The following is a 56083-nucleotide window of genomic DNA, read 5'->3' as shown; positions in this document are numbered from 1 at the left end:
CCGGCCAACTCCGCGTACCGGCGGCCGATCGCCGAGGCCGACGCCACCGCCTCCAGGCAGCCGACCCGTCCGCACCCGCAGCGCGGGCCACCGGGGCGTACCAGGATGTGGCCGATCTCCCCGGCGGCGCCGTGCGCGCCGGCCGCGGCCGACCCGTCGACCACGTGCGCGGCGGCGATGCCGGTGCCGATCGCGACGAACAGCACGTGCCTGGCGTCCCGGCCGGCGCCCAGCCGAGCCTCGGCGAGGCCGCCGGACCGCACGTCGTGGCCGAGCGCGGTGGGCAGCCCGAGCCGGGTGGCCGCCAGGTCCCGCAGCGGTACGTCCCGGAAGCCCACATTCGCCGACCAGACCGCCAGCCCGTGGGCCTCGTCGACCACTCCGGGTACGGCGATGCCGCACGCCACCGGCGTCAGACCGGCGGCGCGGGCGCTGCCGGACAGTCCTTCGGCCACGTCGAGGATCGTGTCGACCACGGCCTGCGGGCCGCGCTGCGCGTCGGTGGGGTGCCGTTCGGTGCGTACGGTCGTGCCGTCGCGCCGGACCAGGGCGCACTTCATGCCGGTGCCGCCGACGTCCAGCGCGACGACGACCTCGTCGCGGTGGCTCACGCCGTCGGCCCGCTTCCGCCGCCGACGCCGTGCGGCGTGTCGCCGCCGGCCCGGCTCATGCCAGGACCACGGACCGGGTGAGGTGCCGGGGCGCGTCCGGGTCGAGGCCGCGGCTGGTGGCCAACGCGACGGCGAACCGCTGCGCCAGGATCAGGTCGGCCATCGGGTCGACCGGGTTGCGGCCGGCCGCCCAACTGGTCAGCACCGTGCGGCAGCCGTGCGTGCGGCTGTGCGCGAACGCGGCGCCGGTGGCCGCCACGTCCTCCGGCAGGCCGGCGGGGATCTCGCCGAGCGCCCACACCAGCCGGCCGGGGCCGGCGATCGAGATCGGGCCGTGCCGGTAGTCCATGGCCGGGTACGCCTCGGCCCAGAACGTGGCCGCCTCGCGGCACTTCAACGCGGCTTCCTGGGCCAACCCGACCGTCCAGCCGCGGCCGAGGAAGGTGACCTGTTCGATGCGGGCCGGGTCGATCGGCAGCGCGGCGCGCACGGCCACCTCGGCGTCGGCGGCCAGTCGGCTCAGGTTCTCGCCGAGGTGGGCGCGTAGCAGCGCCAGCGACGTGGTGGCGAAGCGGGTCTGCACCACCGACCGCTCGTCGGCGAAGGGCAGCGCGACGGTGGCGTCGGCGAGGAACCCGGCGGCCGAGCCCGGGTCGCCGACCAGGACCGTGGTGGGAATCCGTCCGCGCAGCGCGGCGAGCAGATCGAGCACCTCGGTGGTGGTGCCGGAGCGGGTGATCGCGACCAGCCGGTCGTAGTGGCGGCCGGTGGGGAACTCGCTGGCCTGGAACGCGTCCGTCTCGCCCTGGCCGGCGGCTTCGCGCAGCCCGGCGTACGCCATGGCCATGAACCAGGACGTGCCGCACCCGATCACGGCGACCCGTTCGCCGGGGCGGGGCAGGTGTCCGGAGACGGTGGGGGCGAGCCGGGCCGCCTCCCGCCAGCAGTCGGGCTGGCTCGCGATCTCCGCGTGCACGTACGCCATCACCACTCCTCGCCGGACCTTGCGCAATACGGCTCGATAGAGCCGCCTTTCGCGCGTCATTCTGCGCGAAAGGCGGGGGCCGTGGCAACCGTCTCCCCGTTCGCGCAGCGCAGGGTTTTGCGCGGACCATTTTCGCGCACTACTGTGCACGCAACCGATCACATTTGTGCACAGTCAGGGGGTCCCCGCGGTGGACCGCTACGCGCGCTGGAACGCGCTGCTGGAGATGCTGACCGACAGCGGCCGGGTCAGCGTCGAGGAGGCGGCCGGGCGGCTGGAGGTCTCCCAGGCCACCATCCGTCGGGACTTCGACCAGCTCGCGCAACAGCAGATGATCACCCGTACCCGCGGCGGCGCGGTCGCCAACGGGGTTTCCTACGATCTGCCGCTGCGCTACAAGACCGCCAAGCACTCCGCCGAGAAGCAGCGGATCGGCGCGGCCGCCGCCGCGCTCGTCTCCCCGGGCACCGTGGTCGGCCTCAACGGCGGCACCACGAGCACCGAGGTGGCCCGCGCCCTGGCGATCCGGCCGGATCTCAACACCAGCGCCGAGGGCGCTCAGCTCACCGTGGTCACCAACGCGTTGAACATCGCCAACGAACTGCTGGTCCGTTCCCGGATGAAGGTGGTGGTGGCCGGCGGCGTGGTGCGGCCCAAGTCGTTCGAGCTGGTCGGTCCGCTGGGCGGGGCGCTGCTGCGCGAGGTCACCCTGGACGTGGCGCTGCTCGGCGTGGACGCGATCGACCCGCAGCTCGGCGCCGCCGCGCACCACGAGGGCGAAGCGGCCATGAACAGCCTCATGGTGGCCCGCGCCAAGCGGGTCGTGGTGATAGCGGACTCGTCCAAGCTGGGCGGGCACGCGTTCGCCCGGATCTGCCCGGTGGACCGGGTGGAGACGCTGGTCACCGACTCCGGCGCGTCCCCCACCGTGGTGCAGGCGTTCCGCGACGCGGGCGTCCACGTCGTCTGCGCCTGAGGTGTGAGGAGGGGCCCCTTATTAACGTCTGCGGTAGAGGAAGGGTCCCTTCTTAACGCACGGCCCGCGTGACCCAGCGCCGTCCGCGCGGCCCAGCGCGCCGACTCCACGCGTGACCAGTACGCCCTCCATGCCCCCCCGACACGCCGACATTGCATACCCGGTATTGCTATGGTCTGCATACCGCGTATGGTGTCGCTGTCGCCTACTTATCGGGGAGGCCAGCTGTGTCAGCTGTCCTGGAGATCGAAGGTCTCCGCAAGACATACCGGAGCCGCAAGCGCGGGGACCGCCACGCGCTCGACGGCTTCGACATGCGGGTCGAGGCCGGCCAGGTGCACGGCTTCCTCGGCCCGAACGGCTCGGGCAAGACCACCACGTTGCGTACGCTGCTCGGCCTGATCCGGCCCAACGGCGGCCGGATGGCGATCCTCGGTCAGGAGCTGCCGCACGCGCTGCCGGCGGTCGCCGGTCAGGTCGGCGCCATCGTGGAGAGTCCGCAGTTCTTTCCGCACTTCTCCGCGCGGGACACCCTCAGCCTGCTCGCCCAGGCCGGCGAGCTGCCGAAGCAGCGGGTCGACGAGGTGCTGGAGCTGGTGGGGCTGCGCGACCGGGCCGGCGAGCGGGTCAAGACCTACTCGCTCGGCATGAAGCAGCGGCTGGCGGTCGCCTCCGCACTGCTCAAGAATCCCAAGCTGCTGATCCTCGACGAGCCGGCCAACGGCCTCGACCCGGGCGGCATCCGGGAGATGCGCGGGCTCATGGCGGAGCTGTCCGAGGCCGGGATGACAGTCGTGCTGTCCAGCCACATCCTCGGGGAGATCCAGCTCATCTGCGACTCCGTCACCATCATCTCGCTCGGCCGCCGGGTCGCGTACGGGCCGGTCGAGGAGGTGCTAGCGGCACACTCGCAGGGCGCCGTACGGGTGCGGTTGGAGGCGGTCACCGACCTGCCGCAGGCCGCCGAGACGCTCACCCGGGCCGGGGTCCGCGTCGTGGCCACCGAGCCGGACCACCTCATGCTGGCCGGGTTGGACAAGCCGGCCGTGGTCAGCCGGCTCCTTGCCGAACAGGGCCTGTACGTCAGCGAACTCACCACGATCGCGGTCGATCTGGAGAGCGTGTTCCTCGAACTGACCGCCACCGCGCCGGTTCCCGGCCAGCACCGTCAGGTCGATCAGTCCGCCAAGGTCGACCAGACCGGCACCGCAGGAGGTTGGGGCGCATGAGCCTGTTCGTCACCGAGCTGCGTCGGCTCGGCAAGCGCCGGGTGACCCGGCTGATGCTCGTCCTGCTGGTGCTCGGCCTGGCCACCGCGGCCACCGCGTTCAGCTTCTCCAGCCAGAAGCTCTCGCCGACGGCGGTGGCGAGGGCGGAGGCCGAGTCCCACGCCGAGTACCAGCAGGAGTTGGCGAATTGGAAGCGTCGGGTCACCGGGTGCGAGGCCGCCCAGGCCCGCGGTGAGCAGACCGAGGCGGAGTACGGCCCGAACTGCGGCAAGGACTACGAGCCGCAGCCGGAGATGTTCGACCCGAAGTGGAACCTGCCGTACCAGTTCGACTTCCGGGCCGAGTTCCCCATGTTCATCGCCGTGTTCGCCGCCTCCGTGGCACTGTTCGCCTTCATCGTCGGCGCTTCCTTCGTGGGCGCCGAGTGGAACACCGGCGGGATGATGAACCTGCTGCTCTGGCGACCGAGACGACTCGCCGTGCTGAGCGCCAAGCTGGCCGCCGTGCTCACCACCGTGCTCGGCCTGACCGTGGTGCTCGGTGCCCTCTGGACGGCGGCGTTCTGGCTGATCGGCAGCCAGCGTGGCACCACCGAGGGGATGACCGCCGGGGCGTGGCGGTCGATCGGGCTGGACGGGTTGCGTGCGCTGGGGATGACCCTCGCCGTGGCGGCGGTCGCCTTCGCGCTGGCCTCGGTGGGTCGGCACACCGCGATGGCGCTGGGGGCGGCGGTCGGGGTCTTCGCGGTGAGCGAGATCGGCATCCGGACCGCGGTTGGCGCGCTGGGGGTGCCGTTCGGGGAACGGTACGTGCTGTCCACGTACGCCCAGTCGTGGTTCCTGAAGCAGGCGGAGTTGTTCGACTACAACGCCTGTCAGCTCGTCCAGGGCGCCTGCGAGCCGGCCAGGTACGTGGTCACCTGGCAGCAGTCGGCGGTGGTGCTCGCGGTGGCCGTGGTCGGGACGATGGCCGCCGCGTTCTGGACCATGCGCCGGCGGGACATCTCCTGACCGTGGTCCGTGCCGTCGGGCGGAGCCGGCGGCACGGACCACGCGTCCGATGCGGTCGGGGGCGGCCCTGGTTACGCTGGGGCTCCCCCGACCGGCGCGCTCCGCGTGCCGGTCACCCGCCGTCGGAGAGGAGCGTCGTGTCCGCCGACGCCTCGCAGCGGGCCGCCGTCGAGCGGCCCGACCCGTCGGCGTCGACGGCGGGTACGCGTCGGGTGCCCGGGGTCGGCGTGCCGCCACCCCGCACCGCCCCACCGGCCGAGTCAACTACGCCGGCCGAGTCCACCACGCCGGCCGCGAGCGCGCATCCGGCCGAGAGCGCGTCTCCGACGGGGAGCGCCGCCACGACCGGCAGCGCCGCCCCGAGCGGGTCAGGCGCTGCGGCCGAGAGCCAGGTGCCCGCCGGTGGCCTCACCGAGCGGGAGCAGCTCATCCTCGCGTTCGAGGCCCGGTGGTGGAAGCACGCCGGCGCCAAGGAACAGGCCATCCGGGACACGTTCGGCCTGTCCGCGACCCGCTACTACCAACTGCTCAACGGCCTGCTGGACCGGCCGGCCGCGCTCGCCGCCGAGCCGGTGCTGATCGGCCGGCTGCGCCGGCTCCGCTCGTCGCGGGCCCGCAACCGGCGCCGTTGACCGGTCTCACTTCTCGTAGGTACGCAGACCGTTGCCGATGGCGAAGAACGTGGGCGCCCACTCGCCGATGAAGATGCCCCAGCGGTCCGCCCGCGCCACCCCGGCCCGCTCCAGGTGCTTGGAGAGGAACCAACTGGTGACGGAGAGCCCGATGCTGACGAACCCGGCCAGGTAGGCGTGCTCCGCCCGGATGCCCGACTCGTGCAACTGTTCCAACATCTCGACCCCCTTGTCACCGGGTCCGGCCCGGATGCGACTGACGCTACCGAAAGTGAATTGATGATGACGTTCGGTTGCCCAGATCGAGGACTCCGGCGGATGAGCCGCCGTCGTACGGGTAGGTGCCCGGCGACCGCGGACGGGAGGATCGCATGGAGGCACCGGGCCGCCGGTACGCGGCCGGCGGCGGGCCAGTCGGGCGGGCGCCGATGATGCGGGTGCGTTGCGCCTCCGATCCCGCGCCGGGGCGGCCGGAGAACGAGGACATCGTCTTCCGGTTCGGTCCGCTGGTCGGCGTCCTGGACGGCGCGACCGTGCCCGCGGGCTTCGACACCGGCTGTACGCACGGCCCCGCCTGGTACGTGCGGCACCTCGCCGCCCGGATCGCCCTGGCGGTCGCGGACCGTCCGGCGGCCACGCTGGCCAGCAGCCTGGCGGAGGCGATCCGGGCGGTGCGGGCCGACCACGGCGGGGCGTGCGACCTGGATCATCCCGGCACCCCCTCGTCGACCGTCTGCCTGCTCCGCGACGGCGGCGACCACGCCGACTACCTGGTGCTCTGCGACAGCCCGCTGGTGTTGGACACCGAGCGTGGCATCGAGGTCGTCGCCGACGACCGGTTGGAGGCCACCCAGGACGACCTGCGTCGGGCCGCCGCCGCACCGGCAGGCGGGGTGCCGCCGGCCGCCGGTGAGGGCGGGCGGGACGGCGGGGGCGACCCGGAGGGCGGGTTCCGCTGTGCGGTGACCGCGCAACGAAGCCGGATGAACCGCGCCCACGGCTACTGGGCGGCGGCCGCCGATCCGGACGCGGCGTACCAGGCATTGACCGGGGCGGTGCCGCTGCGCGGGCCGGGGGCGTTGCGTCGGGCCGTGCTGCTCAGCGACGGGGCGTCCTGTGCGGTCGAGCAGTTCGGCCTCTTCGACTGGGCGGGCCTGCTGGACGTGGTGACCGAGGCCGGGCCGGCCGGGCTTGTCGACCGGGTCCGCGCGGCCGAGCGTGACCATCCGGACCGGCTGCGCCGGCGCAAGCGCACCGACGACGCGTCGGTGGTGCTGTGTGAGTTCTCGGGGTGAGCACGCTCACGCCGGAACGGACCGGTCGGATGACAACGCAGCGTGAGGCGGAACGCTCCGGGGGTACGACCGGGCGAGCCGTTCGGCCATAGCGGCAATCCAGCCTCAAAGGGGTGGACGGGCAGCGCCCTGAGCGGCAGACTGCGCCTCGTGACGGGTGCGGTACGACTGGAGCCAGTGGACGAACGCAACCTGGAGCCGTTGCTCTCCGTAGCGGCTGCCGAGGCGGAACCGGAGGACGTCATGCCTCCGGTGGACGCGCCGGCCGGCTGGTCGCTGGCCCGGCGGGATGCGTTCCGCGACTTCCATCGAGCCAATCTGGGTGGGCTGAACGGCCCGACCCGCACCGCGATGTACGCGATCGTGTCCGGCGGTGAGGTGGTCGGCGTGGTGCGGATGACCCGCCGGGACGAGCCGGGGACGGTGGAGACCGGTATCTGGCTCGGCCGTTCGGCGCGGGGGCGGGGCCTGGGTGCCGCCGCGCTCCGGCAGTTGCTGCACGCCGCCGCGGCGGCCGGGATGGACACCGTGGTCGCGGACACCACGCCCGACAACCGGGGTGCGATTTCCGTGCTGCGCGCGTGCGGCGCGGAACTGCGGGAAGAGGGCGGAAAACTGCACGCCCGGATGTGCCTGGACGCTGCCCTGCCGACCATCTGACGGTCGTTCGGCGGTCCCTCCCGGCGACCGGGGAGTCCGGGCCCTCCGAGCTGATCCGAATATGTTTCGCGGAGTGGAGGCCGGGTAGTGCACCGGCCCCTCCGGCGCTGCGCCGGTCACGCCCCGGGGAGCGTGGAGGAGAGCCGATGAGAAGCGAAGCACGGGTGGCACTGGCGGTGAGCCTCGGCTACCTGCTGGGCCGCCGCAGGAAGATGCGTACCGCGTTGACGCTCGCCGCGGCGGTTGCCGCCGGGCGCGCCAGCCAGCGCCCCGGCGGCCTCCGGAAGTTCGGTGCGGACCTGGTCGCCGACCACCCGCAGCTGCGCAACCTCGGCGGCCTGACCCCGCCGCTGGTGGCCGCCGGACGGGCGGCGGCGACCGCCGCCGCGGGCAGCGGCATCGACACCATCGGCGGCCGGTTGCGCGACGGCGCGGACGCGCTGCGCCGCAAGGCGGGCCCGACCGGGGACGCGCTGCGCCGCAAGGCGGGCCCGGCCGGACCGGACGGGGGCCCGCCTCCGAAGAGGGCGAGCAGCCCGACGGACCACGGGAGCGGTGACCATGACGACCACGGGTGAGCTCGCCGACCGGGCACGCGACCAGATCGGCGGCGAACTGCGCAACTTCGTCTCGGCGCTGGGTGACCGGGCGGTACAGGTGGTCACCGACCGGATCGTCGACGTCACCGGGCGGCTCGGCGAGTACGCGAAGCGGGACGGCGACCCCGGGCTGGTCGCCACCGCCACCGGCGCGCAGAAGCTGGCCGAGGGCACCTCCCCGGTGAAGGCGATGGTCCACGCCGGCCTGGCCGGCGGCCGGGAGAAGCTGAGGTCGGCGTTCCGCGGTCGGCGTTCCCGCAGCGGCGCGCGGACGTCGCGGGTCAACGACATCGTCGAGACCGTCGAGGTGGGCGTGCCCGTCGGCGTCGCCTATCGGCAGTGGCGGGCCTTCGACGGATTCCCCAGCCTGATGGCGACCGACGACGCGGACGAGACGGTCGTCCGGCAGATCCCGGACCGGCTGGTCCACTGGCGGTCGACAGGCGACCGGGGGGCGGTCCACGGCACGGTCAGCTTCCACGAGGTGGGCCCGGAACTCACCCGGATCCTGGTGGTGCTGGCACACCACCCGCAGGGTTTCCTGGAGCACACCGCCGGCCTGTGGCGGGCGCACGGCCGCCGGGTGCGGCTGGAACTGGACCACTTCGTCCGGCACGTGATGACCCGTGCCGTGCTCGACCCGGACACCCTCGCGGGCTGGCGGGGCGAGATCGCGGCGGCCGGGGCGGAACCCGGCCACGAGGCGGCGCAGCCGCCGCGCCCGGACGCCCCCGGCGGGGGCGCCTGAGCGGTCAGGCCCGGCCCGCCGCGTACGACTCCAGCCGGGCGAGCTGCACCGGGTCCAGTGAGGGGCGGACCCGGTCGCGGGCGGTCGCCACGTGCGCGGCGGTGACCGTGCTGGCGCTCAGCGACTCCCGCATGGCGGCCAGGGCCGCCTCCCGCACCAGCGCCGTGCAGTCGGCGGCGGAGAACCCCGCCAACTCGGTGCCGAGCGCGCCCAGGTCGACGTCGGGGGCGAGCGGTACGTCCCGGGCCGCGGCCCGGAGGATCTCCGCGCGCGCCGGTCCGTCCGGCGGCGGCACGTAGACCAGGCGTTCCAGTCGCCCGGGGCGCAGCAGCGCCGGGTCGACAAGTTCCGGCCGGTTGGTCGCGCCGACCACGACCACGTTGCGCAGCGCCTCCACCCCGTCCAGTTCGGTGAGCAGCGCGGCCACCACCCGGTCGGTCGTGCCCCCGTCGGTGGACTGCCCGCGTACCGGCGCCAGCGCGTCCACCTCGTCCAGGAAGACCAGGGTGGGCGCGGCCTCGCGGGCGCGGCGGAACAGCTCGCGGACCGCCCGCTCGCTCTCCCCGACCCACTTGGAGAGCAGCTCGGCGCCCTTCACCGACAGCACGTTCGCCCGCCCGGAGCCGGCCAGCGCGGTCACCAGGTAGGTCTTGCCGCAGCCGGGCGGGCCGTAGAGCAGCACCCCGCGCGGCGGCGTCACGCCCAGCCGGGCGAACGTGTCCGGATAGGTCAGTGGCCAGAGCACCGACTCGGTGAGCGTCTGCTTGACCTCGTGCAGCCCGCCCACGTCGTCGAGCGTCACCGACGCCAGCTCCAGCGTGGACGCGGACATCGTGGTCGGCCGCACCACCTCCAACGCCGCGGTGAAGTCGGCCATCGCGACGGTGGGCGTCTCGACGGTCTTCTGCCGCAACGCGGCGCGCACCCCGGCCTCCCGCACCAGCGCCGCCAGGTCCGCCGCGACGAAACCGGGGGTACGCGCGGCCACCTCGTCCAGCCGGACGTCACCGGCCAGCGGCACCTGCCGGGTGAGCACCGTCAACTGTTCCCGACGCAGGGCCGGGTCGGGCAGCGGCACGGTGATCCGCAGACCGAGCAGGTCGGGGCCGCGCAGCGCCGGGTCCACCGCCTCCGGGCGACCACTGGTGCAGACCACCGCCGCGCCGGCCCGCAGCGTCTCGGCGACCACCTGCCGGAACACGGTGGCCAGCGGGCCGGGATCGTCGGCCGGGACGATCGCCTCCACGTCGGTGACCAGCAGCACGGCGGGGCCGCCGGCGCGTACCGCCGAGGCCGCCTCGCGTAGTCGGCCGGCCGCAGCGTCGTCGGTGAGCGCGGCCAGCTCCGGCGCCCACAGCGGGCGGATGCCCGCGCCGACCCGGGCGGCGACCGCGCGTACGAGCGCCGACTTGCCCGAACCGGCCGGCCCTTCGACAAGCACCCCGAGGGAGACCGTGGTGCCGAGCCGGCCCAGCACCTCCCGGTGGTGGAAGCCCAGGTCCAGCAGTTCGGTCAGCTCCTCGGCCTGGGCCCGCAGACCCGGCAGCTCGTCCACGTCCGGGGCGTCCTCCGGGCCGAGCAGCCCGTCGGCCCGTTCCGCCCCGGGCGGAGTGGCGGTGCGCGTCGGGTGGTGCGGGTCGGACGTCGGGCGGTGCGGCCCGGCGGACGGGCCGGAGCCGCGGGTCGCCGGCCCGTGCTCCCACCCCACCACCGTGTCCATGGTGACAAGCGCGCCGGTGGCCGGCTCGGCCGACTCGACGGTGAGCAGGGTGCTGGTCCAGGCGTACCCGACGGAACTGGCGAGGCTGCGCCGCGCGGCCTCGACCAGGCCGCGTACGGCGGCGTCCGGGAGCACGTCCTGCGGCAGCAGCGAAACATCGTCCCCGGCGGTGACCACCTTGCCCAGCAGCGCGAGCCGCAACATCTCCGGTGGGACCGCGGCGACCACCGCGGCCGGGCCGGACAGCGTGAGCCGGCGGGCCGCGGTGGCGGGCAGCGGGCTCACCGTGACCTGGCCGCCGGCTCGCAGGCCGAGGTTGCCGAGCAGCAGGTCGTCGGCGTGCAGCAGGGTGCCGCTGGTGGCCGGGTCGGCGGCGACCGCGATGCCGGCGGTCACCCGCCGGCCGACCAGCCGCACCGGGTCGCCGGGCCGCAGGGCCAACGCGGCGAGCACCTCGGGGTGCAGGCGCACCACGCCACGACGGGCATCCAGCGCGGCCGGCCGCAGCGTCGCAGTCAGGGTCAGGTCGGGTTCCGCCACCCGACGAACAGTAGCCGCCGGCACCACGTGCGGGGCTGCCGGCACCACGTCGTGCCCGGTCAGCTCGGGGCGGGGCCGTCCAGCAGCGAAGGATCGCGCCTGATCATCTCGGCCAGCCGGGCCGCCGGATCGGACTCCACCGGTTCCTGCCCGGGGTCGGGCACCGTCTTGACCGACATGGGCCACGCCGGTGGGGGCGTCGGCGTGGCCACCGGCCCCACCGTCACCGTCGCCCCCGACCAGGAGATCCGCATCGGGTACGCCTGGTCGCCCACCTCCACCCGCAACGTCACGGCGATGCCCGGGTGCTCGGCCACCACCCGCCGGACCGCTGCGGCGACCTCCTCGACCGGGTTCCGCCGGGTCGGCTCCACCCCGCCCCGCAGCCGGTGGGCGCCGTGCGCCGCCCGGCCGTCATCCGGCTCGTGTCCGGGCGTGTCCATCCCGGCCACGTCGCCTGTGGTGTCTCCCCGGCGGCGCAGCGCATCCTCGCGCCGAGCCATCCGGGCCAGTGTCTCGTCCAGGTCACCTCGCATCGTTTCCACCCCTCCAAGACAACGGACCCCATCGATGGCCGGTTCAGCCGTCCCGCCCTCGTGTCCTGGTGGCCCGGTCCAGGGCCCGGTCCAGGACGACAAGCAGGGCGTCCCGTACCGAGAGGCGGTCCCGGGCGTCGAACTGCACCAGCGGCACGTGCTCGGCGATGGCCAGCGCCCAGCGGATCGACGGCAGGTCGAGGGAGAGCCGCCCGTCGAAGGCGTTCACACCCACCGCGAACGGCAGCCCGGCCCGTTCGAAGAAGTCGATGGCCGGGTAGCAGTCGTCGAGGCGGGCGCTGTCCACCACCACGAGCGCGCCGAGGGCGCCCCGGGCCAGGTCGTCCCACATGAAGCCGAAGCGGGACTGCCCGGGCGTACCGAAGAGGTAGAGCTTGAGGCTGCGGTCGATGGTCACGCAGCCGAAATCCATGGCCACGGTGGTGGTGGTCTTCCCGGCCACCCCGCCCGGGTCGTCGATGCCGATCCCGACCGTGGTCATCTCGGCCTCGGTGGTCAGCGGCGCGATCTCGGAGATCGCACCCACCGTGGTGGTCTTGCCCACCCCGAACCCGCCGGCGATGAGGATCTTCACCGGGATCGGCGGGCGGCGTGCGGGCGCCTGGCTGACGATCGGGGCCGGCTCGGCGGGTGGTGCGCCGGGCGGCCGGTACGGCAGCGGCGGTGGGGCCGGTGGGGGCGGCGTGGCCCGGCCGATCAGCGGAGCCGGGCCGCCGTAGCGGGTGGGTGCGCTGTTCGCGGCCGGCCCGCTCAGGCCTGCCCCGGGCCATTCAGGAGATCGCACGAAGTCCATCAATCACTCGCAGGATGAGATCGGGATCGAGGGCGTCGTCGATGTCGGCGACGTGCACGTCGAGGTGGCCGGCGGCGCGAAGGTCGCCGACAAGGACCCGGGTCACCCCGAACTGCATGCGGGTCCGGGCGGAGATCTCAGCGACCGAGACCGGCTCGGCGCAGATCGCCACGATCGCCGCCAGTTCCGGGGCCATGCGGGCGGTCACCGACCACGAGGTGCTGCCCGGGCGGGCGGTCACCTGGGTCTCCAGTCCGATCGCGGGGTCGCCCTCGACCCGTCCGGCGGTCAGCACGAACGGGCGGGGGCCGATCGCCTCCCCGTGGTCCACCGCTTCCGGCTCCGGACGCGGAGCGGACGCGTGCAGGAAGGGCCGGATCCGGACCCCCGGCTCCGGCTCCGCGTCCCCGCCGGTGGCCCCCGGGATCATTGCTGGACGGCGTTCTTCAGCTCGGCGATCAGGCGCGGAGTCAGGGCGCCGCCGGCGCGGCCGGCGAAGAGCGTCATCTCGTACGCCACGGTGCCCAGGTTCGCGGTGCGGTCGGCGACCACACCGAGGACCGAGCCGCTGCTGATCGCGCTGATCAGGAGGTAACCCTCGGCCATGTCGACGATCACCCGGTTCAGCGCGCCCAGCGCGTACCAGCTCGCCGCGCCCCCGGCGAGGCTGGTCATGCCGGAGACCACGGCGGCGAGCCGTTCCGCGTTCGACCGGTCCTTGATCGCCGACATCGCCATCAGCAGCCCGTCGGAGGACACCGCGATCGCTTCCACCACCCCCGCCGTGCTGGAGGTGAACGAGTCGAGCAGCCAGTTGAAGGTGCGTGCCTCGGGGCTGAGGTCGCCGTTGGCGCTCTGTTCCACGTTTTCGTGCAGGAAGGGGCTGGTCACCGTGTCGGGTCCTCTTCGTAGCGGTGGTCGGGACTGACTTCACGCAGAGCCCGGGCGACACCCGCCTCGAACTCGGTGATGAGGTTGCGGACCTCGGCCGGGTCGCCGGGGTCGGAGCTGGTCGGCGGGCCGGACTGCGCCGGCGGGGCGCTCAGGTTCGCCCCGGGTACCCGACGGTTGAGCCGGGGCCGGTCCGCCGCACCGGGGGCGGCCGGGGGCGCGTCGTCCTCCGCCCGGCGTACCCCGTCCTGGAACGCCTCGACGAGCGCACGGACGGTGGCCGGGTCGGCGGGGACGCCGATCAGCGGCGCCGGCCCGGCCGGGCCGGGCATCGGGGCGGACGGCAGGTTCGCGCCGGGCACCCGCTGCCGGATCGGCGACCGGGTCACCGGCTGGGAGACCGGCGTGCTGACCGGGACGACCGGGACGGCTGCCGGCGTGTGCCCGGCGTGCACGGGCACGGATCCGGGCGGGACCGGTGCCGGCCGGTCCGTCGGCGACGCGGTCGGTGCCGGCCGGCGGGCGGGCGGAGCGGCCGGGGTGGGCCGGCCGGCCGGCGGTGTGGTCGGGCGCGGCGGGTGGCCTTCGGCGTGCCTCGGCGCGGAGGGCGGGCCGGTGGGCGGTGCGCCCGCCGGCCCGCGGTGCGGGCTGCCGGTCGGCGGGGTCGCGGGCCGGCGGGGGGTGAGCGCCGGTCGGCCGGGCGACGTCGGGGAGCCGGTCGTCGGCCCGGCGGCCGGGGGAGCGACCGTGGCCAGGCCGACGACCGGTGTCGGCGGGGTGGGGTGGTACGGACCGGACGGTTCCGGGGCGTCGTCCGGGCCACCGAACGCGTTCCACGGGTTTCCGCTGGTCATGCTGCGTGTGGCCCGGGTGAGCAGGTCCGCGTCGAAGCCGGCCGGCGGTTCGGCGACCACCGGCTCGGTCGGCTGCTCACCGGCCGGCACGGCGGCCCGCGCGACGGTCACGTCGGCGCGCTCCGCCCGCCGGATCACGAGCGAGGTGGCCGGCACCTCCACGTCCGCCGTGACGCCGCCGCCCGAGGTCGGGGCCAGCCGGACGGTCCAGCCGTGCCGGCGGGCGAGCCGGCCGACCACGAAGAGCCCGAGCACCTCGGTGGGGGCGAGGTCGAGCCGCTCCCGCCGGTTGAACCGGGCGTTCTCCTCGGCCATGCGTTCCGCGGTGAGGCCGATGCCGTGGTCGACAACGGTCAGCCGGGCGCCGGTGCCGGTCAGCTCGCCGGAGACCAGCACGCGGGTGTGCGGCGGGGAGAACGAGGTCGCGTTCTCCATCAGCTCGGCCAAGGCCAGCACCAGGTCTCCGGCGATGGCGGGGGACGCCGACACCCCGGGCGGCACCTCCACGTCGACGCGCGTGTAGTCCTCGATCTCGCCGAGCGCGAGCCGGACCACGTCGGACAGCGGCACCGGCGCGACGTGACCGTCCGAGCCGGTGGCGCCGGAGAGCACCACCAGGCTGCCCGCGTTACGGCGCAGCCGGCTGGAAATGTGGTCGAGCCGGTAGAGGTGCTCCAGGCGACCCGGGTCGGTCTCCTGCCGTTCCAGCCGGTCGATCAGCGCGATCTGGCGGCCGACCAGGTTCTGCGTACGCCTGCCGACGTGGCCGAACATCTGTGCCACGTTGCGCCGGCCGGCCACCTGCCGCTCGACCAGCCGGGCGGCGGTGTGCTGCACCCGGTCGAACGCGCGGGCCAGGTCACCGATCTCGTCCTGGGCGTCGATCTCCAGCGGGTCCAGGCGTACCGGGGGCACGGCTTCGGACTCGTCGTCGGCCACCCGGGTCAGCTCGGCCTCGGTGACCCGGGCCACCCGCTCGGCGGACCGGGTGAGCCGGCTCAGCGGCCGGGCCACCGTGCGGGCCACCGTCATGCTCAGCAACACCACGACCAGCAGGATCGCCGCCGCGGTCAGGGTGACCAGCCACGCGGCGGTCAGGGCGTCGCGTTCCCGGGCGCGGGTCTCGGCGATGACGTCCGCGACCACCTTCTTCTCCACGAACTGGCCCAGCGTGATCATGGATCGGGCCGAGGGGAAGAGCACGTCCAGCGGGACCGGCGCGATCGCCGCGTCCGGGTCGCGGAGGCTGTCCACGAGGAACGTCGGGCTGGTCCGCGCGGCGACGGCCGCGTCGTCCAGCTCGGCCACCTGCAACTGCTCCGGCGTGATCAGTTTGCGGAACCGCCGGTTGTCGACGTTGAGCGCCGACATGCAGGCCACGAAGGACCGGGCCACCAGTGGATCACCGGTCGCCTTGACCAGCACGATCTGCGTGGTGCACGAACTCAGCGCCTCGTCGACGCGCAGCAACGCGTCCAGGGCGAGCACCTGCCGCCCGGCGGCGGTGTCGGTGTCCACCTGGAACGGCAGCCGCAGCGAGTCGATCAGCGCGGTGTGCACCTCCGCGTACGTGGTCAGGATCTTCGCCGGGGTGGCCCGGCGGGAGAGGGTGGCGGTGCGGATGCCGGCGAGCGGGCGTACCCGGTCGAGGGCCTCGCGGACCGTCCTCGGCAGCGGCTCGGTACGCAGGTCGGCGGCCCGGTCGTCGACGGTCGCCTGCTTCTGGACCAGTTCGGTGCGGGTCACCCGCCCCAGCAGCAGGCCGACGGAGAGCAGGCGTTCCTGCTGGAGGTCCTGGATCAGGCTGCCGATGCGGCTGGCGATCCGGACGGTTTCGGCGGTGTCGGCGGCCCGCCCGGCGGCGGCCACCCGGTCGATCACGACCGGCACGGCCAACCCCACCATGCTGAGCAGCGGGATGATCACCAGCAGGGCGAGCTTGCCCCGGATCCGCAGCCTATCGAGCAGCATCGAACGGCCTCCACCGCTCAGGGTCGCCCGGGCCCACGGCGACGGACGGGTGGTTGGTGTCCCGGACGGGCACCGTCGGCTCGGAGTGCACCGACGGTGCCGGTCCGCCCTCCGCCGGTCTTGGCCTCCCGCCGGTGCCGCGGCGGCGGGCCGTGGTGATGTGCAGTGCGGCGAGCCCGCCGAGCAGCACGACCGCCACCGCGGTCGCGACTTGGCCGAGCAGCCGGTCGCGGTCGAGTGCGTCCAACCGTCTCTCCAGCAGCGCGTCGAGCTGGTTGAGGATGACCGTGCGGAGCTGCTTGGCGGCGCTCTGCGCGGCGAGGCCGGTGCGGGTGAGCTGCTCCGTGCTCGGCGTGGATCGGCCGCCGCCGGGCGTGGAGAAGGCGGCGAACGTCTCCAGGGAGCGCTGGTAGGTGTCCAGCGGGGTGAGCACGTTGGCCCCCAGATCGGTGCTTTCCGAGCTGTCGACCGCGGAGCGCAGGTCGGCGACCAGGTCGGTGGCGGGGCCGAGCGCCTTGACCCGCAGCTCGGCCAGTTCCGCGCCGGTCCTGACTCGCTCGGCGGCGGGGCGCTTGGCGGACAGGCGGGCCAGGTCGACGAGGCGGCTGGCCAGCACCGTCGCGGTGGGCAGGTCGCCGCCGATGCCGTCCTGGAGGAAGTAGGAGTCGGGGCTGGGGTCACGGACCAGGCCGGAGCTTTCCCGCACCTTGCGGTAGAGGGCCAGGAGCAGGTCGGACGCCTCGCCGTAGGCCCGGTAGGCCGCCTCGGGGTCGGCGAGTCCGCGGTCCGGCAGTGCCTCCAGCTTCGCCCGCAGCCCGGCCCAGCGTTCGTGGCTGCGCAGTTCGTCCCCGACGGCGTTGTCCACCTCGGCGACGCCCTGGATCGCGGTGGTGAGCGCCGTCGGGGAGGCGGTCCCCTCGGCGACCGCGATGGCCTGGGCCTCCACCAGGGCGTCGGTGACCGGGCCGAGGGCGCGCAGGTAGCGGACCCCGAGCTGTTCCCGGGTGGCCAGCTCGTGATCGGCGGCGGTGGCGCTGTCGGCCTGGGCGAAGAGCAGCCCGATCGGGGCGAGCAGCGCGAGCACAAGCAGCAGGGGCGGGACGAGACCCGGTACGGCGGGCCGCCGACGGACCCGCGGCGCGGGAACGGTCATGTGTGTCTCCTCCGGCGACGGCGAGGATCTTCGGTGCTCCGGGAGGTCGCCGTACGCAGTCCCGTGCACCGGACCGGAAAATTAGCGGAAGCCGAGGTGGGTGGAACCTCGGTCGATGAGTCGGCTTCACGTCACTTCGCCCCAGGTCACCGACGGTCATATCGCTTTGCACGCAGCGTCCGATCGAGTGGCCGAGAAGCGGCATCGACGATGGTTTAGCCAGAAGATGTGAATTCACGTGATCCGAATTAGTCGCGCTGGGATGCTCTGGACCTTTGGCGTACGACGTACCACAGGCACCGAACGGCGCAACCGGACGGACGTACGGCGGATCTCAGCGAATGCTCAGCCGACGCGCCGTACCGTGTGCCGCATGAGATCAACCGCCGCGCGGCTCCGGCGCGCCCTGGCCGGTTCCCCGCGCCGGATCGTCGCCGTCGTGGCGGTGGTCGTCCTGCTCGCCGCCGCCCTGGTCTGGGTGGCTCGTCCGGACAGCTCCGGCTTCCGTACCGAGGCGGCGCTGGTGACCGTCCGCTCCGGGCCGACCGGCGACGAGCCGGTCGACCTGGACACCACGCTCTACCTGCCCGACGGCGCCTCGGCGGCGAACCGGGTGCCGGCGGTGCTGCTGGCACACGGCTTCGGCGGCACCAAGGACTCGGTCCGCGCCGACGCCGAGGACCTGGTCGCCCGTGGGTACGCGGTGCTCGCCTGGACCGCGCGTGGCTTCGGCCGCAGCGGCGGCCAGATCCACCTGGACAGCCCCGACCACGAGGTACGCGACGCGCAGCGGCTGCTGGACCGCCTCGCCGCCCGCCCGGACATCCGCCTCGACGCGCCGGGCGATCCCCGGGTCGGCGTCGTCGGCGGCTCCTACGGCGGCGGCCTCGCCCTGCTGCTGGCCGCGCAGGACCAGCGGGTCGACGCGATCGTCCCGATGATCACCTGGAACGACCTGTCCCGGGCGTTCCTGCCGGAGAGCACCGGGCAGGCGCCCACCGCGGGCGTGTTCAAGAAGGGCTGGGCGGGCATCTTCTTCGGCGGCGGCGGGAGCGCCGGCTCCGGCCCGGCCGGCCTGTCCGGCGCCACCGCGGCCGCGCCGGAGGGCGCCCCGGAGTCCGCCGGACCGCCGAGCCCGCAGCCGGGCGCCGGACCGGGCACCGGTTCCGGACGCGTCCCGGGCGGCGCGGCCGACCCGTCCTGCGGTCGCTTCGCCGCCGACGTGTGCGCCGCGTACCTGCGCATCGCCACCACCGGCCGGGCCGACGCGGCGGCGGACGAGCTGCTGCGCCGGTCGTCGCCGGCCCCCGTGCTGGGCCGGATCAAGGCGCCGACCCTGCTGGTGCAGGGCGAGGCGGACACGCTGTTCCCGCTGGCCGAGGCGGACGCCAACGCCCGCGGCATCGCCGCCGCCGGCACGCCGGTGCGGGTCGCCTGGTTCACCGGCGGCCACGACGGCGGCTCCGGGCCCACCTCCGACTCCGACCGGGTGAGGTTCCTGACCGCGCAGTGGCTCGACCACTACGTCGCCGGTGACGGGCCGGCACCCGGGGACACCTTCACGTTCTCCCGCATCGCCGGGTTCGACGCGCTCGACCGGGGCCTGGTGGCCACCGGCTTCCGTACCGACGACTATCCGGGGCTGAGCGGGCAGGACCGCCGGGAGGTGGCGCTCGCCGGCCCGCCCCAGCCGGTCGCCGTACCGCCGAACGGCAACCCGGCGGCGATCTCCTCGGTGCCGTTCGCGGGCGCGCTCGGCTCGCTGCTGGACGGCGTGGCCGGTGACATCCCCGGCCAGCACGCCCGCTTCGAGTCGGCGCCGCTCGATGACGCGGTCGACGTCGTGGGCGCGCCGACCGTGCGGATCAAGGCCGCCTCCCCGACCGGCGAGGCGGTGCTGTTCGTCAAGCTCTACGACGTCGACCCGCAGGGCGCGGCCACGCTGCCGTCCGGCCTGGTCGCACCGGTTCGCCTGACGGGCCTGCCGCGCAGCGTCGACGCGGCCACCCCGGTCACCGTCACGCTGCCGGGGATCGTCCGGCGGGTCGAGGCCGGGCACCGGCTGCGGCTCGTGGTGGCGACGTCGGACCAGGCGTACGCCACGCCGGCCGAGCCCGCCGTGCACACCGTGGCGCTGGGCGGGGGAGCGCTGACGCTGCCCACTGTCGACGCCACCCCGATCCCCACCACGGCCGCGGTGTGGCGCTGGGTGCTGGCCGGCCTGCTGGCCGCGATCGTGCTCGGGCTCGTCGTGGTCGTGCTGGTCACCCGCCGCCGGCACCGCCGCCAGGACAACTCCGTGCACCCGGAGTACGCGGGCGTCCCGCTCGCCGTGCGCAACCTGCGCAAGGAGTACGCGGACGGCTTCGTCGCGGTGTCCGACGTGGACTTCGAGGTGCACCCCGGGCAGGTGGTCGGTCTGCTCGGGCCGAACGGGGCGGGCAAGACCACGACGCTGCGGGTGCTGATGGGGCTGACCCAGCCGACCGCCGGGGAGATCTACGTCTTCGGTCACCGGTTGGTGCCCGGCTCGCCGGTGCTGTCCCGGATCGGCGCGCTGGTCGAGGGGCCGGGCTTCCTGCCGCACCTGTCCGGCCTGGACAACCTCAAGGCGTACTGGCGGGCCACCGGGCGACCGTGGGAGGACGCGCACTTCGACGCGGCGTTGGAGATCGCCGGCCTGGGCGACTCGGTGCACCGGCGGACGAAGAAGTACAGCCACGGCATGCGCCAGCGGCTGGCCATCGCCCAGGCCATGCTCGGCCTGCCGGAGCTGCTGGTGCTCGACGAGCCGACGGACGGGCTGGACCCGCCGCAGATCGCCGAGATGCGCCGGGTGTTGCAGCGCTATGCCACCGCCGGCCGCGCGGTGCTGGTCTCCAGTCACCTGCTGGCCGAGGTGGAGCAGACGTGCACGCACGCGGTGGTGGTGAACAAAGGGCGGATCGTCGCGTCCGGCCCGGTCGATGAGATCGTCGGCGAGTCGCCGAGTGTGCTGTTCGAGGTCAGCGACCCGGACGCGGCACGTGCGGTGCTGGACGGGCTCGGCGGTGTCCGGGTGCTGCCCGACGCCGACGGCGGGCTGGTCGTGGACACCAACGGCACCGCCCGCAGCGAGGTGGTGGCCGAGCTGGTCCGGGCCGGCATCGGGGTGGACCGGGTGGTGCCCCGGCGCCGCCTGGAGGACGCGTTCCTCGCCCTGGTGGGCGAGAACTCTCGGGGAAGCGGGGACCGGTGATGGCGGGTTCGTCGGTGACATCGACGTCGGGTGGCGGCACGTCCGGCGCCGCCGGGGGGCAGCCGTCGTCCGGCGGGGCGGCGGCCGGTTACCGGCCGTCGGCGACCCTGCCGTTCGGCGCGGAGTTCCGGCGGCAGGCGTCGCGGCGGCGTACCCAGCTCGCGCTGGGGTTCATGGTGCTGCTGCCGTTGATCATCCTGGTGGCGTTCCAGTTCGACTCCGGCGGCGACGACCGCGACGGGCGCGGCGAGTTCGCCAGCCTGGCCGACCTGGCCACCTCGGGCGGGCTCAACTTCACCCTGTTCTCCATCCTGGTCTCGGCGTCGTTCCTGCTGGTCGTGGTGGTGGCGTTGTGCTGCGGTGACACGGTGGCCAGCGAGGCGAGTTGGGGCAGCCTGCGCTACCTGCTGGCGGTGCCGGTGCCCCGGGCCCGGTTGCTGGCGGTGAAGCTGGTGGTCGCGCTCGCGTACTCCGGACTGGCGTTGCTGCTGCTGGCGGGCACCGCGTTGCTGGCCGGCACGCTGCGGTACGGCTGGAAGCCGCTGAGCAGCCAGGTGTCCGCCGAGTTGGCCCCGGCCGACGGGTTGCTGCGGCTGCTCGGGGTGCTCGGCTACCTGGCGGTGGTGCTGCTGGTGGTGGCCGGGCTGGCGTTCCTGCTGTCGGTGACCACGGATGCGGCGCTCGGCGCGGTCGGCGGGGCGGTGCTGCTGTGGATCCTGTCCAGCATCCTGGACCAGATCACCGCGCTGGGCGGGCTGCGTTCGCTGCTGCCGACGCACTACAGCAGCGCCTGGCTGGGGTTGTTGTCCACACCGATGCAGACCGACGACGTCGTCAAGGGTGCGATCTCGGCGATCGTCTACGCCACGCTGTTCTGGAGCCTGGCGTTCTGGCGCTTCACCCGCAAGGACATCACCAGCTGAGGGTGGGCGGCACCGCGGCCACGCGTTCGGTCTGTGGGAAGGGGCGCCGCTCCGCTGTCCCGGCCCATATCATGGGAGCGTTCCCAGTCAATTGTCCCGCCTGCAAAGAAATCGATTAACATCGATATATAAGGCCGCCATCCTGGACCCGTCCGACAACCCGTCCCAGGAGGCACCGCATGAATCCGACCCAGCTCACCGGCTCTGTCCTGTCCCTTTTTCGCGCCATCGTCGGCGCGCTTTTCGTGTGCCACGGCGCGGCGTCGATCTTCGGGGTGTTCGGCGGTAACCGGGGCAGCGGCGAAGCCGTCCCGTTCGCTGCCTGGCCCGGCTGGTGGGCGGCGCTGATCCAACTGATCTGCGGCGCACTGGTGCTCGTCGGCCTGGTCACCCGACCGGCCGCGCTGCTCGCCTCCGGCTCGATGGCGTACGCGTACTTCGTGGTGCACCAACCGCACGGCCTGCTACCGATGCGCAACGGCGGCGAACTGGCCGTGTTCTTCTGCTGGTCGTTCCTGCTGGTCGCGGTGCTCGGCCCGGGAAGCTGGGCACTCGACGCGCTGCTGTCCCGCCGCCGCGCCACCCCGGCCGGGCCGGCACCCACCCGCCGCGCCTCCGTCCCCGCCTGAGCCTTCACTCGCCGAGATCCTGGTACGGGTGCGCCCCGTGCCAGGATCTTCTTCTCAGACCGGGTCGACCGGCGAGGTCACCGGGGACGGCGGGCCCTGCGGCGCCGGCGTGCCGGTCGCGCGGCCGGTGTCGCGGCGTTCCCACGCGCTGACGCCGAGCCGGCCGGTGTTGCCGAGGTCGATCGTCCCCGTCATCGCGACCGGATACGCCGGTCGGCCGGACACCGGGGCGACATCGAGCCGCGCGCCCTCGGTCGCCACCACCGTCGGGTCGGTGACCAGGTTCCGCCAGACCAGCGCGGCCCCGGCCCGCTCGCCGGGGGCCAGCACGATCCGGGCGGGTGGATGGTCGAAGCCGGAGGTGATCCCGGTTGCGCCCGCGATGATCCTGACCCGGACCGGGTCCCCGTCGGGGTCCCGGAGGCGGACCGCCGGATAGCCGTTCAGCTCGTACGGCTTCTCGCCGCAGTTGACCAGTTCCAGGCCCATCGCCCGCAGCCCCATCGCGGCGTTCACCCCGAGTTCGACGATGCGGATGCCCTCGGGGGAGCAGGCGGGAACGGGCCCAGGGGTGTCGGCCCGCGCGCCGGGGCGCTCGGGCAGCGGCTCGACCCGCCGTCCCGGGATGTCGGCGTCCGCACCGGGCGGCCCGGACAGCGGCTCGACCGGCGCCGGGGCCGGGGCGCAGGCGGCGAGCAGGGCTACGCCGGCCAGAAGGCCGATCCGGGCCGTCGCGGGACGCATCCGCCGATCATGCCAGCCCGCCGGGTGCGGCGAGGGCCGCGTCGAGCGAGCCCGGGTGGAGCCGGTCACATCCGGTCACCGGGCCGGCCCACAGCGTGGGATCGCCAGGTGGCACGGCCGTGGGCGGCGCATAGACTCGGTGGCACAACTGCATACCTCATCCAGAGGGGCTGAGGGATACGGCCCGACGACGCCCCGGCAACCACCAGCGCGCTTGACGACGAGCGACGCGGGCAGGTGCCAATTCCGTCCCCGCCGCACCCGGCGATGCGGGGAAAGATGAGAGGAACCCCTCGACATGACGTCAACGCTTCCCGCCGCCGGCATCGACACCTCCGCCAGCCCGGCCCGTGCCCTGGTCTGCCGCGCCTGTTCGGCTCGTTACCCGTTGGCCGCCCAGCACGCCTGCTACGAGTGTTTCGGCCCGCTGGAGGTCGACTACGACGCCGCCGCGCTGGCCGCCGTCACCCGCGCGCAGATCGAGGCCGGGCCGAACAGCATCTGGCGGTACGCGGCCCTGCTGCCGGCCGGTCAGGACCCGGACACCCGGGTGACGCTCGACCCGGGGCTGACCCCGCTGGTCGCCGCCGGCAACCTCGCCGCCGAGCTGGGGTTCACCGCACCGCTGTGGATCAAGGACGACAGCGCCAACCCCACCCACTCGTTCAAGGACCGGGTGGTGTCGGTGGCGCTCACCGCCGCCCGCGCGCTCGGCTTCACCCGGTACGCCTGCGCGTCCACCGGGAACCTCGCCAACTCGGTCGCCGCGCACGCCGCCCGGGCCGGTGTGCCGTCGGTGGTCTTCATCCCCGGCGACCTGGAGCCGGGCAAGGTCGTCACCACCGCGGTCTACGGCGGTGAGCTGGTCGCCATCGACGGCTCCTACGACGACGTGAACCGGCTCTGCGGCGAACTGGTGGAGACCGACGAGTTCGAGGACACGGCGTTCGTCAACGTGAACGTGCGGCCCTACTACGCCGAGGGTTCCAAGACGCTCGGCTACGAGGTGGCCGAGCAGCTCGGCTGGCGGATCCCGGCCCAGGTGGTCATCCCGATGGCCAGCGGTGAGCTGCTCACCAAGATCGACAAGGCGTTCACCGAGCTGGTCGAGATCGGGCTGGTCGAGGCGCCGGCCGGTGGCTGGAAGGTGTTCGGCGCGCAGTCGGCCGGCTGCAACCCGATCGCCGCCGCGCTGCACGGCGACACCGACACGATCACGCCGGTCAAGCCGACCGGCATCGCCAAGTCGCTGAACATCGGCGACCCGGCCGCCGGCCTGTACGCGCTGGAGGCGGTGCGGCGTACCGGCGGCTGGATGGAGTACGCCGACGACGACGAGATCCGGGCCGGCATCCGGTTGCTCGCCCGTACCACGGGCGTGTTCGCCGAGACCGCCGGCGGGGTGACCGTCGCGGTGCTGCGCAAGCTGGTGGAGTCGGGCCGGCTCGACCCGGCCGCCGAGACGGTGGTGTTCAACACCGGGGAAGGGTTGAAGACCATCGACGCGGTCGCCGCCCAGGTCGGTCCGACGCACCGCATCAAGCCGTCCCTGCGCGCCGCCCGCGAGGCGGGCCTGCTGTCCTGAGTCGGGTGTTCGGTCACTCGCGGCTCGCCCGGACGGGGGATCGGACAAGATCGGTGGGTAACCGGCGATGTGCGGTGAGTGCGAGAAATCCACCTAGCGGGACTTGACGACAGGAACCGGACGGCGCAAGATGCTTCGTGCGGGAGGGCATCCGCCGGAGACTTTTCAAGTTCTTGCGACCCAACGCCGGAGGCGTTGTGTGGACGTCCCTCCCGACCAACGTCCGAAGGGGCCGGCGGAAAACCGCTGGCCCCTTCGCTGTGTCCGGTGCACGCTCGGAGCCATGGCCCTGACCGTGACGCCGCTGGACCCCACCGACCTGCCGGCGCTCGACGCGGCGTATCGGATCGAGGTCGCGGCGCAGGCCGTCGACGAGCCGGATCTGCCGCCGCCCTGTCGGCGGCGCTTCGCGGCGCTGCTGCGGCACCCGATGCCTGGCATCGACGCGCGTTGGCTGGTGGCCCGGCTCGACGGGATCCCGGTCGGCTGGCTCCGGCTGTACCTGCACACCCTGGAAAACACCGAGAACGCCAGCGTCGAGCTGGTCGTGGACCCCGCCTACCGGCGGCGAGGGATCGGGCGGGAACTGCACCAGCACGGGGTACGGCTGCTGCGCGAACACGGCGGCAAGCGCCTCGTCGGCTCCACCGTCGCGGCGTTGCCGGGCGAGGAGGACCGGGTGTTCCCGGGCGCGGCGTTCGCCGTCGCGGCGGGCGCGAAGCCGGCCCTGGCCGACATGCGCCGCCGGCTCGACGTCACCGCGCTCGACCGCGACCGGCTGGCCGCGCTGGTGAGCGGGGCCCGTGCCGTCGCCACCGGCTACCGGACGGTGCGCTGGGGCGACCACACCCCCGAGGAGTACGTCGGCGACGTCGCCCGCCTGCAGGGCCGGCTGCTGCTCGACGCGCCGATGGGCGAGCTGGACTGGGAACCGGAGCAGGTGGACGCGCAGCGGCTGCGGGACCTGGAGCGGGCGCTGGACGCCCGGGGCGTACGGCGCTACCACACCGGGGCGGTGCACGAGGCGTCCGGCCGGTTGGTCGGCTTGACCCAACTCAGCCTGGAGGCCAGCAGCACCGGGCACGCCTGGCAGGAGATCACCCTGGTCGACCCCGGCCACCGCGGCCACCGGCTGGGCCTGCTCTGCAAGGCCGAGAACCTGGTGCACACGCTGGCCCACGAGCCGGCCCTGCGGACCATCGACACGTGGAACGCGCTGGCGAACACGCACATGGTCGCGATCAACGAACAGCTCGGATTCCGCCCGGCCGCCGGTTCCGTCGACTGGCAGTTGACGATCTGAGTTGTGACACGCCCCTACTGATCTGGTGCCTGACTGTTGCATGATGGCGGGCATGACGGAGACCCCGCACCCCCTGTACGACAGGCACCGCGAAACCCTCGACCGGGCGCTGACCGCCATCGCGGAGCGCGGGTACTGGTCGGCCTACCCCGAGTCGCCCAGCCCTCGGGTGTACGGCGAGACCGCCGCCGCCGACGGCAAGACCGCCTTCGAGGCATACCTGGGTCGCGACTTCCCGCTCGACCAGGCCGGTGACGGCACCACAGTCGCCACCGAGACCAGCCCGTTCGGGGTGGCGCTCGACGTGCGCTACCCGCACGCCACCGCCGACCAGCTGGTGTCCGCCGCCACCGCCGCGCTGCCCGCCTGGCGCGACGCCGGCCCGCACGCCCGGGCGGGCGTCTGCCTGGAGATCCTCGACCGGCTGCACCGCAACGTGTTCGAGCTGGCCAACGCGGTGCAGTTCACCAGCGGCCAGGCGTTCGTGATGGCGTTCCAGGCCGGTGGCGCGCACGCCCTGGACCGGGCGCTGGAGGCGGTCGCCTACGCGTACGCGGAGATGACCCGCCACCCGGGCACCGCCGGCTGGGAGAAGGCCGCCGGCAAGGGCGACCCGCTGCGGATGACCAAGACGTTCCACGTGGTGCCCCGCGGCGTGGCACTGGTCATCGGCTGCAACACGTTCCCGACCTGGAACTCGTACCCAGGGCTGTTCGCCTCGCTGGCCACCGGCAACCCGGTGGTGGTGAAGCCGCACCCGCGCGCGGTGCTGCCGCTGGCGATCACCGTGAAGTACGCCCGTCAGGTGCTCGCCGAGGCCGGGTTCGACCCGAACCTGGTGCAGCTCGCCGCCGAGACGCCCGGCGAGAAGCTGGCCACGACGCTGGCCCTGCACCCGGCGGTGAAGATCGTCGACTTCACCGGCTCCACCGAGTACGGCGACTGGCTGGAGGCGAACGCCCGGCAGGCCGCCGTCTACACCGAGAAGGCCGGCCTGAACACGGTGGTGATCGACTCCACCGACGACTTCGCCGGGCTCTGCCGCAACCTGGGCTTCACGCTGACGCTCTACAGCGGCCAGATGTGCACCACCTCGCAGAACCTGCTGATCCCCCGGGACGGCATCGAGACCGACCAGGGGCACAAGAGCTTCGACGAGGTGGCCGCCGGGATCGCCGGTGCGGTCGCCAAGCTGACCGCCGACCCGGCCCGCGGGGTCGAACTGACCGGTGCGATCGTCAACGACGGCGTGCTGGAGCGGCTGGACGAGGTGACCAAGGTCGGCGAGCCGGTGCTGGAGTCGCGCACCGTCGAGCACCCGTCGTTCCCCGGCGCGGTGGTGCGTACCCCGACCGTGGTGAAGCTGGACGCGGCCGACACCGCGACCTACGCACGGGAGTGGTTCGGGCCGATCTCGTTCGCCATCGCGACCGACTCCACCGGGCACAGCCTGCGCATCCTGCGCGAGACGGTGGGGGAGAAGGGCGCGTTGACCGCGGCCGTCTACTCCACGGACGAGGCGGTGCTGGACGCGGCCGAGGCGGCGGCGGTGGACGCCGGGGTGCACCTGTCGTGCAACCTGACCGGCGGGGTGTTCGTCAACCAGTCGGCGGCGTTCTCCGACTTCCACGGCTCCGGCGCGAACGCGGCGGCGAACGCCGCGCTCACCGACGGCGCGTACGTGGCCAACCGCTTCCGCATCGTGCAGAGCCGCCGCCACGCCTGAAAGGAGGGGCCCCTTCTTAACGCCTGCGGTAGAGGAGGGGCCCCTTGTTAACGCTTGCCAACGCGCCGGCTCACGCGGGGCGGCGCATCTGGAGTTCGTGCAGCCCGGGGATGCGGGGGTGCGGGACGCGTACCCCGGTGTCCACGAAGCCCAGCTTCTGGTAGGCCCGGTAGGCGCGGTGGTTGCCGACCACCACCTCCATCATCAGCTCGGGTCGGCGGCAGGCCCGCGACCAGGCCGCCACCTTGTCGACGAGCGCGGCGAGCAGCCCTGTGCCGCGCCGGGACGGCGTCACGTAGACGGCGTAGACGAGTGTCAGGCCCGGCTCGTCCGGGGCGACGGTGCCACCGGCGTGGCCGACCAGGCGTCCGCCCGGGTCGGCGACGAACTGGGCGGTGTGGTTGCCCTGGGAGACCATCGCGATCCGGGCGGCGAAGTCCGCGTGCGGGCGGGCCGCGGCCTCGGCGACGGTCTCCAGGAAGGCCAGCGGGGTGTCGGCCAGCATCTCCAGCCGCAGAGCGCGCATCCGGGCCGCGTCCTCCGGTCGGAGGCGGCGAACGATGGTCGTGGGCGTGCTGGTCATGCCGCATGCATACCCGACCGGTTGGGAGGGGTGCGCGACCGGGCCGATTGTCGGCCAGAATATGCCCGATTTGTGGTCGTGGCGCCGTCGTCACGCCTCGTGTAGCGTGCGATTTCGGTCACCGATTTCAGCGGCCGTCATCGATTGCCGAACCGGTGTGCCGCCGGTGCCGGTCCGCCGGCTTCCGGGTCTTGGAACGCCGCGCAGAGTGAGGAAGTGCACCGTGGCACAGGGCAGCGTGAAGTGGTTCAACGCCGAGAAGGGCTACGGCTTCATCGCCGTCGACGGCGGGCAGGACGTGTTCGTTCACTTCTCCGCGATCGAGATGGACGGCTACAAGGCGTTGGACGACGGCCAGCGGGTCGAGTTCGAGATCGCGCAGGGCCAGAAGGGGCCGCAGGCCGAGCGGGTCCGGGTCATCGCCTGATTCCGGCGGGCGGTCGCCCGTGACGGGTCGCCCGGGGGTGGGGCTGCGGCGCGCGCGCACGCCATGGAAGATCATGGGCCGTTCCAGCTGTTGCCGCTGAGGAGGGCCCATGTCCGATCTGCCCGCGCCGGGATCCAGCGAACCGCCGCCGGGCGGCGATCCGAGCCCGCCGCCGGCCGGTTGGCCCGCGTCGGGGCAGGCCGGAGCGTCGGGGCAGCCGGGGCCGTCCACGCCGGGTGGGCGCGGCCCGACGTCGCCTCCGCCGGCCGGCTGGACCGCTCCCGGCGTGGACGGCTCCGGCGGCACCCCGCCGGGTTGGTCCGCCCCGGGCGGCACCCCGCCGGGCGGTTGGTCCGGGGCGTACTCGGGTCATCCGATGCCGGGTGCGACGTACCCGGCCGTGCCGGTCCCCGCCTACCCCGGCTGGTTCCCCGGTCTCGACCCCCAGGATCCGCTCGTCAACCCGCCGCACGCGGGCATCGGTCCCTGGTTCGCCCGCTGCTGGGGTGCGGTTCGCCGGGGCTGGCGGCAGCTTCTGCCGATCATGCTGCTGACCCAGGCCATCCCGGCGGCGGTGATCTCCGTCATCTCACTGTTCCTCACCCCCACCGGGGATCTGTCGACCGGGCCGGACGGGGCGCCGGTGCTGCCGGACGGCTACTGGCAGAACCTGTTCGCCCTCTACGGCGTCATCCTGGCGGCCACACTCATCTTCGGGCCGTTGCAGGCGATCGGCTGGGCCGCCGGGACGTGGGTGGTCACCCGCCAGGCGGCGGGCGAGCCGACCGGGCTGGGGGCGGCCTTCCGGTACGGGGTGCGCCGTGCCCTGGGCCTCTGGGGCTGGACCCTCGTGGTCTCGCTGCTGGTCACCCTGGGGTTCTGTCTCTGCGTGCTGCCGGGCGTCTACGCCGCGGCCGCGCTGGCGCTGTTCGGTCCGGTCTACCTGTTCGAGCGGCAGGACCCGATCGGGCGGTCCTGGCGGATGTTCCACAGGCGCTTCGGCATGGTGCTGGGTCGGGTGGCGCTGGTGGTGGCGGCGGTGATCGTCGCGTCCCTGCTGGAGGTGGTGGTGAGCGCGGTGAGCACGGCGGCCTTCGGTGCCGACCCGATGGCGACCGCGGGCACCGCGATCGGCGCGCTGGTGCTGGCGCTCGTGGCCGCGTCGCTGACCGCGCCGGCCTCCCTGGCGCAGCAGGTCGGGCTGGTCGTCACGTACGCCGAGCAGCGGGCGCAAGAAGGGCCGGTGACCGCGGGTCGGCTGGCGGCGGAACTCGGCTGACCGTGGCCGTCGCGCTTGCACTCGGGCAGGGAGAGTGCTAAACAAGTCATTGGCACTCGCGTACGGTGAGTGCCAATGGTCGGGGCGGTAGGGCCACGGTCGCACCGGCGTCGCAAAGGCGCCGGGGCGGTACGGGCCGGTCGTCGCGGGCTGTCCGGCCCGACCGAGGAGGACGTCGTCGTCGCCAGGTGGCGACGTCCCCAAGGTGCGTACACCAGACGGCCCATCCGGGCATCCGGATGGCCCGTGAGTGTCCAGGAGGACAACGCCGTATGGCCAAGATGATCGCGTTCGACGAAGAGGCGCGCCGCGGCCTCGAGCGGGGCATGAACCAGCTCGCCGACGCCGTGAAGGTGACCCTCGGCCCCAAGGGCCGCAACGTCGTGCTCGAGAAGAAGTGGGGTGCCCCCACCATCACCAACGATGGTGTGAGCATCGCCAAGGAGATCGAGCTCGAGGACCCGTACGAGAAGATCGGCGCCGAGCTGGTCAAGGAGGTCGCGAAGAAGACCGACGACGTCGCCGGTGACGGCACGACGACGGCGACCGTCCTGGCCCAGGCCCTGGTCCGTGAGGGTCTGCGCAACGTGGCTGCCGGCGCCAACCCGATGGCCCTGAAGCGGGGCATCGAGGCCGCCGTCGCCAGCGTCTCGGAGGAGCTGCTCAAGCTCGCCAAGGACGTGGAGACCAAGGAGCAGATCGCCTCCACCGCCTCCATCTCCGCCGCCGACCCCAGCGTCGGTGAGATCATCGCCGAGGCGATGGACAAGGTGGGCAAGGAAGGCGTCATCACCGTCGAGGAGAGCAACACCTTCGGCCTGGAGCTCGAGCTCACCGAGGGCATGCGCTTCGACAAGGGCTACATCTCCGCCTACTTCATGACCGACCCGGAGCGTATGGAGGCCGTCTTCGACGACCCGTACATCCTGATCGTCAACAGCAAGATCTCGTCGGTGAAGGACCTGCTCCCGATCCTGGAGAAGGTCATGCAGTCGGGCAAGTCGCTGCTGATCATCGCCGAGGACCTGGAGGGCGAGGCCCTGGCCACCCTGGTGGTCAACAAGGTCCGCGGCACCTTCAAGTCGGTCGCCGTCAAGGCGCCGGGCTTCGGTGACCGCCGCAAGGCCATGCTGACCGACATCGCCATCCTCACCGGTGGCCAGGTCATCAGCGAGGAGGTCGGCCTCAAGCTGGACGCCACCGGCCTCGAGATGCTGGGCCGCGCCCGCAAGGTCGTGGTGACCAAGGACGAGACCACGATCGTCGACGGCGCCGGCGACGCCGACCAGATCCAGGGCCGGGTCAACCAGATCCGGGCCGAGATCGACAAGAGCGACTCCGACTACGACCGGGAGAAGCTGCAGGAGCGTCTGGCCAAGCTGGCCGGCGGTGTTGCGGTGATCAAGGTCGGCGCGGCCACCGAGGTCGAGCTGAAGGAGCGCAAGCACCGCATCGAGGACGCCGTCCGCAACGCGAAGGCCGCCGTCGAGGAGGGCATCGTCCCGGGTGGTGGCGTCGCGCTGGTGCAGGCCGGCAAGACCGCCTTCGACAAGCTGGACCTGGCCGGCGACGAGGCGACCGGCGCGCAGATCGTCAAGGTCGCGCTGGACGCCCCGCTGCGGCAGATCGCCGTCAACGCCGGCATGGAGGGTGGCGTCGTCGTCGAGCGGGTGCGCAACCTCGACCCGGGTCACGGCCTCAACGCCGCGACCGGCGAGTACGTGGACCTGCTGGCCGCCGGCATCATCGACCCGGCCAAGGTGACCCGTTCCGCGCTGCAGAACGCCGCCTCGATCGCCGCGCTGTTCCTCACCACCGAGGCCGTCGTGGCGGAGAAGCCGGAGAAGAACCCGGCCGCCCCGGCTGGCCCGGGTGGCGGGGAGATGGACTTCTGAGTCCAGCTCCACACGTACGCCGGAAGGGGGCGGGCCGCGTCAGCGGTCCGCCCCCTTCCGTGTGCGCCTCAGGTGGGCAGCGGGCGTTGGTTGCGCCGCTTGTGCGCCCGGTCGTACGGCGGTGGCAGCCGTCTCGGCTCGTCCACCGGTTGCTCCTCGACCTGGGCCGGGTCGGTTCCGGTCAGCTCGGCGAGCTGTTCGGCGTCGCCGACGTCGAGCCGGTCGAACGGGAGCGCACCGGGCCGGTCGTCGGCGGGGCGCCGGCCCCTCGCCGGGTCGTCGGCCCGTTCGTCATTGGTGGTCATGCGCCGCCTCCTCTGCTCTCCGACCGTAGGCCCGGTCGATGGCGGAGGAGGGAGAATGGCGCTATTGACGGCTATGGGCCGGTGAGGGTCTTCCGGTAGAGGAAGAACACCCGCTCGATGCGGGCCCCCGCCGTGCCCGAGTAGAACGGCACCGGCCCCACCCAGCCGATCTGCGCCGACCGTAGCCCGGCGGCGGCCTGGTCGCGCAGGCAGCGGCGTAGCAGCAACCCGCCGATCCCCAACCCTTCCGCCGCCGGGGCGGTGCCCATCGGCCCGAACCAGCTCGGCCGCGACGACCCGTACGCGGCGAAGCCGAGGATCTGGCCGTCGCGCTCGGCGAGGTGCGCGCCCGCCTCCGGCCGTCCCACCGATGCGGCCAGCTCGCCGTCCCACGCGCCGCCGAACGTGCCGCGGGCGAAGACGGTCAGCGCCGGTACGTCGGCCGGCTCGGCGCGGCGTACCGTGACGCCCTGCGCGGCCAGGCGGCGTTGCGCGGCGTCGGTCGGCCGCACGGCGGGTGAGCCGTCCGTCAGGTCGACGGTCATGTTCCAGGCCGTCCGGTCCTGCCGGTAGCCGTGGGCGAGCGCGGCGCAGATCGCCGGGGTGTAGCGCACGTCGATGCCGGGCCAGGCGTAGTGCGGCGGGTTTCCGGCGAGCAGCAGCTCGGTCACGCCCGACGCGGCGAGCCGCCGTTGCGCCTCGACGAGCAGGGCGCGTCCGACGCCCCGGCGGCGCTGGCCGGGAGCGACCGCGACCAGGTCCACGTGGCCGAGTCCCGGCTCCCGCGAGGACACCGACCCGACCAGCACGCCGGTCAGGTCGGCTCCTCGGGTCGCGCCGAGCACGACGACGGGCCGGTGCGCCGCCGCGCCGCGGGTCAGGGCGTCCACGATGGCCGCTGCTTCGGCGGCATCCTCGGGCAGGTCGAGCGCGCGCCGGCAGAGGTCGACCACGGTGGCCGACGGCTCCAGTTCGGTGATCTCCACGTCCATGGTCGTCGACCGTAGCCTCCGCGCGGGGCTACAGGTGTCGGTCCCGATCCCTATGCTGCCGTTCGTGAGCATGATCGGTAACTGGCTGCGGGTGACGCCGGAAGAACTGGCCCGGGCGCGGGAAGACCACAACTGGGCCTACGAGTTGGCGCAGGCGCAGGCGCAGGCGGACGACGGGCGGCACGGCAGCACCGACAAGGCGTGGCAGGCGCTCGAGTTCCTGCTGGATCGGTACGGGATCACGGTGCCGGTGGTCACCGGTGGACCGCTGCTCGCCGCGCCGGCGGACGACCCGCCCGAGGGCTTCGACTGGGACGAGTTCGTCGAGACGCACGACTGGGGGTACGGCCCGCCCACCTACCTGAAGCCGGAGCACGTGGTCGAGGTGGCGAACGCGCTGGCCGGGGTCACCGAGGCCGACCTGGTGCGGGGGGTCGACCCGGCCGAGCTGACCGCGGCGGACATCTACCCCCTGATCTGGGACCGTGACAACCAGTTGGAATGGGTGGCCCACTACCTGCCGTACGCGCGGGCCTTCTTCGCCGACGCGGCGAAGGCCGGTGACGCCGTCATCTGCTGGATCGACTGATCGCGGTCGCCGTGGTGGCCGGCGCGACAATCGCGGCGGCCACCACGGGTCGCGTCCGGGTCAGCGCAACGTGCGGGTGACCTGCGCGGCCCATTCCCGCTCGAACTCCTCGTACGAGATGCCGAACACCTGCGGGATCAGGTTCTTGACCGTCTTGCCCCGATAGTGCTCGGCGACGAACTGGAACATCTTCTGCTCCCCGTACCTCTGGGCGAGGTGGTTGACCGCCGCGTGGCCCAGCAGGTAGTGGTAGTTGCCCCCACTGGCACCCCCCATGGCCCAGATCCGGTTGGACGGCAGCGAAACGTTCCCGCCCTCGGCGCGACGCTGCTTCCTGGCTGCGGGGACGCGTTCGCTGGCCGTCCACGGTGCGGGGGAGAGGCCGATGTGCTCGGCGAACCCCTCGACCACCCACTTGGTCAGGTCGGTCTCTTCCGCGTCGGCCTCGCGGGTGGCGATGACGGCTCTCATCATCGAGTGGGCCAGTTCGTGCCGGAAGATGGTCGCCGGGCCGTCCGCGGTTCTGGTGACGAGGTCCGACGCCACGTCGACCACCACCCGACTGCCGCCGATCGGCGGACCGTCGAACCGTTTACTGTCCGCGTCGTACTCGATCGATCGCAGGCCGATGGAGAATCCCTCTTCGGTGGAGGGCTTGTCGGGGATATGCCACAACGAGCCCAGGGCCTTCTTGCCCCTCACCAGGGACACCACGAAGCCGGCCGGTGGATCACCCGCCATCCCGGCGGCCTTCCACGCCTCGCGGTTCCTGACCGCGGCGGCTTCGACAGCCGCCGCGTGGCGGCGTGCCTCGGCGGCGAGCGATCCTTCGACGATCAGCAGGGTGTGTGCGGTCTTCTCGACGTGGAGACTCTTCCATGTGTCCCACGGCGTGGGGTAGAACCGGTCATCGCTCGCCTTGAACCCCGCCGGGAACCGGTCGATCGCGGTGACCTTGAGCGGACCGTTCTTCTCGCCCTGCACGACCTTCCAGAAGTACCGCCGCTCGATCGGCGCCTGGTCGAAGGCGCCGAACCGGTGGACGAACGACACCATGAGGTCGAACGTGTAACCCGAGCCGAGAGGCGTGACCTTCGGCATGGCCAGGTAGGTGAATTTTGCCTCGCTGAAGGGGATCTTGGTGAGGTTCTGGAACACCCGCGTCCGGTCCGCGACCAGCTTCTTGTCGGCCGGGTCGAAGGGTGCCAGGAAAGCCTTGAGGTCCCGGTCCTTCAGCGCCCGGGTGTGCTCGGCCATCATGCGATCGACCAACGCCGGCTTGACCGGGTAGTGCTTCTCGTCGAAGGCGGCGGAACGCTCGGCGGACCGTTGCAGGTTGTAGTGGCGCAGGCCGAAGGCGCCGCCCACGCAGAGCAGAACCACCGCCATCAGGGAACTCAGCGTGATCCAGAGCCAGCGCTTCGACTTCTTCCGGACCGGTGCCGGCGGCCCGTACCCGCCGGGGCCGGGCATGGCCGGCGGTGGACCGTACGGTCCGGGAGGCTGGCCCGGCGGTGGACCGTGGTAGGCCGTCGAGGGCGGCCCCTGCGGCGGGCCGTACGGTCCGGGCCCCGCCGGCGGATACGCGCCGGGAGGCGCATACGGGCCCGGAGGCGGATACGCGCCCGCGGGTGGATGCGGGCCCGGGGTCGGGTGGCCCGGGTACGGGCCCGTCGGGCGGGGAGGGATCGGGTTGGGTTGCTGAGTCATTCGATGGGTCCTCGCTCATGTTCGTCGCTGTCGAGGGGCGTGCGGGTACGCGGGACCGCCCCCGTCGGCTGCTCCGGATCGCACTGCCGGTGCCGGTTCCCGCCGTGCCGTCAGGCGCGACCGCGTCAGGTGGCGACGTCGGGCGCGGTGGCGTCCACGGCACCAGACACCCGGCCGGGGCGTGCCGTGTCGACCCACGGATGCCTGTCGACGTGCCCGAGCCGTGTGCGGGGCGTGCGGAGACAGCAGGTCACCCGGGTCTGCGCAGCCCGCGGCGGTGTGTCGGCGGCGGTGCCTGCCGTCAGATCCGGGACGGGTCGGTCGGGCCGCTCGCGCTCAGGCCACCTGATGCCCGATGTCGTCGGAACCGCCGCATGTGTAGCCCCCGTTTCATTGGCTGCCGGTCACCGCACTGGTCGGGCCAGTAGCTGGTGCCGGAGTGCCCACATGATCAACGTGGCTCCGTCCACTGTCAAGGGCATCACGGGCGGCTCATCCGGTCCGGGCGGCACGCACCGCCGCGTACGCGTTGACCAGGCCGGCGCCCGAGACGTTCGCCGCCCCGCCGCAGTCGTCGGTCCGACCACCGGGTGGCGGCACCGGCGTGGCCGTCTCCCGCAGGATCGCCCGGGTGCGGTCCAGGTCGCCAAGCAACGCCGGATTGGCCGACCACATGAGCGCCACCACCCCGGCGACCTGAGGTGTGGCCATCGACGTGCCGTCCAGAGTCGCGTATCCGCCGCCCGGCATCGCCGAGAGCACGCCCGCGCCCGGAGCGACCAGGTCGGGCTTGGTGGCCCCGTCCGGCGCCGGGCCGCGGCTGGAGAAATCGGTGACCGAGCGATCCCGGTCCACCGCGCCGACCGTCAGCACGTCCGGGTACGGCGCGGGCGGGTCCACGATGGAACGGCACGACGGGCCGGTGTTGCCGGCCGCGGCCACCACCAGGATGCCGGCCGCGGTCAGCGCGGCGGTCGCCGCTCGCAGCGCCGCCGGGTCGCACCCCTCCAGCGGCGGACAGCCCCACGAGTTGGTCAACACATCGGGCGCGCGCTCCGGACGCCCGTCGACGAGCGGGTTCCCGCCGGGCGGGAACGGGGCCAACATGAACTGGAGACAGTCGAGGTATCGGGCCGGGCTGCCCAGGTTGCGGTCCAGGTTGACGCAGCCGAGCCACCGCGCACCGGGAGCCACCCCGATCCCGCCCCGGCCCACCGCGCTGCCCAGCGTGTGGGTGCCGTGACCACCCCGGTCGGCCGGCGCGCGGCGGCCCTCCCACGGGTCGTACCAGGAGTCGTCGCCGCCCCGGAAACCGGCGGCCAGATCCGGATGCCGGCCGTCGACACCCGAGTCGGAGCTGCCCACCACCACGCCGGCCCCGGTCACCCCCAACTCCGACCAGACCCGGTCGGCCCCGATCATCCGCACACTCCAGACCGGACCGGTCGGCGCCGGCGCGTCCCCGGCGGACGCGGGCGGTGCGGCGGGCAGCGGACGCAGCCGTTGGCTGACCAGCACCCGGGCCACCTCGGGACGGCCGGACAACCAGGCCCGCACCGCTGGCCCGCCGTCCGTCTCGATCGCGTTGACCAGGTAGTACGGGGTCGGATCCAGCCGCAGCCGGGTGAGCGTGCGGCGCAGGTCGCCCTGGGTGCGGTCGGCGGTGGCCACCAGTCGGCGGTAGACCTCCCGCGTCCGGACGTCCCGCCCGGCCCGGCCCGGCGTACCGGTCGGCAGGCCGCCCAGGTCGGCCTGCTCCCGCAGCACCACCAGCAGCCGCTCGCCGTGCAGGCCGGGCTGACCGGGCACGACGTACACCACGGCGACGGCGGCGAGCAGCGCGCCGGCGGCGAACGCGGCCGGGCCACGCCGGGGCGCGCGGGCACCGGACCGGGCGAGCAGCACGCCGTACCCGACGGCGAGCAGGACCGCGACGGCGAACGCGACGCCGGTGCCCACGGCGACCCAGAACGGCACGTCGCGGGTGGCGGACAGCAGGACAGTGATCTCTTCCGGATCGGTTAGGGCCAGCGGGCCCAGCAGCGCCAGGGCGACCAGCCAGCGCACCGGCGCCGGCCCGGCCGGGCGGCTGGCGTGCCTGGCCGCGGCCTCCAACGCGGCCAGCGCGAAACCGAGCGGCGGCAACAGGACAAGCGCCGGCAACTGCGCGCCCGACTGCCCGGCCCCCGCCGCGAGCGGGGTCAGCGCGACGCCAGCCACCAGGCCGCCGACGAGCACCAGCCGGGCCGGCCCGGGCCCGAACGCGGCCCAGAAGCCGGGGCCGAGCAGCGCCCCGGCGACCCCGCCGAACGCGGCGGCGGCCAGCCCGGCGAGCAGCGTCTCCAACGCCCCGCCCAGCGCGCCCACCCACACCCACGGCAGCAGCGACGCCAGGCCGGCGGCAATCGCCAGCAGCGACACCGCCCCGAACCGGCCGCCCGTGGGCGCGGCGTGCACCGGCACCGGTGGGCGGAGCCGGGCCAGCCGCGCGGCGACGAACGCCAGCACCGCGGCGGTCGCCGCCAGCGCCGCCAGGTACGCCTCGTGGTGCGCCGGTGGCACCACCCGCAACAGGGTCGTCACGGCCAGCACGACCACCCCGGCGGTCCAGGCGCGGCCGGCCGCCCGCAACGCGGGGGAGCGGGGCGCCAACGCCAGCGCCAGCGTCGGCGCACCGGCCAGCAGCGCGGTGGCCACCGCGACCCCCGGCCAGGCCGGTACCACCCGGTCCGCCCCCAGGATCAGCGTCACCTGATCGATCAGCCAGCCGGTGACCTGGCCGGGCACGGTGACCAACACGATCCAGACGCCTGTGGAAACCGCCGCGACGACCGGCCACACCCCGGTCCCGCGCGGCGACGGAGGCACGGGGGCGACGGGCGGACCGATCAGCATGGTCATCACGGTACGGCGGGCGGTGCCACCGCGTCCGCGGGGCGGGCTACCGTGGAAAGGTGCGCGACCCCAACGTGTCCCGATCCGAGGCCGGCCAGCTCTCCCCCGAGCGCCGAGCCGACGACCTACGCCGGCTCCGCGCCGAGCGGTTCGACGTGCTTGTCATCGGCGGTGGCGTGACCGGAGCGGGCGCCGCGCTGGACGCGGCTTCCCGAGGGCTGAAGGTCGCCCTCGTGGAGGCCCGCGACTACGCCGCCGGCACGTCCAGCCGGTCCAGCAAACTGATCCACGGCGGCCTGCGCTACCTGGAACAGTTCGAGTTCCACCTCGTCCACGAGGCGCTGACCGAACGCGGCCTGCTCGCCACCCGGCTCGCCCCGCACCTGGTCCGCCCGGTGCCGATCCTGGTGCCGCTGCCCGCCGAGGGCGGCGTGCGGGACGTGCCCCGGCGGATCTTCCGCCGCTCCTACTACGGGCTCGGCGTCGCCGCGTACGACGCGTTCGCCGGGATGTTCGGCGGCGGGCGCGGCATGCCGCTGCACCGGCACCTCACCCGTGAGGGCGCCCGCCGGATCTTCCCGAGCCTGCGGCCGGACAAGCTGGCCGGGGCGATCCGCTACTACGACGGCCAGGTCGACGACGCCCGGCTCGTGGTCAACCTGGCCCGCACCGCGGCCAGCCTCGGCGCGACGGTGGTGAACAGCGCCCGCGCGGTCGGCCTGACCCGGCAGGCCCGGGAGGTCACCGGGGTGCGGGTGCGCGACCTGGAGGCGCCGGCCGACTCACCCGACGCCGAGTTCGAGGTACGCGCCCGCACCGTGATCGCCGCCACCGGCGTGTGGAGCGACGACATGTCGCGGATGCTGAACGACGTCGGGTTGCGCCCGAAGCTGCGGGTCCGGGCCTCCAAGGGGGTGCACCTGGTCATGCCCCGGTCGGCGATCGTCGGCGAGACCGGCCTGATCCTGCGCACCGCGACGAGCGTGCTGTTCGTGATCCCGTGGGGCGGGCACTGGATCATCGGCACCACCGACACCGACTGGCAGCTCGACCGGTCCCACCCGGCGGCGACCGCCAAGGACATCGACTACCTGCTCGGCCAGGTCAACGAGGTGCTGGACCGGCCGTTGACCGTCGCCGACATCGAAGGCGTCTACGCCGGGCTGCGCCCGCTGCTGGCCGGCGAGGCGGACTCCACCTCCAAACTCTCCCGCGAGCACGCCGTGGTGGAACCCATGCTCGGCCTGCTGCTGGTGGCCGGCGGAAAATACACCACCTACCGGGTGATGGCCTCCGACGTGGTCGACCGGGCGGTGCACCGGCTCGGCGGCACCCGCCGGTCGCGTACCGCCGACCTGCCGCTGCTGGGCGCCGACGGGTTCGCGGCCATGTGGCGCGACCGCGCCGACCTGGCCCGCCGGCACGGGGTGCCGGTGGGGGTGGTCGAGCACCTGCTGGAGCGCTACGGCAGCCTCACCCTCGACCTGCTCGCCCTGGTCGACGCCGACCCGCTGCTCGGCTCACCGCTGGCCGGGGCGCCGGAATACCTGGCAGCCGAGGTGACGTACGCGACCCGCGCCGAGGGCGCGCTGCACCTGGAGGACGTGCTCATCCGGCGTACCCGGATCTCCATCGAGACCAGCCACCGCGGCCTGGACTCGGCGGAGCACGCCGCGGAGCTGATGGGCGCGGTGCTCGGCTGGGACGCGGCGACCCGGGACCGGGAGGTCGCCCACTACCGGGCGCGGGTGCTGGCCGAGCGGGAGTCGCAGCTCATGGCGGACGACATCGCGGCCGATGCGGCCCGGCTCGGCGCCCCCGACGTGCGGGGGTTCGCCGCCGACCGGGGCTGAGTCAGATCACCTTGCCCGGGTTGAGCAGCCCGGCCGGGTCCAGCGCGGCCTTGATCGCCTGGTGGACCCGGACGCCCACCGGCCCGATCTCGCGGGCCAGCCAGTCCCGCTTGAGCAGCCCGACGCCGTGCTCACCGGTGCAGGTGCCGCCCAGCTCCAGCCCGAGCGCCATGATCTCGTCGAAGGCCCGCCGCCCGCGCTCCACGCTCGCCGGGTCGGCCCGGTCGACCACGATGTTCGGGTGCATGTTGCCGTCCCCGGCGTGCCCGACCACCCCGATCGGCACGTCGCACTCCGTGGCGATCCGGGCCACCCCGTCCAGCAGTTCCGCGAGCCGGCCGCGCGGCACCGCGACGTCGTCGATGACCAGGCCGCCGTTGCCGCCGGGGAAGGTCTGCGCGGCGAACCGTTCCATCGCCGGGTGGGCCAGCCGACGGGCCTGGAGCAGCGCGGCGGCCTCGGTCGCATCCGTGGCCGCGTAGACCTCGTCGGCGCCGGCCGCCGTGCACACCTCGGCCAGCCGCGCCAGGTCGTCGGCGGCACGCGGGCCGGTGTCCACCGCCGCCAGCAGCAGCGCCTGCGCCTCGGTGCGCAAACCCATCGGCCGGTACGCCTCGATCGCCCGCAGGTGGGTCCGGTCCAGCAGTTCCAGCAGGCTGGGCGTGAGGCCCCGCTCGGCGATGCCGGCCACCGCCCCACCGGCCGCCGCCGTGGTGGGGAAGACCGCGATCAGGGTCAGCGACCCCTCGGGGGTCGGGCGCAACGCCACAGTCACCTCGGTGAGCACACCGAGGGTGCCCTCCGAGCCGACGAAGAGGCGGGTCAGGTCGTACCCGGCGACACCCTTGGCGGTGCGCCGACCGGTGCGCAGCACCTCACCGGAGGCGAGCACCACCTCCAGCCCCAGCACGTACTCGCCGGTCACGCCGTACTTCACGCAACACATGCCGCCGGCGTTCGTGGACACGTTGCCGCCGATCGTCGACGACTCCCAGGAGCCCGGGTCCGGCGGATACCAGAGGCCGCGCTCCCGGACCGCCCGGGCCAGCGCCGCGTTGACCACGCCGGGCTGCACCACCGCGAACCGGCCGACCGGGTCGATCTCCCGGATCCGGTCCATCGCCACGGTGCTCAACACCACCGCGCCGGACACCGCGTTCGCCGCGCCGGCCAGCCCGGTCCGCGCGCCCTGCGGCACCACCGGTACGCCGTGCCGGCCGGCGGCCCGGACCACCGCCACCACCTGGTCGGTGTCGCGGGGGCGGACCACCACCAGCGGGGTGCCCGAGGCGCACAGGTCGGCCTCGTCGCGCTCGTGCCCGGCCAGCAGATCCGGATCGGTCAGCACCGCGGCGTCGCCGAGCGCGGCCCGCAGGTCGTCGAGGAGGGGGTGGGCGGCCATGCCGGGAAGGCTACCGGCGTAACGTGTGTCGCCGTGCTCTACCTGGACCCGCCCGCGGTGCCCTGGCGTGGCCGGCTCTGGTCGCATCTGATCAGCGACGTCTCGTACGCGGAACTGCACGTCTTCGCCGAACTGCTCGGCGTGCCCCGGCGCGGCTTCGACCGGGACCACTACGACCTGCCCGCCGAGCGGTTCCGGGCGGCGGTCTGGCTGGGCGCGTCGGTGGTCCCGTCGCGGGAGATCGTCCGGCTGCTGCGCGCCACCGGCCTGCGCCGGCCGAAACGCGCCTCAGGACAGGTCGGCCAGCTCCCCGGTCAGGTTGGCGCGGGCGCGGGCCTCCCAACGGGCGTGCGGCTCGGGTAGCCGGTAGAGCGCCGGCAGGGCGAGCAGGTGTCGCAGCACGGCGGCCCGGCCGGCGCGGAAGTCGGCCGCCGGGACGTGCGCGTACTCCTGGCGTACCGCCCTGGCGTACCGCCGGTACGCCTGCGGTGGGCCGGCCAGCACCGCCAGGTCGGCGTCGCAGAGCAGCGCGCCGTCCGGGTCGTCCGGCCCGAGCACGTGACCGGCGGTGAGCAGCACCAGGCGGCGTACCCCGGTCACCGCCGTGGCCGGTAGCCCGGCGGCGGTGAGCAGCGCCCCGGCCAGGTCGGCGCTGGCCCGCTCGTTGGCGTCGCCGCCGGCCCGGGGGTCGTGGACCGCGTCGTGGCACCACGCCGCCAGCCGGACCAGGTCCGGGCGGCGGGCCTGGTCGGCGTACGTGTCGACCACGTCGAGCACCGCCCGCAGGTGGGCCTCGGTGTGGTAGCGCCGGTGCGGTTCCCGCCAGCCGGCCAGCAACCGTTCGCCGGCCCGTTCCACCCCGGCCGGGTCGGTGGCGCCGGCCGCCCGCGCCGCGTCCCGCCACCGTGCCGCCAGTTCGCCGTCCACCCGGTGCAGTCTGCCGCACCGACGGCGGGGCGAGGATTCAGCGGGGGTGGGACGGGTAGTACCGGCCATGGCCGAGGCCCGGGACCGCCGACCGTCGTTGCTCTCCCGGCGGGGCAACCTGCGTGCCGGGCTGGCCGAGCGCGACGGCGCGCGCCTCAGTGCCGCCGTGGACGAGCTGCGCGACCGGGGGAAGGCGACCCTGCACGATCGGATGCACCGGGTCCGGACCATGTTCGGCCTGGCCGTGCAGGCCGGGCTCGCCGCCGGCCTGGCGTATCTGATCTCGCACCGGTTGCTGAAGAACCCGCAGCCGGTCTTCGCCCCGATCTCCGCGGTGGGCACGTTGGCCGCCTCGGTGGGGCAGCGGCTGCGGCGTACGGTCGAGTTGATCGCCGGCGTGGCCGTCGGCGTCCTGGTGGGCGACGTGCTCATCTACTTCGTGGGCACCGGCGCCTGGCAGCTCGCGCTGGTGGTGAGCGCGGCGATCCTGCTGACCATCTTCGCCGGGGCGAGTGTGGCCATCGTGATCCAGGCGGCGGCAACCGCGGTGCTCATCGTGACGCTCAGCCCTTCGACGGAGAACCTCGAGGTGCCGCGCTTCGTCGACGCGTTCCTCGGCGGCGGCATCGCGCTGCTGGTCACCTCGGTCCTGCTGCCGCTGCACCCGCTGCGGGTGATCAACCGGGCCGCCCGCCCGGCGTTGGACCTGCTCGCCGACCAACTCGACCGCTGCGCCGAGGCGCTGCGCGTCCGGGACCGGGACGGGGCCCAGCAGGCGCTGTTCCGGCTGCGGGAGAACAAGGGGGAGTTGGCGGCGTTCGCCGAGGCGATCGAGGGCGCCAAGGAGACCATCACCATCTCGCCGGCCCGTTGGCACCGGCGTAGCGAACTGACCCACTACGCGGAGGCGGCCGACCCGATCGACCGGGCCATGCGCAACGCCGGCACGTTGACCCGACGCGCGGTCACCATGATCGAGGACGTGGAGCCGGTTCCCGAGCCGATGCCCGACGCGGTCGCCCACCTGGCCGGGGCGGTACGCCTGCTCCGGCAGGAGTTCGCCGCCGGTCAGGAGCCCGAACACGCCCGCGAGCGGGCACTGCAGGCGGTCGGTGAGGCCGGTCGGGCGTACGCCGAGGGGGTGGGCTTCTCCGGCAGCGTGGTGATCGCCCAGGTTCGGACCACGGCCAGCGACCTGCTGGTGGCCTCGGGCATCGACCAGGAGGAGGCGAACCGCCTGGTCCGGCAGGCGTTCGGCGAGAAGCCCACACACGCCGACCGGACGCCGTCCCCGCATCCCCCCACCGCCCCGCCCGTCGGCTGACCCCGCCGGCTCATCGCCTGGACGGTGCCGGCCCCACGGTGGCGCGATGCGGCCTGCCTGGTGGGGTGGGGGTGACTACGCTGACCGCATGGCTGCCATCCCGCCCGGCGGAGCCCTGCCGCCGCCGCCCTCGCCCGCCGCCCCGCCGCCCGGAGCGCCGGCGCCCCGGATGCCGCTGCGTCGGCCCGGCTGGCGGCGTTTCCTGGTGCTGGCCGGGGTGGTGCTGCTGATCGCGGCCGGTGCGTTGTTCATGGTCTTCACGCTCGGCGAGAGCCTGGGCGCGGACGCGCTGCTGGTGGGCCTGATCGCCGCGATCCTGCCGGTGCCGGTGCTGGTGTCCTGCTTCCTCTGGCTCGACCGCTACGAACCCGAACCACTGAAATACCTGGTCTTCTGCTTCGCCTGGGGCGCCTTCGTCTCCACCGCCATCTCGCTGCTGGTGAACGAGACGGGCGCGAAGCTGTTCGACGACTGGGGGCTGCCGACCGCGCTGACCGCGGTGCTGGTCGCACCGTTCATCGAGGAGCTGACGAAGGCGGCCGGGCCCATCCTGCTGCTGATCTTCCGGCGGCGGGAGTTCTCCGGGATCACCGACGGCCTGGTCTACTGCGGGCTCTCCGCGGTCGGCTTCGCCATGGTCGAGAACATCCTCTACCTGGGCGGGTACGGCTACCGCACGGGCGTCGAGCAGTACGGCCCGGCCACCGGCGCGCAACAGGTCATCGCGATCTTCATCGTCCGGATCCTGGTGTTCGGTTTCGCCCACCCGCTGTTCACCTCGATGACCGGCGTCGGACTGGGCCTTGCCGCCCGGACCGCCGACCGGCGGGTCCGGTTCCTTGCCCCGCTCGCCGGCCTGCTGCTGGCGATGATCCTGCACGGCACGTGGAACCTCCTGCCCACGCTGGCCCAGGCCACCGGGCAGACGGTGATCGTGCTCTACGGCTACGTCGGCGTGATGGTGCCGATCTTCTTCGCCATGGTGGGCCTGGCCGTCTGGCTGCGGGCGTGGGAGGGGCGGCTCACCGAGCGCACGCTGCCCGACTACGTGCGGGCGGGCTGGCTCACCCCGCCCGAGGTGGCCGCGCTGGGCAGCCTGGGCCGGCGGCACGCGGCCCGCACCTGGGCCCGGCGGGTCGCCGGGGACGCCGGGGTGCGCGCGATGCGCCGCTACCAGTTCGCCGCGACCCGGCTGGCGCTGTTGCGTGACGGGATGCGCCGTGGCCTGGACCGCAAGCCCGCCGAACGGGAGCAGGCGGCCCGGGAGGAACGGGAGTTGCTGGACGCGATCGCCGCGTACCGGACGTTCTTCGTGGGTCGCGATCCGCAGGCGCCGGTCGGGATCTGGGACGGTCAGCGCTACCACCTGCGGTTCCCGGACGGGTCGCAGCGTCCGGTCGAGGCGCCGGACGACCCGGTGGTGCCGATCCCGGTGGTCCTGGCCCCACCGCCGCCCGCCCCGGTCGGCTGGCACCAGCCGGCTGGAGGCTGGCACCAACCGCCCAGCCCTTGGCACCGGTGACGCCCGCGCCCGGGGCGCGCATCCGGCCGGCTCGGTCCTTGCAGGCGGGGACGGTCAGCTCATCAGGCCGGTCAGGAAGTCGCCGAGCCCCTGGGCGATGGCCATCAGCGCGACCCCGATGCCCTTGAACAGCTGCGCCGCCCCGTCCGGGCGGAACGCCATGAAGTAGATCAGGAACGCGAGCAGTCCCCAGGCGAGGATCTTCTTGATCACTACCGGCATGTTCCCTCCCCAGGGCGCTGAGGTGCCTGGGCTTCCCGCCGGAGGGCGCGGCAAACGGCGCGGCCGCGACGGCTACAGGTAGAGGCCGGTGGAACCGGCGGCGGCGCTCTCCACCCGTTCGGCGGCCACCGCGTGCACGTCGCGCTCCCGCAGCAGCACGTAGGCCCGGCCGTGCAGCTCGACCTCGGAACGGTCGTCCGGGTCGAAGAGCACCCGGTCGCCGGCTACGACGGCCCGGACGTTCGGCCCGACACCGACGGTGGTTGCCCACGCCAGGCGCTTGCCCACGGCGGCGGTCGCGGGGATCACGATGCCCGCCGTGGAGCGGCGTTCCCCCTCGCTGCCCTCGGTACGCACCAGGACGCGGTCGTGCAGCAGGCGGATCGGCAGCCCGGCGTCGAGACTCTGGTCGGCGGTCACGCGAAGACGCTACCGCGTGCGGTCGCGTCGAGCCCGCCGTGGTTGGCGGGAGCGCCGGCCGGGCAATGTGTGGAGGTGTCGCCCTAGGGTTGGGCGGACGGACTATCCTGTGCCCCCTGTGACCTGATGGGGCCGACTTGCCGGAGGTGCGCTTGAGCCGCTTCGAGCGGATGCGCGGGCGGCTCCGCCGCGCGTACGAGTCGGGCCGCGAGACCGCCCGGTCCCGCCAGGTCGATCCGGAGAGCGCGCCGGGCGGGGCGGGCGTGGCCTCGCCCGTCTCACCGGGGCCGGTGGCGGCGCCGGAGGCGACCGTGGTGGGTGCCGAGGCGCCGGCCGCGATGCATTCGTCGACCGTCAGCCGCGACGACACGGAGGTGCCGCACGCGCTGCGCATCAGCGCCGCGTGGTGCTGGCGGCTGATCGTGATCGGCATCGTGACCTGGGCCCTGATCAAGATAATCGGCACGATCAGCATCGTGATCATCCCGCTGGCCGTGGCGCTGCTGCTCTCCGCGCTGCTCGCTCCGGCGGTCGGTTGGCTGCTCCGGGCCCGGCTGCCCCGCTCGCTTGCCACCGCCGTGGTGCTGGTCGGTGGCCTGGCCGCGGTGGTCGGCACGCTGACCCTCGTGGTGAACGAGTTCATCAAGGGCGTGCCGGAGCTCAGCGAGAAGTCCTCCGAGGGCGTCCGGCAGATCCAGGACTGGTTCAAGACCGGGCCGCTGCACCTGTCCGACAGCCAGCTCGACCGCTACATCAACGACGCGCAGAACTGGATCAACGGCAACACGGAACGGTTCACCAGCGGCGCGCTCAGCACCGCGACCACGCTCGCCGAGGTGCTCACCGGCGCCGTGCTGGTGCTCTTCGCCACGTTCTTCTTCCTCCGTGACGGCAACAACATCTGGCGGTTCCTGGTCCGGTTGCTGCCGGTCGCCGCGCGGTGGAAGGTCGACGACGCCGGCCGGGCCTCCTGGGCGACGCTCGGCGCGTACGTACGGGCCACCGTGCTCGTCGCGTTCATCGACGCGGTCGGCATCGGCATCTTCCTGGTGCTGTTCGACATCCCGTTCGCGTTCCCGCTGGCCGCGCTGGTGTTCCTGGGCGCGTTCATCCCGATCGTCGGCGCGTTCCTGTCCGGCGTGGTGGCGGTGCTGGTGGCGCTTGTCGACAGCGGCCCGGGCATCGCCCTGGTGATCCTCGCCGCGGTGGTCGGCGTGCAGCAGATCGAGGGCCACGTCCTCCAGCCGCTGATCATGGGCCGGGCGGTGGCCATCCACCCGCTTGCCGTGATCATCGGCATCGCCGCCGGTGTGGTGCTGGCCGGCATCGCCGGCGCGCTGGTGGCCGTGCCGCTGATCGCCGTGTTCAACACGGCGGTCCGGCGGCTCGCCGCGCGTACCGTGCCGGACACCCCACCGGACGCGGTGGTCGTCGCCTCCCAGGCACCCTGACCCGTCCGCCGACGCCCGCGTCACCCCGCCCGGGGAGGCGCGGGCGTCAGCTCTTGGCGAGCCGTTCCAAGGCGCCCCGGGCCACTTCGGGCCGAGTGGTGTACCAGAACGGCGGCAGTGAACGACGCAGGAACGGGCCGTACCCGCGGGCCGTCTCCAACCGCGAGTCGAGCACCGCCACCACACCCCGGTCCCCGGTCGCCCGGATCAGCCGGCCGACGCCCTGGGCCAGCCGGACCGCCGCGATCGGCACGCTCACCGACGCGAAACCGGAACCGCCGCCCGCGTCCACCGCCGCCGCCCGGGCCGCCGCGAGCGGCTCGTCGGGGCGGGGGAACGGCAGTCGGTCGATCACCACGAGCTGACAGGCGTCGCCCGGCACGTCCACCCCCTGCCAGAGCGACATCACCCCGAACAGGCAGGTCTCCCGGACCTCGCGGAACCGGCGCACCAGCAGAGGCAGCGACTCCTCGCCCTGGAGCAGCACCGGCAGGTCGGTCCGCGCCCGGACCAGCTCCGCCGCCTGCTGCGCGGCCCGCCGCGACGAGAAGAGCCCGAGGGTACGCCCGCCGAGCGCGCCGACCAGCGCCAGCAACTCCTCACCGGCCGGCCCGGGCAGCCCGGACACGCTGGGGCGGGGAAGGTGCGCGGCGACGTAGAGGATGCCCTGTCGGGCGTAGTCGAACGGGGAACCGACATCGAGCGACCGCCAGCCCGGCCCCTCGGTCGCCGGCACCGTCCCGATGGCCGCCCGGCTGCCCTCGGTGGCGGCCACCGGCGGCGTGACCGTGGACCGACCCGAGGCGGCGGCGGTGGCCAGCGCCGCGGCGGCCGGCGACGGCGGGCTGGGCGGCGGCGCCTCCAACCCGAGCGCCCGGGCCACCGTGTCGAAGCGGCCACCCAACGCCAGCGTCGCCGAGGTGGCGACCACGGTGCGCTCGTCGTAGAGGTGGGTGGCGAGCGTGCCCGCCACCGACAGCGGGGCCACCACGAGCGCCCGGCGGCTGCCGTTGTCCGGCTTCTCCACCCACGCCACGTCGTGGTCGGCCTCCTCCAACAGCCGCTGCGCGGTGGCGGACAGCTCGTCCAGGACCGCCTTGGCCTGCTGCTTGCGTACCGGGTCGGGGTCGTCGGCCTTCACGTCACCGATCGCCTCCAGCGCGGCCCGGGTCGCCGAGTCGAGCAGCGTGCACGCCTCCCGCAGCGCCGGTGGCAGACCGGCGGTGAGCCGGCCGGCCGGCGCCTCGGCCAACCCGACGGCAAGCGCGTCACCGGCCTCGGTGAGCCGGTCGGCCAGGTCCGGCCGCAGCAGCGGCCGGGCCCGCCGGGTGGACCTGTCGATCAGCTCCGGCACCAGTTCGGCCTGGGCCGCCGAGGAGACCCGGTCGGCCAGCTCGTGCGCCTCGTCCACCACCAGCAGCCGGTGCGGCGGCACGATGTGCCGCCCGGCGAGCATGTCCACGGCCAGCAGGCTGTGGTTGGTCACCACGATGTCCGCCTCCCGGGCGCGGGCCCGGGACGCCTCGGCGAAGCACTCCGCGCCGAACGGGCAGCGGCTCGCGCCGACACACTCCCGGGCCGGCATCGAGACGGTGCGCCACACCTGGTCCTCGACGCCCGGATCCAACTCGTCACGGTCGCCGGTGGCGGTCTCCTCGGCCCAGTCACGCAGCCGCTGGACCTGCTTGCCCAGCCGGCCCGCCTCACCCAGCCACTTCGTGCCCCCGCCGGGCCGCGGCGTGTCGAACAGCGTGTCGTCCGGCTCGTCCTCCACCGAATTGTCCAGGCGGGCCAGGCACAGATAGTGGTGGCGTCCCTTCAGCACGGCGAAGGTGGGGCGGCGGCCCAGCACCGGCTCGACCGCGTCGGCCAGCCGGGGCAGGTCGTGGTCCACGAGTTGCGACTGCAACGCCAGCGTGGCGGTGGAGACCACCACCGGGCCGTCCACCGTCAACGCCGGCGTCAGGTAGGCCAGGGACTTGCCGGTGCCGGTACCGGCCTGCACCAGCAGGTGCTCGCGGGTGGTGATGCTCCGCTCGATCGCCTCGGCCATCTGCTCCTGCCCTGGCCGGGTCGCGCCACCGGGGACCGCGCCCACCGCGGCGGCCAGCAACTCACCCGCACCCGGGCGACCGGCCCGGCGCTTCTTCGGGACAGCGGGGCCGGTGGCGGTGCGGGGCGGGGTCACCGTGCGACCGTACCCGCCGGCACCGACGGGGGTCCCGCCGCTGGCCCCGCGTGGCGTACCGGCGGGTCGCGTCCGGTTACCTGCCGATCGCGTGGCGTGGCCGGAATCGGTTAGGGTGCCAGGCATGCCGAGCGACGTGGTCCGCGTGATCTACCGCAAGTACGACGGCAGCGCCCACCGCGACTACCCGGCCCGCCGGCTCGCCGAGGACGACCTCGGCGTGTGGCTCGGCGTGCCCGCCGGCACCGCGTCGGTCTACCACGGCCGGCCCTCGGTAGAGCAGATCCCGTTCGTCCTGCTGGTGCCCCACCACGGCTGGTGGACCGGCATGTTCAACCCCCCGCCGCGCACCAGCGAGGTCTACTGCGACATCGCCACCCCGGCGCGCTGGGACGGCGACGAGACGGTCCACCTGATCGACCTCGACCTGGACGTGGTCCGCCGCCGGGAGACCGGCCTCGTCGAACTGCGCGACGAGGACGAGTTCGCCGAACACCGGGCCCGGTGGCGCTACCCGGACGACGTCGTCGTCGAGGCCGAGGCCGCCGCGCGCTGGCTGCTCGGCGCGCTGGGCGACGGCACGGAGCCGTTCGCCACGTCGTACCGGAAGTGGTTGGCGCTCGTGGTCTGAGCCGGCTACCAGCGGGGTGGCCAGCCGGCGTCCGCGTCCAGCGGCGGCAGGTCGCCCACCTTCTCCGGGTTGAGCTGGTTGAACACGCCGGTGATCCGTCCGTCGTGCACGGCGAACGAGGTAACCATGTGGATGGTCCGCCCGTCCCGGAACGGCAGGTCCGCCTGCCAGCCCAGCGTGCCGTCCACAAGCACCGGACGGGACCGCAGCCCGCCCCGCCGCGCGGCCTGACCGAACAGGCCGAGCAGGAGGCGGCCGGCCGCCTCGGCGCCGACCACCGGGTGGCGGCCCGCCGGGAAGTGGCCGCCCGCGTCGCCGATCGCCACCACGCCGGGCGCCAGCACCTGCACCAACTGCTCCAGCTCACCCGACTCGACCGCCGCCACGAACGCGGTGAGCACCCGCCGCTGCTCGGCGAGATCGGCGCTGTGCCGAGGCGCGTCCGGGCCGTGCACCGCCCGGCGGGCCCGGGACGCCAGCTGACGCGCCGCGTCCGGCGTCACGGCGAGCACGTCCGCGACCACGGGGAACGGCACCGCGAACACGTCGTGCAGCACGAATGCCACCCGCTGCTCCGGCGTCAACCGTTCCAGCACGACCAGCAGCGCCGTGCCCACCTGATCGGCCCGGACCGCCCGCTCGGCCGGGTCGGGGGCGAACCCGTCCGCCGACGGCAGGTCGGCCACCACCGGCTCCGGCAACCACTGACCCGGGTATGCCTCCCGGCGCACCCGGGCGGAGCGGAGCACGTCCAGGCAGATCCGGGAGCAGGTGGTGGTCAACCAGCCGCGCAGGTCGCGGATGCCGGCCCGCCGATCCGGGTCACCGAGCGCGGTGGAGCAGCGCAACCAGGTCTCCTGCACCGCGTCCTCGGCCTCGCTGCGACTGCCCAGCATGCGCCGGGCGACCGCGAGGAGGTGCCGCCGCTCCGCCTCGAACTCCCCCGCCAGCTCGTCCACAGGTCCATTCTCACCCGCCCCACCGCCCTCGGCTGCCCCACCCACGCGTCCTCCGCGGCGCGATCGTGGTGCGCGAATGCCCCTCGGGTGGTCGTCCCGTACCACGCTCACCGGCCGGTTGGACATAAGCGTATGTAAGGGGAGTTGCGGGCAGGGTTTGCCCGCGATGACGGCCGGGGGGTGAGGATCGGGGGATGAGTGACGTGGTGGGGCCCGAGGGCGGGCAGATGCGCAAGTTGCTGCGGGTGGGGCCGGGGCCGGTGGACCTGGCGGCGATCGATCCCCGGTCGACGCCGGGGCTGCCGGCGGCGGCCGGGCGCGGGCCGGCGCGCAAGGAGTGGGCACGCGCCCAGGTGGAGGCGCTCGGCGCGGAGTTGGGCCGCCAGCAGGAGATGTTGTACGCCAACGCCCAGAGCGCGGCCGGGCCGGGGAGCGCCACGAGTGAACCCAGCCATGCCGACGCCGGGCTGGGCGGCGACCGTCGGCACCGGGTGCTGCTGGTGCTCCAGGCGATGGACTGCGGTGGCAAGGACGGCACCGTCAAGCGGGTGGCCGGCGCGATGAATCCGCTGGGGCTGCACATCCGCTCGTTCGGGCCGCCGACTGAGGAGGAGCTGCGGCACGACTTCCTGTGGCGCATCAGGCGGGCCCTGCCGCCGCCCGGGTACGTGGGGGTGTTCAACCGCTCACACTACGAGGACGTGCTCATCGGCCGGGTGGAAGGGCTCGTCGACGAGGCCACCTGGCGGTCCCGCTACGCGACCATCAACGACTTCGAGCGGGAGCTGACCGGGCAGGGGGTCACCGTGGTCAAGGTGCTGTTGCACATCTCGTACGCCGAGCAGGGTGAGCGCCTGGCGGAACGGCTCACCGACCCGACGAAGTACTGGAAGTACGACCCGAGCGACCTGGACACCCGGGACCGGTGGGACGACTACCAGGCGGCGTACGCCGAGGCGTTGCAGCGGTGCGACAGCGACGCCGCGCCCTGGTTCGTGGTGCCGGCGGACCGCAAGTGGTACCGGGACTGGGCGGTGGCCCACCTGCTGCGGGAGACGTTCGACCGGCTCGATCTGGGGTATCCGGCTGCCGATTTCGACGTCGAACGGGAACGGGCGCGGCTGCAGGGGCAGATGGGAAGTGGTCAGGTGAACGGCAGGTGAACGAGCGGTGAATCGGGTCTGACCAGGGGTGGGTCGGCCGATGCTCGGTTCGGCGGGGTCCCTAGCATGCCCAGAGCAGGCGCCACCGAGGCGACGGCCACCCTTCCACCGACACGACGAGGTCCGTGCTGTGAAGTTTTCCTTCCGTCCCACCGAGGGCGCCTTCTACGAGCTCTTCACCAGGGCAGCGCAGAACCTGGTGAAGGGGACGGCGCTGCTCAACGAGTTGGGCCTGCCCGACTCCGACGTGCAGTCGATCAGCGAGCGGCTGACCGACATCGAGCACGACAGCGACCAGATCACCCACGAGCTGTACAAGAAGATCAACTCGACCTTCATCACGCCGTTCGACCGGGAGGACATCTACCGGCTGGGCTCGCTGCTCGACGACGTGATGGACCACCTCGAGGCGGTCGGGAACCTGCTCTACCTGTACGGCCTGACCAAGCTCCCGGCCCTGCCGCGCGAGCTGCACGAACTGGTCAACGTGCTCGACCTGCAGGCCAAGCTCACGGCCGACGCGATGCCCCGGCTGAAGTCGATGAAGGATCTCGAGGACTACTGGATCGAGTGCAACCGACTGGAGAACGACGGCGACCAGGCGTACCGGATGCTGCTGGTCCGCCTCTTCTCCGGCGAGTACGACGCGCTCACCGTGCTGAAGATGAAGGAGGTCGCCGACGAGCTGGAGGCCGCGTGTGACGCCTTCGAGCACGTCGCGAACACCGTCGAGACCATCGCGGTCAAGGAGTCCTGACCCCGTGACCGTGACACCGGAACTCATCGCCGTGATGGCGGTGATCGCGGTCGCCATGGCGTTCGACTACACGAACGGCTTCCACGACGCGGCCAACGCGATCGCCACCAGCGTCTCGACCCGGGCGCTGACCCCCCGGATCGCCCTCGGGCTGGCCGCCGTCGGCAACTTCATCGGCGCGCACTTCGGCGCCGGGGTGGCCAAGACGGTCGGCGACGGGCTGGTGACGTTGCCGACCGGAGTGGAAAGCCTCGGCGTGGTCTTCGCCGGGGTGCTCGGCGCGATCGCCTGGAACCTGATCACCTGGTACTTCGGCCTGCCGTCGTCCTCCTCGCACGCCCTCTTCGGTGGCCTGGTCGGCGCGACCCTGTTCGCCGCCGACGGCATCGTCCAGTGGGCCACCATCATCGAGAAGATCCTCATCCCGATGGTGGTCTCGCCTGTGGTCGGCCTGATACTCGGGTTCCTGATGATGCTGGCGATCATGTGGCTGTTCCGGAAGGGGCAGCCGGGCCGGCTCAACCGTGGCTTCCGCTGGGCGCAGACCGTGTCCGCCGCCGCCATGTCCGTCGGCCACGGCATGCAGGACGCCGCCAAGACCATGGGCATCATCGTGCTGGCGCTCTACACCGGCGGTTTCCAGGAGAGCAAGACCCACATTCCGGGCTGGGTCTTCTGGACCTCGGCGGCGATGCTGGCCGCCGGCACGTACGCGGGCGGCTGGCGGATCATCCGAACGCTCGGCCGGAAGATCATCGACCTGGGCCCGGCCGAGGGATTCGCGGCCGAGACCGTGGCCAGCGCGGTGCTCTACTTCAACGCGCTCGTGCTCAAGGCCCCGATCTCCACCACGCACACGATCACCTCGGCGATCATGGGCGTCGGCTCGACGAAACGGCTCTCCGCGGTCCGCTGGAACGTGGCCGGCAACATCGTGATCGCCTGGGTCATCACCTTCCCGGCCGCCGCGGCCATCGCCTGCCTCGCGTACCTGCTGGTTCGTCCCCTGTTCTGAGTGCGCGGACGCCGAGGGGTCCCCCGCCGTGGCGGAGGACCCCTCACGCGTAGGAAACCCCGATCCGGGCCTTGACGTCGTCGAGCAGGCCCATGACCTCAAGCGTGGCGGCGTGCGGCACCAGTGGGCTCTCGGTCAGCCCGACGGCCAGGCAGCGCTGCACCTCGATCGCCTCGTACTGGTAGCCGCCGCCGGTCAGGTCCGCCGCGATGGTCTCCGGCTCGGCGTCGGCCCGGTGCAGCACCGCGTGCGCGGGCCGGAAGAACAGCTCGGGCAGGTCGATCCGGCCGGTCGTGCCGGTGATCGCGGCGGTGATCGCGGTGGCGCCGACCATGCCGCAGCTCAACGTCGCCACCGCACCGGAGTCCCAGCCGAGCACCATGCCGGTGTTCTCGTCCACCGCCTCCGGGGTCAGCTTCGCCCACGCCTGCACGTGCTGTGGCACGCCCAGCACCAGGTGGGCCAGGCTCAACGGATAGACCCCGAGGTCGAGCAGCGCGCCGCCACCGAGCGTCCGGGCCCGCATCCGGTGCTCCGGCGGGAACGGGCCGGCCACCCCGAAGTCCGCCCGTACGTGGGTGACCTCGCCGATCGCGCCGTCCCGGATCAGCTCCAGCACCCGCCGGATCAGCGGGTTGGTCCGCATCCACATGGCCTCCATGAGGAAGAGACCCCGGGCGCGGGCCGTCTCCACCAGGTCGGTGGTGGTCGGCAGGTCCAGCGTGCAGGGCTTCTCCACAAGCACGGCCTTGCCGCCGGCCAGGCACGCCAGCGCCGCCTCGTGGTGCGCGGCGTGCGGGGTGGCCACGTAGATGACGTCCACGTCCGGGTCCGCGGCCAGTTCCGCCCAGGAGGCGTACGCCCGCGGCACGCCGTGCCGGCGCGCGAACCCCTCGGCGCTCTCCCGGGTACGCGAGCCGACCGCCACCAGTTCGGCGTCCGGCACCAGCCGCAGGTCCTCGGCGAAGCGGGCGGCGATCTGTCCGGTGGCGAGAATTCCCCAACGCGTCATGCCCGGCACGCTATCCCGGACGGCGTTACCGCCGGCACGGTGATCCACCCGTCGGGACGGCTCAGGCGCGTCGATCGCGAGGGCGTCGATCGTCGCGTCCGCGTGCCCGTGCCGGGCGGTACGGCGGCGTACCAATGCCGCGTCTTCTCCCGCTTCCGCGCGGCGCGGCAAGCTGACGTCGCTCGACGGTGAACACGCAGCGTGAAGATTGCGCAGCGTGACGGCTGCCGCCTGCCGTTCGTCGAAAACGAGTGCCCAAAAGCGGCCAGGCGGACATAATTCCGCTCTCTTCTGGGCTGGACTGACTGCCTCGCACCGCCTTTGCTCTGCAGCCTCATGCGCACTGCTTACAGAAGGTTGCCGCTGCGGATCTGGCTGCAGAGCAAAGGCGGCGGAGGGTCTCTGTTGGCCGAGACCGAAAACTACCCGTCGTGACCAAGCTGGGCAGTCGCGGAGTGCGGATGCTCGCGTGCGGCGACGTGCACCGCCCTGGCCGCCCTCGCCGTCCTCGCCGCCCCCGGCCGGTCCGCCCGGCGGGAACTAGGCTCGGTGCATGACGATCGACGGCTTCGCCGCACCCCCTGCCCTGGTGGAGCACGCCCGCCGATTCCGGGCCGAGGGCGCCGTCCCGGCCGTGCCCCGGGTCGCCGCCACCGTGCTGCTGCTCCGCCCGGCCGGCGACGGCTTCGAGGTCTACCTGATCCGCCGGGTCGCGGCGATGACGTTCGGCGGCATGTACGCCTTCCCCGGCGGTGGCGTGGACCGCTCCGACTCGCAGGCGCACCTCGGCTGGGCCGGTCCGGACCCGGCGGCCTGGGGGGAGCGCCTCCGGCTCGACCCGGCCGCCGCGCAGGCGGTGGTGTGCGCCGCCGCCCGTGAGGTGTTCGAGGAGGCGGGCGTGCTGCTCGCCGGGCCCGACCCGGACACCGTGGTCGGTGACGTGAGCGGGGACGGCTGGGAGTCGGCCCGGCAGGACCTGGAGGGACGGCGGGTCGGCTTCGCGGACCTGCTGGCCGGGAAGGGCCTGACGCTCCGGTCGGACCTGCTGCTGCCGTGGAGCCGGTGGATCACCCCGGAGTTCGAGCCGCGTCGCTTCGACACGTACTTCTTCTGCGCCCTGCTGCCCGAGGGGCAGCGGACCCGCGACGTCTCCGGCGAGGCCGACCACACGCTGTGGCTGCGCCCGGCGG

At 73.6% G+C, this 56083-nt stretch carries 50 protein-coding genes, 2 pseudogenes and 1 riboswitch (2 of these 53 only partly in view); of the genes and pseudogenes, 28 read left to right on the top strand and 24 right to left on the bottom strand.

What is annotated here, in order from left to right:
• Together ACLQ2X_RS14325 and ACLQ2X_RS14320 are read right to left on the bottom strand one after the other, a co-directional pair.
• Nucleotides 1–611, bottom strand: partial view of an ROK family protein gene (locus ACLQ2X_RS14325; RefSeq protein WP_425681493.1) — the 5' portion only. The gene continues 322 nt to the left of window position 1, outside the view; 611 of the gene's 933 nt are visible here — the first part of the coding sequence; it begins with the start codon at nt 609–611; the stop codon falls past the left edge of the window.
• A 55-nt stretch (nt 612–666) separates the two neighbouring features.
• Nucleotides 667–1596 (bottom strand): SIS domain-containing protein, encoded by a 930-nt coding sequence (locus ACLQ2X_RS14320; RefSeq protein ID WP_425681492.1) that lies wholly within the window; start codon nt 1594–1596, stop codon nt 667–669.
• 190 nt (nt 1597–1786) lie between these two features.
• On the opposite strand from ACLQ2X_RS14320, the gene ACLQ2X_RS14315 reads away from it, so the two are divergent.
• The 4 genes from ACLQ2X_RS14315 (at nt 1787) to ACLQ2X_RS14300 (ending at nt 5443) form a co-directional block, all read left to right on the top strand.
• Entirely contained in the window at nt 1787–2572 is a 786-nt protein-coding gene (locus ACLQ2X_RS14315; protein WP_425681491.1) for a DeoR/GlpR family DNA-binding transcription regulator, read from the top strand.
• 227 nt (nt 2573–2799) lie between these two features.
• Nucleotides 2800–3801 (top strand): ATP-binding cassette domain-containing protein, encoded by a 1002-nt coding sequence (locus tag ACLQ2X_RS14310; RefSeq protein ID WP_425681490.1) that lies wholly within the window; start codon nt 2800–2802, stop codon nt 3799–3801.
• Nucleotides 3798–4811 (top strand): ABC transporter permease subunit, encoded by a 1014-nt coding sequence (locus ACLQ2X_RS14305; RefSeq protein ID WP_425681489.1) that lies wholly within the window; start codon nt 3798–3800, stop codon nt 4809–4811. The genes ACLQ2X_RS14310 and ACLQ2X_RS14305 overlap by 4 nt, the downstream gene beginning before the upstream one ends.
• A gap of 137 nt (nt 4812–4948) precedes the next feature.
• Nucleotides 4949–5443: a DUF3263 domain-containing protein gene (locus ACLQ2X_RS14300; RefSeq protein WP_425681488.1), complete on the top strand. Its 495-nt coding sequence runs from the start codon at nt 4949–4951 to the stop codon at nt 5441–5443.
• 6 nt (nt 5444–5449) lie between these two features.
• Here ACLQ2X_RS14300 and ACLQ2X_RS14295 read toward each other — a convergent pair whose 3' ends face one another.
• The gene (locus ACLQ2X_RS14295; RefSeq protein ID WP_425681487.1) at nt 5450–5662 is read right to left on the bottom strand and encodes a hypothetical protein; all 213 of its coding nucleotides are present in this window, start codon (nt 5660–5662) and stop codon (nt 5450–5452) included.
• Nucleotides 5663–5814: 152 nt separating this feature from the next.
• On the opposite strand from ACLQ2X_RS14295, the gene ACLQ2X_RS14290 reads away from it, so the two are divergent.
• From ACLQ2X_RS14290 to ACLQ2X_RS14275, 4 genes are all read left to right on the top strand, one after another.
• Nucleotides 5815–6738, top strand: a complete 924-nt coding sequence (locus ACLQ2X_RS14290) for a hypothetical protein (protein WP_425681486.1) — start codon at nt 5815–5817, stop codon at nt 6736–6738.
• A gap of 150 nt (nt 6739–6888) precedes the next feature.
• Nucleotides 6889–7398 (top strand): GNAT family N-acetyltransferase, encoded by a 510-nt coding sequence (locus ACLQ2X_RS14285; protein ID WP_425681485.1) that lies wholly within the window; start codon nt 6889–6891, stop codon nt 7396–7398.
• A gap of 146 nt (nt 7399–7544) precedes the next feature.
• Nucleotides 7545–7976 (top strand): hypothetical protein, encoded by a 432-nt coding sequence (locus tag ACLQ2X_RS14280; RefSeq protein ID WP_425681484.1) that lies wholly within the window; start codon nt 7545–7547, stop codon nt 7974–7976.
• Nucleotides 7960–8745, top strand: a complete 786-nt coding sequence (locus ACLQ2X_RS14275; protein ID WP_425681483.1) for an SRPBCC family protein — start codon at nt 7960–7962, stop codon at nt 8743–8745. Before ACLQ2X_RS14280 ends, ACLQ2X_RS14275 begins: the two co-directional genes overlap by 17 nt.
• A 4-nt stretch (nt 8746–8749) precedes the next feature.
• Here ACLQ2X_RS14275 and ACLQ2X_RS14270 read toward each other — a convergent pair whose 3' ends face one another.
• From ACLQ2X_RS14270 to ACLQ2X_RS14240, 7 genes are read right to left on the bottom strand one after another with little or no spacing between them, the layout of a single operon-like run.
• Entirely contained in the window at nt 8750–11005 is a 2256-nt protein-coding gene (locus ACLQ2X_RS14270; RefSeq protein ID WP_425681482.1) for an AAA family ATPase, read from the bottom strand.
• A gap of 59 nt (nt 11006–11064) precedes the next feature.
• Complete coding sequence (locus tag ACLQ2X_RS14265; RefSeq protein WP_425681481.1) at nt 11065–11541, bottom strand: hypothetical protein; 477 nt, start codon at nt 11539–11541, stop codon at nt 11065–11067.
• Nucleotides 11542–11584: 43 nt separating this feature from the next.
• Entirely contained in the window at nt 11585–12355 is a 771-nt protein-coding gene (locus ACLQ2X_RS14260; protein ID WP_425681480.1) for a GTP-binding protein, read from the bottom strand.
• Complete coding sequence (locus ACLQ2X_RS14255; RefSeq protein WP_425681479.1) at nt 12333–12785, bottom strand: DUF742 domain-containing protein; 453 nt, start codon at nt 12783–12785, stop codon at nt 12333–12335. The genes ACLQ2X_RS14260 and ACLQ2X_RS14255 overlap by 23 nt, the downstream gene beginning before the upstream one ends.
• The gene (locus ACLQ2X_RS14250) at nt 12782–13246 is read right to left on the bottom strand and encodes a roadblock/LC7 domain-containing protein (RefSeq protein WP_425681478.1); all 465 of its coding nucleotides are present in this window, start codon (nt 13244–13246) and stop codon (nt 12782–12784) included. Before ACLQ2X_RS14250 ends, ACLQ2X_RS14255 begins: the two co-directional genes overlap by 4 nt.
• Complete coding sequence (locus tag ACLQ2X_RS14245; RefSeq protein WP_425681477.1) at nt 13243–16071, bottom strand: nitrate- and nitrite sensing domain-containing protein; 2829 nt, start codon at nt 16069–16071, stop codon at nt 13243–13245. Before ACLQ2X_RS14245 ends, ACLQ2X_RS14250 begins: the two co-directional genes overlap by 4 nt.
• Nucleotides 16058–17224 carry a hypothetical protein gene (locus tag ACLQ2X_RS14240; protein WP_425681476.1) on the bottom strand — a complete coding sequence of 389 codons (1167 nt, stop codon included), beginning with the start codon at nt 17222–17224 and terminating at the stop codon, nt 16058–16060. The genes ACLQ2X_RS14245 and ACLQ2X_RS14240 overlap by 14 nt, the downstream gene beginning before the upstream one ends.
• 373 nt (nt 17225–17597) lie before the next feature.
• Here ACLQ2X_RS14240 and ACLQ2X_RS14235 point away from each other — a divergent pair, with 373 nt between their 5' ends.
• The 3 genes from ACLQ2X_RS14235 (at nt 17598) to ACLQ2X_RS14225 (ending at nt 22014) form a co-directional block, all read left to right on the top strand.
• Nucleotides 17598–20462 carry an alpha/beta fold hydrolase gene (locus tag ACLQ2X_RS14235; protein WP_425681475.1) on the top strand — a complete coding sequence of 955 codons (2865 nt, stop codon included), beginning with the start codon at nt 17598–17600 and terminating at the stop codon, nt 20460–20462.
• Nucleotides 20462–21385 (top strand): ABC transporter permease, encoded by a 924-nt coding sequence (locus ACLQ2X_RS14230; RefSeq protein WP_425681474.1) that lies wholly within the window; start codon nt 20462–20464, stop codon nt 21383–21385. The genes ACLQ2X_RS14235 and ACLQ2X_RS14230 overlap by 1 nt, the downstream gene beginning before the upstream one ends.
• 179 nt (nt 21386–21564) lie before the next feature.
• Nucleotides 21565–22014 (top strand): DoxX family protein, encoded by a 450-nt coding sequence (locus tag ACLQ2X_RS14225; RefSeq protein ID WP_425681473.1) that lies wholly within the window; start codon nt 21565–21567, stop codon nt 22012–22014.
• 54 nt (nt 22015–22068) lie between these two features.
• Here ACLQ2X_RS14225 and ACLQ2X_RS14220 read toward each other — a convergent pair whose 3' ends face one another.
• On the bottom strand, nt 22069–22758 hold the full coding sequence (locus ACLQ2X_RS14220) for a DUF4232 domain-containing protein (protein ID WP_425681472.1): 690 nt from the start codon (nt 22756–22758) through the stop codon (nt 22069–22071).
• A 154-nt stretch (nt 22759–22912) separates the two neighbouring features.
• A riboswitch (SAM riboswitch) is annotated at nt 22913–23044 on the top strand.
• Between the two features lie 12 nt (nt 23045–23056).
• Here ACLQ2X_RS14220 and thrC point away from each other — a divergent pair.
• From thrC to paaN, 3 genes are all read left to right on the top strand, one after another.
• Complete coding sequence (gene thrC / locus ACLQ2X_RS14215; RefSeq protein WP_425681471.1) at nt 23057–24343, top strand: threonine synthase; 1287 nt, start codon at nt 23057–23059, stop codon at nt 24341–24343.
• A gap of 283 nt (nt 24344–24626) precedes the next feature.
• Entirely contained in the window at nt 24627–25646 is a 1020-nt protein-coding gene (locus tag ACLQ2X_RS14210) for a GNAT family N-acetyltransferase (protein ID WP_425681470.1), read from the top strand.
• Nucleotides 25647–25698: 52 nt separating this feature from the next.
• The gene (gene paaN, locus ACLQ2X_RS14205; protein WP_425681469.1) at nt 25699–27372 is read left to right on the top strand and encodes a phenylacetic acid degradation protein PaaN; all 1674 of its coding nucleotides are present in this window, start codon (nt 25699–25701) and stop codon (nt 27370–27372) included.
• Between the two features lie 70 nt (nt 27373–27442).
• Here paaN and ACLQ2X_RS14200 read toward each other — a convergent pair whose 3' ends face one another.
• Nucleotides 27443–27955, bottom strand: a complete 513-nt coding sequence (locus ACLQ2X_RS14200; protein WP_425681468.1) for a GNAT family N-acetyltransferase — start codon at nt 27953–27955, stop codon at nt 27443–27445.
• Between the two features lie 223 nt (nt 27956–28178).
• Here ACLQ2X_RS14200 and ACLQ2X_RS14195 point away from each other — a divergent pair, with 223 nt between their 5' ends.
• From ACLQ2X_RS14195 to groL, 3 genes are all read left to right on the top strand, one after another.
• On the top strand, nt 28179–28382 hold the full coding sequence (locus ACLQ2X_RS14195; RefSeq protein WP_425681467.1) for a cold-shock protein: 204 nt from the start codon (nt 28179–28181) through the stop codon (nt 28380–28382).
• Between the two features lie 109 nt (nt 28383–28491).
• Nucleotides 28492–29661: a hypothetical protein gene (locus ACLQ2X_RS14190; protein WP_425681466.1), complete on the top strand. Its 1170-nt coding sequence runs from the start codon at nt 28492–28494 to the stop codon at nt 29659–29661.
• A 272-nt stretch (nt 29662–29933) separates the two neighbouring features.
• Complete coding sequence (gene groL / locus ACLQ2X_RS14185) at nt 29934–31556, top strand: chaperonin GroEL (protein ID WP_425681465.1); 1623 nt, start codon at nt 29934–29936, stop codon at nt 31554–31556.
• Between the two features lie 68 nt (nt 31557–31624).
• Here the strand turns inward: groL and ACLQ2X_RS14180 are convergent, their stop codons facing one another.
• Entirely contained in the window at nt 31625–31861 is a 237-nt protein-coding gene (locus ACLQ2X_RS14180) for a hypothetical protein (RefSeq protein WP_425681464.1), read from the bottom strand.
• 71 nt (nt 31862–31932) lie between these two features.
• Nucleotides 31933–32853, bottom strand: a complete 921-nt coding sequence (locus ACLQ2X_RS14175) for a GNAT family N-acetyltransferase (RefSeq protein WP_425681463.1) — start codon at nt 32851–32853, stop codon at nt 31933–31935.
• A gap of 70 nt (nt 32854–32923) precedes the next feature.
• On the opposite strand from ACLQ2X_RS14175, the gene ACLQ2X_RS14170 reads away from it, so the two are divergent.
• On the top strand, nt 32924–33442 hold the full coding sequence (locus ACLQ2X_RS14170) for a YfbM family protein (RefSeq protein ID WP_425681687.1): 519 nt from the start codon (nt 32924–32926) through the stop codon (nt 33440–33442).
• 60 nt (nt 33443–33502) lie between these two features.
• Here ACLQ2X_RS14170 and ACLQ2X_RS14165 read toward each other — a convergent pair whose 3' ends face one another.
• On the bottom strand, nt 33503–34915 hold the full coding sequence (locus tag ACLQ2X_RS14165; protein ID WP_425681462.1) for a hypothetical protein: 1413 nt from the start codon (nt 34913–34915) through the stop codon (nt 33503–33505).
• A 729-nt stretch (nt 34916–35644) separates the two neighbouring features.
• Complete coding sequence (locus tag ACLQ2X_RS14160) at nt 35645–38053, bottom strand: S8 family serine peptidase (protein ID WP_425681461.1); 2409 nt, start codon at nt 38051–38053, stop codon at nt 35645–35647.
• Between the two features lie 68 nt (nt 38054–38121).
• On the opposite strand from ACLQ2X_RS14160, the gene ACLQ2X_RS14155 reads away from it, so the two are divergent.
• On the top strand, nt 38122–39900 hold the full coding sequence (locus tag ACLQ2X_RS14155) for a glycerol-3-phosphate dehydrogenase/oxidase (RefSeq protein WP_425681686.1): 1779 nt from the start codon (nt 38122–38124) through the stop codon (nt 39898–39900).
• 1 nt (nt 39901) lies between these two features.
• Here ACLQ2X_RS14155 and ACLQ2X_RS14150 read toward each other — a convergent pair whose 3' ends face one another.
• On the bottom strand, nt 39902–41302 hold the full coding sequence (locus tag ACLQ2X_RS14150; RefSeq protein WP_425681460.1) for an FAD-binding oxidoreductase: 1401 nt from the start codon (nt 41300–41302) through the stop codon (nt 39902–39904).
• Nucleotides 41303–41335: 33 nt separating this feature from the next.
• On the opposite strand from ACLQ2X_RS14150, the gene ACLQ2X_RS14145 reads away from it, so the two are divergent.
• On the top strand, nt 41336–41665 hold the full coding sequence (locus tag ACLQ2X_RS14145) for a DUF4031 domain-containing protein (RefSeq protein ID WP_425681459.1): 330 nt from the start codon (nt 41336–41338) through the stop codon (nt 41663–41665).
• On the opposite strand, the gene ACLQ2X_RS14140 is transcribed toward ACLQ2X_RS14145, so the two are convergent.
• Nucleotides 41591–42229 carry an HD domain-containing protein gene (locus tag ACLQ2X_RS14140; RefSeq protein ID WP_425681458.1) on the bottom strand — a complete coding sequence of 213 codons (639 nt, stop codon included), beginning with the start codon at nt 42227–42229 and terminating at the stop codon, nt 41591–41593. The genes ACLQ2X_RS14145 and ACLQ2X_RS14140 overlap by 75 nt on opposite strands.
• Before the next feature lie 67 nt (nt 42230–42296).
• Between ACLQ2X_RS14140 and ACLQ2X_RS14135 the strand changes: the two genes are divergently transcribed.
• Both ACLQ2X_RS14135 and ACLQ2X_RS14130 read left to right on the top strand, forming a co-directional pair.
• Complete coding sequence (locus ACLQ2X_RS14135) at nt 42297–43553, top strand: FUSC family protein (protein WP_425681685.1); 1257 nt, start codon at nt 42297–42299, stop codon at nt 43551–43553.
• A gap of 46 nt (nt 43554–43599) precedes the next feature.
• Nucleotides 43600–45075, top strand: a complete 1476-nt coding sequence (locus tag ACLQ2X_RS14130; protein ID WP_425681457.1) for a PrsW family intramembrane metalloprotease — start codon at nt 43600–43602, stop codon at nt 45073–45075.
• A gap of 54 nt (nt 45076–45129) precedes the next feature.
• Here ACLQ2X_RS14130 and ACLQ2X_RS14125 read toward each other — a convergent pair whose 3' ends face one another.
• Both ACLQ2X_RS14125 and ACLQ2X_RS14120 read right to left on the bottom strand, forming a co-directional pair.
• A complete protein-coding gene (locus ACLQ2X_RS14125; RefSeq protein ID WP_425681456.1) occupies nt 45130–45297 on the bottom strand; it encodes a hypothetical protein in 168 nt (55 codons plus the stop codon).
• 72 nt (nt 45298–45369) lie between these two features.
• On the bottom strand, nt 45370–45717 hold the full coding sequence (locus ACLQ2X_RS14120) for a GroES family chaperonin (protein WP_425681455.1): 348 nt from the start codon (nt 45715–45717) through the stop codon (nt 45370–45372).
• A 170-nt stretch (nt 45718–45887) separates the two neighbouring features.
• Between ACLQ2X_RS14120 and ACLQ2X_RS14115 the strand changes: the two genes are divergently transcribed.
• On the top strand, nt 45888–47168 hold the full coding sequence (locus ACLQ2X_RS14115; protein WP_425681684.1) for an AI-2E family transporter: 1281 nt from the start codon (nt 45888–45890) through the stop codon (nt 47166–47168).
• Nucleotides 47169–47214: 46 nt separating this feature from the next.
• Here the strand turns inward: ACLQ2X_RS14115 and ACLQ2X_RS14110 are convergent.
• Together ACLQ2X_RS14110 and ACLQ2X_RS14105 are read right to left on the bottom strand one after the other, a co-directional pair.
• A pseudogene (locus ACLQ2X_RS14110) lies at nt 47215–47901 on the bottom strand (ATP-dependent DNA helicase); the annotation flags it as partial.
• Nucleotides 47902–48021: 120 nt separating this feature from the next.
• Nucleotides 48022–49356: pseudogene (locus ACLQ2X_RS14105) on the bottom strand (ATP-dependent DNA helicase); the annotation flags it as partial.
• 124 nt (nt 49357–49480) lie between these two features.
• On the opposite strand from ACLQ2X_RS14105, the gene ACLQ2X_RS14100 reads away from it, so the two are divergent.
• Complete coding sequence (locus ACLQ2X_RS14100) at nt 49481–49987, top strand: DUF402 domain-containing protein (RefSeq protein WP_425681454.1); 507 nt, start codon at nt 49481–49483, stop codon at nt 49985–49987.
• A 5-nt stretch (nt 49988–49992) separates the two neighbouring features.
• On the opposite strand, the gene sigJ is transcribed toward ACLQ2X_RS14100, so the two are convergent.
• Entirely contained in the window at nt 49993–50946 is a 954-nt protein-coding gene (gene sigJ / locus ACLQ2X_RS14095; protein ID WP_425681453.1) for an RNA polymerase sigma factor SigJ, read from the bottom strand.
• A gap of 194 nt (nt 50947–51140) precedes the next feature.
• On the opposite strand from sigJ, the gene ACLQ2X_RS14090 reads away from it, so the two are divergent.
• The 3 genes from ACLQ2X_RS14090 (at nt 51141) to ACLQ2X_RS14080 (ending at nt 53881) form a co-directional block, all read left to right on the top strand.
• Nucleotides 51141–52109 carry a PPK2 family polyphosphate kinase gene (locus tag ACLQ2X_RS14090; RefSeq protein ID WP_425681452.1) on the top strand — a complete coding sequence of 323 codons (969 nt, stop codon included), beginning with the start codon at nt 51141–51143 and terminating at the stop codon, nt 52107–52109.
• A gap of 130 nt (nt 52110–52239) precedes the next feature.
• Nucleotides 52240–52866, top strand: coding sequence for a DUF47 domain-containing protein (locus ACLQ2X_RS14085; protein ID WP_425681451.1), 627 nt, complete (start codon nt 52240–52242; stop codon nt 52864–52866).
• A 10-nt stretch (nt 52867–52876) separates the two neighbouring features.
• Entirely contained in the window at nt 52877–53881 is a 1005-nt protein-coding gene (locus ACLQ2X_RS14080) for an anion permease (RefSeq protein ID WP_425681683.1), read from the top strand.
• 43 nt (nt 53882–53924) lie between these two features.
• Here ACLQ2X_RS14080 and ACLQ2X_RS14075 read toward each other — a convergent pair whose 3' ends face one another.
• On the bottom strand, nt 53925–54893 hold the full coding sequence (locus tag ACLQ2X_RS14075) for a Gfo/Idh/MocA family protein (protein WP_425681450.1): 969 nt from the start codon (nt 54891–54893) through the stop codon (nt 53925–53927).
• 553 nt (nt 54894–55446) lie between these two features.
• On the opposite strand from ACLQ2X_RS14075, the gene ACLQ2X_RS14070 reads away from it, so the two are divergent.
• On the top strand, nt 55447–56083 hold the 5' portion of the coding sequence (locus tag ACLQ2X_RS14070; protein WP_425681449.1) for an NUDIX hydrolase. Its footprint extends 191 nt past the window's final position; only the first 637 of its 828 coding nucleotides appear in the window; its start codon is at nt 55447–55449; the stop codon falls past the right edge of the window.

It is taken from the genome of Micromonospora sp. DT31, assembly GCF_049841795.1.
Taxonomy (GTDB): Bacteria; Actinomycetota; Actinomycetes; order Mycobacteriales; family Micromonosporaceae; genus Micromonospora.
The sequence above is the reverse complement of the archived record's forward strand: the minus strand, read 5'-3'. Positions and strand labels throughout refer to the sequence as shown.

Coding starts and splice junctions, on each gene's coding strand:
- ACLQ2X_RS14320 (WP_425681492.1), bottom strand. CDS start 1,596: ATGGCGTACGTGCACGCGGAGATCGCGAGCCAGCCCGACTGCTGGCGG.
- ACLQ2X_RS14305 (WP_425681489.1), top strand. CDS start 3,798: ATGAGCCTGTTCGTCACCGAGCTGCGTCGGCTCGGCAAGCGCCGGGTG.
- ACLQ2X_RS14295 (WP_425681487.1), bottom strand. CDS start 5,662: ATGTTGGAACAGTTGCACGAGTCGGGCATCCGGGCGGAGCACGCCTAC.
- ACLQ2X_RS14290 (WP_425681486.1), top strand. CDS start 5,815: ATGGAGGCACCGGGCCGCCGGTACGCGGCCGGCGGCGGGCCAGTCGGG.
- ACLQ2X_RS14280 (WP_425681484.1), top strand. CDS start 7,545: ATGAGAAGCGAAGCACGGGTGGCACTGGCGGTGAGCCTCGGCTACCTG.
- ACLQ2X_RS14275 (WP_425681483.1), top strand. CDS start 7,960: ATGACGACCACGGGTGAGCTCGCCGACCGGGCACGCGACCAGATCGGC.
- ACLQ2X_RS14265 (WP_425681481.1), bottom strand. CDS start 11,541: ATGCGAGGTGACCTGGACGAGACACTGGCCCGGATGGCTCGGCGCGAG.
- ACLQ2X_RS14260 (WP_425681480.1), bottom strand. CDS start 12,355: ATGGACTTCGTGCGATCTCCTGAATGGCCCGGGGCAGGCCTGAGCGGG.
- ACLQ2X_RS14255 (WP_425681479.1), bottom strand. CDS start 12,785: ATGATCCCGGGGGCCACCGGCGGGGACGCGGAGCCGGAGCCGGGGGTC.
- ACLQ2X_RS14245 (WP_425681477.1), bottom strand. CDS start 16,071: ATGCTGCTCGATAGGCTGCGGATCCGGGGCAAGCTCGCCCTGCTGGTG.
- ACLQ2X_RS14240 (WP_425681476.1), bottom strand. CDS start 17,224: ATGACCGTTCCCGCGCCGCGGGTCCGTCGGCGGCCCGCCGTACCGGGT.
- ACLQ2X_RS14235 (WP_425681475.1), top strand. CDS start 17,598: ATGAGATCAACCGCCGCGCGGCTCCGGCGCGCCCTGGCCGGTTCCCCG.
- ACLQ2X_RS14230 (WP_425681474.1), top strand. CDS start 20,462: ATGGCGGGTTCGTCGGTGACATCGACGTCGGGTGGCGGCACGTCCGGC.
- ACLQ2X_RS14225 (WP_425681473.1), top strand. CDS start 21,565: ATGAATCCGACCCAGCTCACCGGCTCTGTCCTGTCCCTTTTTCGCGCC.
- ACLQ2X_RS14220 (WP_425681472.1), bottom strand. CDS start 22,758: ATGCGTCCCGCGACGGCCCGGATCGGCCTTCTGGCCGGCGTAGCCCTG.
- thrC (WP_425681471.1), top strand. CDS start 23,057: ATGACGTCAACGCTTCCCGCCGCCGGCATCGACACCTCCGCCAGCCCG.
- ACLQ2X_RS14210 (WP_425681470.1), top strand. CDS start 24,627: ATGGCCCTGACCGTGACGCCGCTGGACCCCACCGACCTGCCGGCGCTC.
- paaN (WP_425681469.1), top strand. CDS start 25,699: ATGACGGAGACCCCGCACCCCCTGTACGACAGGCACCGCGAAACCCTC.
- ACLQ2X_RS14200 (WP_425681468.1), bottom strand. CDS start 27,955: ATGACCAGCACGCCCACGACCATCGTTCGCCGCCTCCGACCGGAGGAC.
- ACLQ2X_RS14190 (WP_425681466.1), top strand. CDS start 28,492: ATGTCCGATCTGCCCGCGCCGGGATCCAGCGAACCGCCGCCGGGCGGC.
- groL (WP_425681465.1), top strand. CDS start 29,934: ATGGCCAAGATGATCGCGTTCGACGAAGAGGCGCGCCGCGGCCTCGAG.
- ACLQ2X_RS14180 (WP_425681464.1), bottom strand. CDS start 31,861: ATGACCACCAATGACGAACGGGCCGACGACCCGGCGAGGGGCCGGCGC.
- ACLQ2X_RS14175 (WP_425681463.1), bottom strand. CDS start 32,853: ATGGACGTGGAGATCACCGAACTGGAGCCGTCGGCCACCGTGGTCGAC.
- ACLQ2X_RS14170 (WP_425681687.1), top strand. CDS start 32,924: ATGATCGGTAACTGGCTGCGGGTGACGCCGGAAGAACTGGCCCGGGCG.
- ACLQ2X_RS14165 (WP_425681462.1), bottom strand. CDS start 34,915: ATGCCCGGCCCCGGCGGGTACGGGCCGCCGGCACCGGTCCGGAAGAAG.
- ACLQ2X_RS14160 (WP_425681461.1), bottom strand. CDS start 38,053: ATGACCATGCTGATCGGTCCGCCCGTCGCCCCCGTGCCTCCGTCGCCG.
- ACLQ2X_RS14150 (WP_425681460.1), bottom strand. CDS start 41,302: ATGGCCGCCCACCCCCTCCTCGACGACCTGCGGGCCGCGCTCGGCGAC.
- ACLQ2X_RS14135 (WP_425681685.1), top strand. CDS start 42,297: ATGGCCGAGGCCCGGGACCGCCGACCGTCGTTGCTCTCCCGGCGGGGC.
- ACLQ2X_RS14130 (WP_425681457.1), top strand. CDS start 43,600: ATGCGGCCTGCCTGGTGGGGTGGGGGTGACTACGCTGACCGCATGGCT.
- ACLQ2X_RS14125 (WP_425681456.1), bottom strand. CDS start 45,297: ATGCCGGTAGTGATCAAGAAGATCCTCGCCTGGGGACTGCTCGCGTTC.
- ACLQ2X_RS14115 (WP_425681684.1), top strand. CDS start 45,888: ATGCGCGGGCGGCTCCGCCGCGCGTACGAGTCGGGCCGCGAGACCGCC.
- ACLQ2X_RS14100 (WP_425681454.1), top strand. CDS start 49,481: ATGCCGAGCGACGTGGTCCGCGTGATCTACCGCAAGTACGACGGCAGC.
- ACLQ2X_RS14090 (WP_425681452.1), top strand. CDS start 51,141: ATGAGTGACGTGGTGGGGCCCGAGGGCGGGCAGATGCGCAAGTTGCTG.
- ACLQ2X_RS14075 (WP_425681450.1), bottom strand. CDS start 54,893: ATGACGCGTTGGGGAATTCTCGCCACCGGACAGATCGCCGCCCGCTTC.